Source organism: Sporosarcina thermotolerans, from assembly GCF_042658975.1.
GTDB lineage: Bacteria > Bacillota > Bacilli > Bacillales_A > Planococcaceae > Sporosarcina > Sporosarcina thermotolerans.
The window spans coordinates 1-57671 of sequence record NZ_JBHSRM010000008.1 but is presented as its reverse complement, the minus strand read 5'-3'; the positions used below and the strand labels follow the sequence as shown (position 1 = coordinate 57671).

Here is a 57671-nt window from a genome sequence, read left to right as displayed (position 1 = left end):
TGTATTTCTCAAGATCTGTTATACCTTTTCGTGTAATACAAACTGTTGTATTGTCGCTTGCAAGTTGAGTCAAGTCTTTATCACCAGAAATGACGATGACTTCCATGCCTTCCGCGTCCCCAGTTTTGCTCAATGTTCCAATAATGTCATCGGCTTCGTACTGATCGAGTTCGTATTGTGGGATTTGGAATGCATCAAGTAATTTCCGTAAATACGGGAATTGCTCAGAAAGTTCCGGTGGTGTTTTTTGGCGTCCACCTTTGTATTCGCTGAATGTTGAATGCCTGAATGTTGTTTTACCTGCATCCCAAGCGACGAGTATATGTGTTGGCTTTTCCTCTTTTAGGATGTTTTGTAGCATCATTGTAAATCCATAGATAGCGTTCGTATGGATTCCTGTGTCGTTCGTTAATAACGGTAGGGCAAAAAATGCTCGATACGCCAAGCTGTTCCCATCCAAAAGTACAATTTTCTCTTTTGACAAATCCGCTCACTCCCTTGATAAAAAAACGTCATCTCCATTTATCTTACCATGTTGGTAAGGAGAAATGAAAATGACGTCTTCTGTTATTCGAGGTAACCTGTTAAGATTTTCGCGTATGGCGAGTCAGCAGGCATGATGATCATTGTATCGTTACCAATAGTGCGTGAGTAAGACTGCAGTGTTCGATATAGATTATAGAACTCTGGGTCCTTGGAGAAGGCATCGTTGTATATTTTTGCTGCTTCTGCCTCTCCCTCTGCATGGATGATTGCTCCTTCTTTTTGGGCTGTCGCCAATAACTCTTGCACTTCACGGTCTGTTTCCGCTTCAATTCTTTGCTTTTCCGCATCCCCCTCAGAGAGATAAGCCTGAGCGGTTGATTCCCGTTCAGAAATCATCCTTGTGTAGATGGAATGCTCGTTTTCTTCAGGAAGGTCAATTCGTTTCATACGAACATCTATCACTTCAATTCCGTAATTCCCTTCGTCAAGGAATTGATTCACTTTTGCTGTGACGCGGTCATTTAAGCTCCCCCGCTCGGAGTTTTCATCATTAACAACATCGACATAATTCAACTGACCCATTTCGTTCCGAATAACCGAATAGATGAACTCTTCCATTCTGGATTCAGCGTTGACGATATTTCGGGCGTTGGAGATCATTTTTTGCGCATTTGTTATTTTCCATACAGCATAGTTGTCAATAATGATCCGTTTTTTATCCTTTGTTGTAATTTCCGCTTCAGAAACGTTATAGATCATTTGGTTTTTTGGTAAAGTGGAGACGGTTTGAATGAATGGGATTTTCATATTCAAACCTGGTTCGTCAATGGTTCTTGTAATCTCTCCAAACTGTCGTACAACGCGGTATTCATCTTGCTTAACGATAAATACATTCGCTAATAGGATAATTGCCAATGCAAATAGTACCGTAAGCGTGATTGCTGTTTTCACAGTTTTTCTCATATTGAATGGGCGTTTTGGCGTTATGACCTTTTGGGGATCTCCCGCTTTATTCTGTTTTGCTCGTTGACGTTCCATAAATTTCTCTTCAATGCCTTTAAATGGATTTTCATTCGACATCAGTTGCCTCCCCCTTCCGTTTTAGTAGCCGGTGGTGGTGTTTGATTCTCTAACTGCTGTAATGGTAAATACTTCAATGTTTCTCCATCATCATTCATAATATAGATTTTAGCTTTTGGTAATACTTGTTCTAATGTTTCGATGATTAGACGTTGTCGTGTAATCGCTACGTTTTTTGAGTATTCCGCATGAAGATCGTTAAAGAGGGCGACGTCTCCGAGGGCCTGCTCAATACGCGCTGTTTTTTGACCTAATGCACGTGACCGAATTGCATTCTTCTCACCGATTGCTTCGTTTTCCCGTTTGTTTTTATACTTTTGGGCTTCATTAATTTTTGTGTTTTTAGTTTCCCTTGCGTCCGTTACAGCAGTGAAAGCCGCACGTACCTCCGCGTTCGGAAGCTCAACGTCTTGTAATTTGACACCTTGAATTGAAATACCGATATCATAATTTCCTACAAGGGTAGTTAGTAACTCCCGTGTTTTCCCTTCAATTTCCGCCTTTCCATCCGTCAACGCTGCATCTATCGTCGAGCTTCCGATAACAGATCTAATTGAGGCAGAAGTAGCGTCATGCAAAATTTGTTCCGGTTTTTGGGAATTGAATAAAAACTTTTGCGGATCCGTAATTTTCCATTGAACTACGAGATCTGCGAGGACGATATATTCATCCCCTGTAATCATTTTTGTTTCTTTGTCAAAAGAGACAAGCTCTCCACTCGCGTCTTGTTTGTACCCGAATTGAAGACTGAAAGTTTCTTTTGAAAGTTTTTCAACCTCTTGGATTGGCCATGGTAATTTGAAATGCAAACCTGATTCGGTTACGGGCGTATCCGCCTTACCGAAGGTGATAACAACTGCCTGCTCAGATTCATCCACGGTGTACCAAGTAGTAAATGCGATAACAACTAAAAGAATCCCAGCGATAATAAGTCCTGTCGCTATCGATGCTCGGCGTGTGCTCATATTTGTAATTCCCCCTTCTCATATGTATCTATTAATCATACGGACGTACTTCAAATAAGTTTCAAAAAAAGAAACCGCATTATGCGGCTTTTTTTGGTAGAGTTATGGTAAATGCAGTTCCAACACCCAATTCGCTTTCAACAGTAACCTTTCCAGCATGTGCTTCAATCAAGTGTTTTACGATGGCTAAGCCAAGTCCAGTACCACCGGATTCTCTGCTCCGGCCACGGTCGACTCTGTAAAAACGTTCAAACAGCCTTGGTAATTGATCTTGTTTTATACCAATGCCCTCGTCCTTTACTTGAATAATGACCTCCTTTGCGGTTTGAGAAGTCGTAATAAAAATTGTGGTACCTTCTTTTGAATAATTAATGGAGTTTATCAATAGATTGACCATCACTTGGATAAGTCTATCCTTATCAGCTTCCACACCAATCCTTGACTGACCTTCTAAAATGATCTTCATTCCCTTTTTATCAAGTGGCCCTGAGACGATTTTCATCGCATCGTCTATCACATCAGAAATATGCACGGATCCATAGTGTAAATAGAAGCCCTCTCTTTCGATTCGTGACAATTCGAGAAGATCATCAATAAGCACATCCAGACGGTCACTTTCCTTTTGTATGATTTCGAGGAAATCCTTCAATAGTTGAGGTTCATTCATCGCCCCGTCCAATAAGGTTTCCGTAAAGCCCTTAATGGATGTAATTGGGGTTCGCAATTCATGTGATACGTTTGCAACGAAATCCTTTCGTACTTCTTCCAAGCGTATTAACTTTGTTATGTCGTGGAAGACAATGATAATGCCAAGCCAATTGCCATGTCGCCCGATAACCGGTGCTCCATAAACATTGAAATACGATTCATCTCTCCTAATTTGACGTTCCGTGACTTTTTCCGTCAGGAACACATCCTCTATTAAGACTTCAATTTCTTCAGGAAAACCTATTTCTTTAATACTCTTTCCTATCAAAGAATCGCTTGAAAATCCAAAAGTCTTTTCAAAAACACCGTTCTGTAAATTTACAGTGCCTTCCCTTCCAAAGATTAAAAGTCCACTTCCCATACTTTCAATCAACGTCTTTAATCGTTCCTTTTCCATCGTCCGTAAAATTGAAGTTTCCTGTAAGTTTCTAGCAATTTGATTTAAAGCAAGCCCAAGCTCATTGTCAATCCCTATTTCCTCGATTGGAGTTCTTGCCAAATAATCCCCTTCTGCAAGTTTTCTTGCTGTTCTTGTCATAAAGTCAATGGGTTTCGTATATTGGCGAATGACACGGGATGCTATGAATATGGATATGAAAAATACAATAGAAAAAGTAACAGCAAGGAAAAGCAAATACTTATGCTGTACTTGTGTTGAAATTGGATGGTCAATCAGATAAAAAAACTGGCCAAGGACGATACCAAGACCAGTCAATTGAATTAAAAAAATAACAGTGAAAGCAAGAAGAAGCCTATAATAATAACTTTTCATTTGACCTTTTGCTCCTCGAATTTATATCCGATTCCCCTGACCGTCTTAATGAATAGCGGTTTTTTTGTATTCTCTTCAATTTTTTCTCTCAGGTGACTGACATGCACGTCAACGATTCGTGTATCCCCAACAAAGTCATAGTTCCAAACTGCACTTAATAGTTGTTCACGGGTAAGTACACGGTTTTTATTTTGCATGAAGTAGACGAGTAACTCAAATTCTTTCGGCGTAAACTCCAATGATTGTTCCCGTAGATAAGCCTCATACTGTTCAGGATGTACAGTGAGCGGACCTGACGTAATTATATGGTCACGATCATCCGTCACCTTAACACCAGTACTCTCTTGACTGCGACGCAGGACAGCCTTAACACGCGCTATGACCTCCCTTGGGCTAAACGGTTTTGTCATATAGTCATCTGCACCGATTTCTAATCCTAAAACCTTGTCAGGTTCCTCGCCTTTTGCAGTGAGCATAATAATCGGAGTATTTATATTGCGACTTCTAAGGATTTTGCAAACTTCAATTCCATCAATAATGGGCAACATAAGATCAAGTAAAATTAAATCTGGTTTTTCTTCTTCAACTTGCTGAATGGCTTGTGCACCGTCTGCCGCCATAATAGTTTCAAAGTTGGATTGTTTAAGATTATAATCGAGTAACGTACGAATTGGCTGTTCATCATCGACTATCAATATCTTGTTCACGATACCCGTCATCCCCCTAAAAATTGATAATATTTTTCTGGAATTTAAAAGTTCTCCATTGCTTGCGCGGTGAGGTTTTTCTCTGTGGATGGAGGAATTACTGTCACATTCCCCGAAATAACGGTTTGTTTGTTTTCATTTGTTGCTTCTATCATAATAACAATCGATTTTTTATCGATTTCTACTTTGATTACTTCGAATAGGAATTCTATAGTTTCATAATGAAAGACAGGGTTTGGGAATCGTAAATGTTGCTCTGTAACGTGAGAGCCTGGCCCTGGCAAGTATTTCGAGATTGCCGAAGTGACGAAACCGGTTAACATGATTGGTGGAACAACTGGTTTTTCAAACTTCGTTTGAGAAGCATAATCATGTTGGATGTAGAGCGGGTTTGCGTCATTTGTTAAGCCAAGATAAAGGAGAAGGTCTTTGTCTTCGATTTTTTCGGTTAGTTTTAATTTTTCCCCGATGACGATCTTTTCAATATCCCTACCAATCCGCCTCTTTTTCCCTAATATCAACTTTTTTCCTCCTTTATTTATAGAGCAATAATTGTTGTTATTGAAAGTGTATCAATTTTCACTGGGAAAGGGCAAGCAAACGCCGTTACGAAAAACGGCGTTTGTTTGCGAGCAATGTTTTCTGCGACCCTAAGGGAGCACAAGCGAAGCGTTGCGAGCAAGTGATTTGTTAACCTTTATCTGTTTATTAAAAAACCGGAAAGCACTTAGGCTTCCCGGTCTATTGTTTCTCTTATAGGTTTTTGATTAATTCATCTGCGAATTCGGATGTTTTTACTTCTGTTGCTCCATCCATTAGACGTGCAAAGTCATACGTTACAACTTTAGATGCAATTGTCTTCTCGATAGATTCAGTAATCATTTGAGCCGCTTCATTCCATCCCATATGCTCAAGCATCATAACGCCGGAAAGCAATACGGAAGAAGGGTTTACTTTGTCAAGACCAGCATATTTTGGTGCTGTGCCGTGAGTTGCTTCGAAAATCGCATGTCCAGTTAAATAGTTGATGTTAGCTCCTGGAGCGATACCGATTCCGCCGACTTGTGCTGCAAGTGCGTCGGAGATATAGTCACCGTTCAAGTTCATTGTAGCAACAACTTCGAACTCTTTCGGACGAGTCAAGATTTGTTGAAGGAAGATATCAGCAATCGAATCTTTTACGATGATTTTGCCAGCAGCTTCTGCGTCAGCTTGTGCTTTGTTCGCAGCGTCTGTACCTTCTGCTTCTTTGATTTGATCGTATTGGTTCCAAGTGAATACTTTGTCGCCGAATTCTTGCTCTGCAACTTCGTAGCCCCAGTTTTTGAAAGCACCTTCAGTGAATTTCATGATGTTTCCTTTGTGTACAAGTGTTAAAGATTTGCGGCCTTCTTTAAGTGCATAGTTGAGTGCACCACGAACAAGGCGTTTTGTACCGTCTTCAGAAACTGGTTTGATACCGATTCCTGAAGTTTCAGGGAAACGGATTTTATCAACACCCATCTCATCTTGAAGGAATGAAATTAATTTCTTAACTTCATCAGAACCTTCTTTGTACTCGATACCTGCATAAATGTCTTCCGTATTTTCGCGGAAGATGACCATATCGCAGTCTTCAGGGCGCTTAACTGGAGAAGGTACACCTTCGAAGTAACGTACAGGACGTAGGCAAGTATATAGATCCAATTCTTGACGAAGAGCAACGTTCAATGAACGGAATCCACCACCGATTGGTGTAGTCAACGGTCCTTTAATCGCAATTAGGTATTCATCGATTGTGTCAAGTGTTTCTTGTGGTAGCCATTCGCCTGTTTCATTGAATGCTTTTTCTCCTGCAAGAACTTCTTTCCATTCGATTTCCTTTTGACCGTCATATGCTTTTTTAACAGCAGCTTCCAATACGCGTGAAGCAGCATGCCAAATATCAGGACCTGTACCGTCACCGATGATGAAAGGGATTGTCGCTTTGTCTGGAACGTTTAGAACGCCGTCAGTTACTGTGATTTTTGCCATTTTGAATTCCTCCGTTTCATGATGAGGGGGCTTGTACATTTCTGCACCGCCCCATGGATTACTTTTCAGCTTTCCGATAAATTTTCTATCGGGGAGTTTACAACTTTGTTATCTCTCATTGATAGGTACATATTTTTGCAGATCTGGTCCGATGTAATCCGCACGTGGACGAATTAGTCTATTATTGGAGTATTGCTCCAAAATATGTGCTGTCCAACCGGACATACGGGAAACCGCAAAAATTGGTGTAAACAAATCATGATCGATACCAAGTGAATGATATACCGAAGCTGAATAGAAATCAACGTTCGGAGGCAAGTTCTTCTCACCTGTCACAATGGACTCAATTTTTTCGGACATGTTATACCATTTTTCTTCACCGCGAAGTGTTGTCAACTTCTTCGACATTGCACGAAGATGTTTTGCACGCGGGTCACCTTTTCGGTATACACGGTGGCCGAAGCCCATAATTTTTTCTTTATTGTCAAGTTTTTCTCTAATGTATGTTTCTACATTTTCTTCTGATCCGATTTCCATCAGCATCTTCATAACTTGCTCATTTGCACCGCCATGAAGTGGGCCTTTTAGAGCTCCAATTGCCGCAGTAACACCGGAATAGATATCTGCAAGAGTTGCCACACAAACACGTGCCGTAAATGTGGAAGCGTTCAATTCGTGGTCTGCATGAAGAACTAAAGCTTTGTCGAATGCTTCGATTGCAATTTCTTCAGGTTCTTCACCATTCAACATATAAAGGAAATTTGCTGCGTAACCAAGCTCTGTTTTAGGAGCAACAGGCTCTTGTCCTTTACGGATGCGTGAAAATGCGGTTACAACAGTTGCAACTTTCGCTTGTAATTTTATCGCTTTTTCATAGTTTGCTTCATCAGACATATCTTCTGCTTTTTCATCGTATAATCCAAGAAGGGAGATTGCTGTACGCAATGCAGCCATTGGGTGTACATCAGCAATTGGATATGTTTTGAAATGATCAAGTACTTCTTGAGGAATAGACATATTGTCTGCAAGTTGCTGCTTTAGCACAGCAAGCTCGTCCTCTTTTGGTAAACGTTGGTGCCATAATAGATAAACAACTTCCTCAAAGCTTGCATTCTCTGCCAGGTCGTCGATATCGTAACCGACATATGTAAGGGTGTCATCAATAATAGAACTGATGGCGGACTGTGTAGCTACGATTCCTTCCAAACCTTTTGATGCTGTCATTTAAATCGCTCCTTCAGTCAATTTTGCCTACTATCTACAACAAAATATTGTGAATCTAGGCAAATCTATATTTTTATTTAGTACTGCCTGAAACGCTTACATGACTATTATAAGCAAATATTACAGCTTTGTGAATGGAAACGCTTGTTTTAGTAGTAAAATAATTTTAGAAGGATGAATTATTGTTGAAAAACCGCGTCTTACAACAGCCTTACCAATCTTTGGTTTTGCAATGGACTCCTGCAATTATCGCCGCAATATTAATCTTTATGGTTCCTCCAGTTGGAATTGCAATCATTATCGCTTACTTTACCGCTCCAATTTTAACAGCCATACGAACGATGACACGACTTCCTTTAACAATCGCTACACTATGTGTGATGCTCTCCATCTTGTTCATAATTAGTACGTTTTCATTTATAGCTTTGCACGGGTTGATGGATACAATTCCAATTGTGGAGCGTCATCTTGCTCAGTACACAGGTAAAACCGATTTATCCGGAAAAGTTTTTTCGTTCCTTGAAGGGAAATTTATCGAATATGGACATGCATTGTTAGAATATGCCATTACATTTACAGCTACCTTTTTCCAACGTATTTTCAGTCTATTCATTTTCTTAGTTGCCTATTTTTTTGCATTACGTGAGTCTGGCAAGAACCGTTATTGGTTTCTTATTTATTTCCCGATTAAGATGCGAAAATCCTCTAAAAGGATTTTCACTAAATCAGGTGAATTAATAGGCACATTCTTTTTTGTAGAGGCAAGACTATTCCTTCTGACATTTATCGTTCTGAGTATTGGATTTTCATTATTAGGCTTCGAATCCCCGATCGGAAATGCATTCCTTGTCTCACTTGTAGACAGTTTGCCATTACTTGGAATTGGTCTGTTTTTGCTTCCTATGTCAGCTTTCTTTTTCTATTCAAACCAATTTTTCATCGGTGTTTCGCTTATCCTTCTATATATCTTCGTTCTTACGACTAGACAATTGGCGGAATCCTATATGTGGGCTTCGGCTTTTCGCGTAAAACCGATCCATGCCTTCTTCATAACGGTCTGCTCTTTTTATCTTTTCGGTCTTCCTGGCATACTATTAACGCCATTCCTGCTATTTGCTGCCCTGAAGCTGAAAATGAATCCGTATTTTACCGGATAACAATCTGACCTTTTTTCATTTTTTCATAAATCCATTTGATGATAAAAGGACGTATAATATTTCTTGGCCATTTAAACAAAAGTAAAAGACCGGCTAAATCTGTGATAAAGCCGGGCATGATCAAAAGAATTCCGCCAAGGAAAATACAAACGCCATCAATGACAGCGTTGCCCGGGGTTTCCATGGATGCCATTCTATTCCGCAAATCGGTCCAAGCTCTGAGTCCTTGGGTCTTCGCCAAGTAGGCTCCTCCTACACCCGTTGCGATGATGATAAAAATCGTTGGCAGAACACCAAATGTTTTTCCCGAATAAAGGAGTAACGCGATTTCCGCAGTAGGCAATAAAATAAAAGTAAGCACCAGCGTTTTTCTCAATACATCCACTCCATTCCTAAAAAGGCTGCTTTCGAAAAGATTCGAAAGTCAGCCTTTTGTATACTAATATTATTATAAAACTCTTGCATGCCCATTGTAAATTACGCCGGATTCCGCATCCATTGTAATTTCTTGACCACTTGCAATTACTTCAGTCGCTTTATCCACGCCAACGATAACCGGGATTCCCAAACTCAATCCAACTACTGCCGCATGACTCGTCAAACCAGATTCTTCTGTTATGAGTCCTGCACATTTTTCAATCGCAGGCATCATATCTCGATCAGATGCATATGTGACAAGGATTTTTCCTTCCAAATTATGGTTCAAGGCTTCATTTGCATTTTTGGCAACAATCGCTTCGCCAAATGCAACTGTTTTCCCAATCCCCTGTCCTCGCGCAAGCATATCACCGATGACATGGATTTTCATTAAATTCGTCGTACCTGCCTCACCAACAGGAACACCTGCAGTAATAATGACAACATCGCCATGAGTAACATATTGATGCTTTACGCTTTCCTCAACTGACTCTTGTAAAATCGCGTCTATGGAATGGACTCTTTCTCCAATAATCGGGTAAATTCCCCATACAAGAGTTAATTTTCTTGAACATTCATCAGATGCAGTAATAGCGATAATAGGACAACCAGGTCTATATTTAGCAATCATTTTTGCCGTTTGACCACTTTCAGTCGGTGCCAATACAGCCTTAACTTTTAGATTAATAGCTGTATAGGCAGCTGCTTGACCAATTGATTCCGTCATATTTCCTTGTTTTTCACGTCGACGAGTTGATACCACTGAATGATAATCTACTGCACCTTCCGCTGTCCGAGCAATTCGATCCATTGTACGGACCGATTCTACGGGATAGAGTCCTGCTGCTGTTTCACCAGAAAGCATGATTGCATCAGAACCATCCAAAATAGCGTTTGCTACGTCACTTGCTTCTGCTCTTGTAGGACGCGGATTGCGTTGCATCGAATCTAACATTTGCGTAGCTGTAATGACTGGTTTTCCAACTTGATTGCATTTTTCAATCATATTTTTTTGAACAAGGGGAACCTCTTCGGCAGGGATTTCCACGCCAAGATCTCCCCTTGCAACCATTAAGCCATCCGAGACATTCAGAATTTCATCTAAATTGTCAACGCCCTCCTGGTTTTCAATCTTAGGTATGATATGAATAGCTGCACCGCCGTTGTTTTCAAGTAACTCCCGGATTTCCATAACATCAGAAGCACGACGGACGAAAGATGCCGCGATAAAATCAACACCTTCTTCAATGCCGAATAAAATATCCTCCTGATCTTTCTCTGTTATGCCAGGTAGTTGCACGGATACACCCGGAACATTGACACCTTTTTTATCCTTCAAAATACCAGAATTTACAACAATCGTATGGATCAGTCCATTTTCTTTATCCAAACCAAGAACTTCAAGCTGAATAAGTCCATCATCCAAAAGAATGACAGAACCTTTGTCAACGTCTTCAATCAATTTATCATATGTGACTGAAAAGGCTTCGTCTGTACCTTCCACTTCAGCCATCGAGATATCGATATGTTGGCCAGTTATCAATTCTACTTGTCCATTTTTCATGGAATGTGTACGAATCTCGGGGCCTTTCGTGTCAAGCAGAATTCCTACAACTTTCCCTGTCTTATTCGAAGCTTCCCGGATAGCCGAAATTCGGGCTCTGTGCTCTTCATGCGATCCATGTGAAAAGTTCAATCGTGCTACGTTCATACCTGCTTCCATTAACTGTTCAAGTATTTCTGGTGATTCACTCGCCGGTCCGATGGTACAAACAATCTTTGTCTTTCTCATTACAATACGCCCTTTCATATTGTGCTTTTTAAATCGACAATTCTTTTGATAATTTGTATAATTCCATATCTAAGGAGTGGTCTGTTGGTTTAAATACCACTTCTAAATCATAGTCTACCACCACATTGTTTTGCATACCAATTGCAACACTACTTCGCCCTTCACGCAGCACTTCTACAGCCCTCGCACCATATTGGCTTGCAATGACGCGATCCCTTGCAGAAGGCGAGCCGCCCCGTTGAATATGCCCTAATACGGAAACCCTTGTTTCAATATTCGCCTTTTCTTTTAATAAATCCGACAAGCCTGAGCCAGACATGACACCTTCAGCAACAATGATAATACTATGCTTTTTGCCACGCCCTGTTCCACTTTGTAATCGATTGACAATTTCATCCATATCAAAACCTGCTTCAGGAATGAGAATTGTTTCCGCTCCACCAGCCAATCCAGCCCAAAGTGCAAGGTCACCAGCATCTCGGCCCATCACTTCGATGATGAATGTACGTTCATGAGATGTGGCGGTATCTCGTATTTTATCAATTGCATCAATGACTGTATTTAATGCCGAATCAAAACCGATTGTAAATTGGGTTCCATTAATATCGTTATCTATAGTAGCTGGAACACAAGCACATGGAATACCTAATTTGACCAATTCTAATGCCCCTCTGAATGATCCATCGCCACCAATAATGACAAGACCTTCGATGCCGTTCAATTTTAATTGATGAACCGCTTTCTTTCGACCTTCCTCAGTCATAAACTCCTCTGAACGGGCAGATCTTAGCATTGTTCCCCCCCGTTGAATAATATCACCGACGGAGCCAAGTTGTAATTGTTCGATTTTCCCTTGAATAAGCCCTTGATATCCATTGAATATACCAGAAACTTCAAGACCATCATGTATGGCCTTACGGACAACTGCACGAACTGCTGCATTCATGCCCGGAGCATCTCCTCCACTTGTTAGAACACCGATTTTTTTCAACAAGAACACTCCTTGGTATGTATTTCAAAAAAGGCGAAAAGATGCGAAAAAACCTCGCATCCTTCCTTACTCAGTAAATACGCCTAAGTTTCTATATTTAGAATACCGATTCTCTATCAAGCTTTCCCCATCCATTCCCTTAAAGGCATCAAGAGATTTTCTAAGCGCCTCACGTATAAATTCAGATTGCTTCTTAGGATCTCTATGGGCCCCTCCCATTACTTCAGGGACGATATCATCAATTATACCCATTTCCAACAGATGTGGTGCAGTGATTTTCATCGCCTCAGCCATCTGCTTTGCGAGCGACGCATCTCTCCAAAGAATGGAAGCCGCCCCTTCAGGTGAAATAACCGAACACCATGAATTCTCAAGCATCAGGAAATGATTAGCGACGCCAATTGCAAGTGCACCACCACTTGCTCCTTCACCAATTACGATTGAAATAACAGGCACTTTAAGTCCCGCCATCTCAACAAGATTTCGGGCAATGGCTTCACTTTGCCCACGTTCCTCAGCAGCTTTTCCTGGATATGCTCCTTTTGTATCGATTAAGCATATGATTGGTCGACCGAATTTCTCAGCCTGTTTCATTAAGCGTAATGCCTTTCTGTACCCATCAGGATGTGGCATACCAAAGTTCCTTTTTAGGTTTTCCTTTGTATCCCTACCACGCTGTTGGCCAATAATGGTAACTGGTTGATTTTCAAAAAAACCAATCCCGCCCACAATCGCAGCATCATCTCCGAATACCCGATCCCCATGAAACTCCATGAAATCTTCGAATAAATCACTAATGTAATCGAGCGATGTAGGACGTTCTGGATGTCTTGCAACCTGTACACGATCCCACGGATCCATATTTTCATAAATTTCTTCTTCAAGATTCTTTAATCGCACTTTAAGGTTTTCAATTTCTGTTGATAAATCAACCTCAGACGAATTTGTAAATTCCTCTAATTCTTTAATTTTCTCACGAAGTTTAATGATTGGTTCTTCAAACGTTAGTGTCTTACTCATGTGCATTTTCCTCCCTAACATGAAGTCGAATGATTTTGGAAAGAGTCTCTTTCATATCTTCCCTATGAACGACAGCGTCCAGTTGACCATGGTTCAATTGGAATTCCGCTGTTTGGAAATCATTCGGCAACTTTTCCCTAACAGTCTGTTCAATAACACGTCTACCGGCAAAACCAATCAAAGCTTTTGGTTCGGCAATATTAATATCCCCAACAGATGCAAAGCTTGCCGAAACACCACCAGTTGTCGGATATGTCATCACGGAAATATATAATAAACCTTTTTCGGAATGGCGTTTCAGTGCCACACTTGTTTTTGCCATCTGCATTAACGATAAGATACCTTCCTGCATCCTTGCACCGCCACTTGCTGAAAAGATAATGACAGGAAGACCTGATTCAGTTGCATGTTCAACTGCACGAGTTATTTTTTCACCAACAACAGAACCCATAGAACCCATGCGGAAATGGGAATCCATAATGGCAACCGCAACCTTACTTCCACCAATTTTTCCAGTTCCGGTCAATACAGCTTCATTCAATCCAGTCTGCTCTTTATCAGATGCCACTTTTTCCATATAAGATGGAAAATTCAATGGATTCTCCGTCTTCAAATGATTATCCATTGACTCAAAGGTGTCCTCGTCAAATAAGCATTCCACCCGCTCCCATGCAGTCATCTTAAAATGATGACCACATTTCTGACAAACCTTTGCAGTTTTCAAAAGATCTTTAGTCAATATGATTTCTTTACATTCCGGACATTTGGTCATAATCCCTTCAGGCACATCATTTTTCGCTTCTGCTGAAGGTATCGTTATCGCTTGCTTCTTTTTATGTTTTGTAAAAAGATCTCGGATCATAGTAATTCTTCCCCCTCAATTTTTTCTATCCATTTTTCGTAAGATTCCAATGCTTCGAAAACGTGCCCACCAAGCAAGTTTTCAAGCAATGCATTCATAATTTGGCTTTCATTCGTTTCTGTCATTTTTCCATAAGGCACTCTGCTATATTGCTTCAATAGAAACCAGATTTTCAATGATAAGCGGTTGTCCGTTGCTACAATCATTTCCCGGACAATATCTTCTCTTAATATGGAACCTTCTTCTTCCAACCTTACTAATAGGCTTTTCCAAACCGGGAGCTGTTGTTTTTGTGGGTCTTTACAAATAGATTGGATTGCAGCCTTCTCGTGGATAATGCGAGTTTCTCTTGCATCTTTGGCAGAATCAGGCTGTTGCATAATGAATGTAGATAAAACCTCAACAAGCTGATGTTTTTTGAAATCCCCCAAAAATGTACCTTCTCCACGGCGTGTTTCAATTAGTCCTAATAACTCAAGGCTTCGAAGTGCTTCGCGGATTGTTGATCTTCCTACTTGTAGACGTTCCGCCAGTACACGTTCAGACGGTAATTTATCACCAATTTCTATACCTTCTGCCTTAATCATGAGCCTTAGTTCTCCAACTATGTCAAGAAACATCTTAGATGATGGTTTTGTATTTTGCATTCGGGCCCCGCCCCTTTAGGTAATTCATCTTCCGAAAAGTGGTCTGACCACTCATGTCTAATAGCATACAGAAAAATGGGAGTTGCGTAAAGCGATTTTAAGGAAAAATATCGGAAATACTGGTTAGCCCATAATTATGTCCAGCAAAAATAATAAAACAGGTAAAGGATAGCATTTGCATTCCTTCACCTGTTTACCCCTGAAATTAAATTTTATTAACTTTTTGAACGATCAACTGGGTTTGGCCGTTGCGTTTTTCCATCGTTCCTTCAAGTTGTACCATTGCGAGTTCTTGTAGGTGAACATTGCTTACAGCGTATTGCTTAGGAAATAGTGTGCAGGATAGTTCGCCAGTTTCGTCTTGTAGAGTTAGGAAAGCCATTGCTTCACCTTTCTTGGTGCGTATGCGTTTGATTTCGCGAATTAAGCCGGCGACTTTCAATATGCTACGTTCCCTAACATTAGGGACATCTACAAGGTCAATGATATTGCCGCCTAAATTCTTTTTCATTTCCAATGCTGGATGTTCAGATAAATAGAAACCCAACACTTCCCGTTCGTATTCCAACATAGCGAATCTGGGCATTGTTCCACCTGGGGTGTATTTCGGTTTTGCTATGGAATAAATGACGTCATGGAGTAAGTCATCTTCCCCTTCGGAACCGATAAACATTGCATGATTCCGGGCAGCTTCGATAGATGCTAACAGAACAGATCTGTTTTCTCTAAATTCATCAAGTGCACCTGCTTTTATTAATGGAATAATAGCTTTTTCCGTGAAATTTGTTCCGCCGATGGCAGCAGAAAAATCGAATAATGATTTCCAACCAACCTTTGTTCGCGCTGACTTTACAACGTTATAAAATGAAGGGGTCACGCCCTTAATGGCGCCAAGTCCAACACGAATCGAACCATTTTCAACGATATGTGAAAATTTACTTTTTTGGATTGATGGCGGCAGAATTGTAATCCCTTTACTCCTTATTTCATGGATGTATTCCATTATTTTATCTTGGTTGCCCGTCGCTAACGATAAGAGAGCTGCGTAAAAATATGCAGGTTCATTCGCTTTGATGAAGGCTAATTGGTAGGAGATCAAGGAATACGCCACGGCATGGCTTTTCGGGAATCCATAATCCGCAAATTTAACGATCAAATCATAGATTTCACTCGCCGATTTTTCTGGGAAGTTATTGTTTACTGCACTCTTAACAAAATGCTCCCTTTCTTGTCGCAATATTTCTCTTTTCTTCTTACTTACTGCCCTTCGCAAAAGATCCGCTTCAGCCATTGAAAATCCTGCAATTCGCACGGCTATTTGCATGATTTGCTCCTGATAGACGATGATGCCTTCCGTCTCTTTCAAAATCGGTTCAAGCTGAGGGTGAATATAATGGACTTTTTCATTATTATTTTTCCTTCTGCTGTATAGAGGAATGTTTTCCATCGGACCCGGACGATATAATGCATTTATGGCATAGATATCACTGAATTCGTCAGGTTTAATAAGTCTTAAGGCGTCTCTCATTCCGTCTGATTCGAACTGGAATACCCCTGTCATATCCCCTTCCCTGAACAACTCAAAAGTCTTCTGATCATTTAAAGGTATTTCTTCGAAATTCAACACGACTTCTTTGTCATGCTCAATCATGGATTTGATACGATCCATCAATGTTAGGTTCCGTAACCCAAGAAAGTCCATTTTCAATAAGCCGACTTCTTCAACGTCTCCCATGGCCCATTGCGTTAAGTAAATATCGTCTGTCCCGTTTTGTAGGGGAACTGTTTCCACAAGTGGGACTGGGGAAAGAATGACGCCTGCCGCGTGCGTTGAGGCATTTCTTGGCAATCCTTCCAAAGCCCTCGCTGCTTGGTACCATTTGTTTCGGATAGGGTCCAAAGCAATCCAATCCTGAAGCGCCTTTGAGTGTTTAACAGAGTCTTCCAGTTTTCTGCTATGACCTTCTTGTATTTGTTTTGACAGAAATCCCATTTCTTCATTACTAAAATCGAATACCCGGGCAACATTTCGAGCAACAGATTTAGCCGACAAAGTGCCGAACGTAATGATTTGAGCTACATGTGATTTCCCATACTTTTTGGCAACATACTCAATAACTTCAGAGCGTCGATTATCTGCAAAATCGATATCGATATCGGGCATTGTAATTCTTCCCGGGTTCAGGAAACGCTCAAAGATAAGTCCGTATTTGATAGGATCTACGTCTGTAATACCGAGTGAATAAGCGACAAGTGACCCCGCGGAAGAACCCCTTCCTGGTCCTGTAAGAATACCCTGTTCTCTCGAGAAACGCATGAAGTCCTCTACGATTAAAAAATAATCGGAGAACCCCATGGATTCTATTATTTTTAGCTCATATTGTATTCTTTCAAAATAGGTCGGGGTTACGGAACCAAGTCGTCTTACCAACCCTTCCTCACAATGTTCCTTTAATAGCGTAGCTGAGGTTTCACCTACTGGAACCGGAAAAGCAGGCATCTGAAATTGACTCGGCGGTAATTCCGCATTGCAGGACAGCATTATACCTGACATATTTTCAAGCCATTCAGGCTGATCTGAAAACCAGTTCTGAAATTGTTCTTCTTCAGGAAGAAAAGCATCGTAAACTTCGATTTTGGGTCGAGAAGGGTCATTTAACTTATATCCGGATCGAATGGCAGTGGCGACTTCAAATGCGAACGCATCCTCTTCCATAAGATATCTTGACTCATGGAAGGCTGTTATCTCTATTCCGTTCGCCTCACTAATTCTTTGAATCTCTTCCTCGGAAGGATGTCTTACACCGCCTGGTCTGGAAACTCCGATGTAAACCGTTTGGCAAGCATTTCCTATTTTTTCAATGGTGTCGGTTAGCCGCCACTCTTCCCATGATTTATCGGTCAAAGGGCAAATAAGGACACAGCCCTCACTGTAAGCTTGCAGCCATTTTAATGGCAGCGTCTCCTGTTCCCTTGTCGCCATAGCACTACTGATTTTAAGTAAGTTGCCATATCCCTTATCATCCTTTGCATAGGCGAAGAGGAGCACATCCTTTCCTTCAGTAATATCAAGACGGATCGATAGACCGATAACCGGGTGGATATCGTATTTCTTCATTACATTATAAAATGAACGTACTCCGTACATTTTTGAATTGACGATTCCTACGGATTTAGCCCCTCTCCTTTTCAGAAGGGGGGCTAAGTGGTCGAGTTTTATAATTCCGCGCAATAGATCGGCGCCGGTTACAATTTGTGGATAGACAAGAACCAATTTCAACCCCTCCGACCCGTTATTTCACCGTGCATAATACTTTCAATTTGGCAATGATCTCATCTGCTTTTTCCCATGTGTAAACAGATGCTCCTGAAGCCAAAGGATGTCCTCCGCCGTCATACTCAGCCGCTAACTTGTTGATCACAGGGCCTTTCGAACGTAAACGCACTCGAATTTGATCATCTTCTTCAACAAAAATCACCCAGGCACATATTCCTTTTACATCGCCAAGGGCCCCGACAAGCTGAGAGGTTTCGCTAGCAGTTACATTAAATTCCTTTAATATCGACTTATCGATTTTAATGAAAGCCGAGCCATTTTCATCGATTGTAAAATTTTGATACATATACCCTTTCAAATGAAGCAGTCTACGATCTTCTTCGTACATTTCAGCAAAAAGACGAGTTCGATCGAAATCATATTTAATAAGGCTGCTTGCAATTTCAAAAGTTCTTACTGTTGCACTTGGGAAGAGAAAGCGACCAGTATCCCCTACAATCCCTGCATAGAGTAAGCGCGCGCAATCATCAGACATCTTCCAGCCGTAATGCTCCTGTCCTTCTTCGAATAAGAGATAAATCATTTCAGAAGTAGAACTGGATTCTGTATCAACCCATCTCAGATCACCATACGGATCGACATTAGGATGATGATCTATTTTCAGTATAAAAGCGCCATTCAAGTAATTCTCCGCATCAATCCGCTCAGTGTTCCCAGTATCTGTAATAATCACAAGTGCGTTATCATAGTCGGATGCAGTTACTACATCCTGAGTAGCTAAATAAGAAAGCATTTCATCATGCGTTCCCGATGCATATACTTGTTTAGTAGGATAGTTTGTTTTTATCAATTCCTTTAACCCTACCTGAGATCCATATGCATCTGGATCCGGTCTGACATGTCGATGGATAATGATCTTGTCATATTTCTCAATTGTGTCGATGATTTGTCTTTTCAATTTCAGTTTCCTCCACGTTTCAATGATTTTTAGTCGCAATCCCAAAATAAAGCCGCTACAATGGAAGAAGTTCTTTGATGGAGGCCTTTTTATGAAAACAATAAATTTCTTTTTAGTCTTTTTCATCGTAGCATCTGGTGTTTTCTATTTTTATTTTAAAACTCGTCAATTTAGGACAAGTTATGTATTTCCAATCCGTAAAAAAATGTTTGCGAGTAAAGCTGGATCTTTCTTAGGCGGACTTCTGCTTTTCTTTGGCATAAACCAGCTTATTCTTTTTCAAGGCATTGTCACCTATTTGGTTTCCGGGTTATTCATCGCCTTTGGTGCATACATCATCTATTTCAATACGAAAGCAACAAAGCATTATAAGCAGTATGTTGACGAAGAGACAAGGTTGAACGAAAACTGATGCACATTGCATCAGTTTTTTTTGTTTTTCGTCTAGCTCCAGGTGGCAGCTGCTCGGGTCATAAGTCAGCTCTGCTGTAAGGCAAAGGGCGCCTTTTCGCAGATCTGCCTTATGCCTGTCGCAGCTAACCGCCACCCTCCGCTTTTGTCGTTATCTCTCAAACAACTGATACATGACCATCGCTTTGGCAATGAGTTCCGAATCTGAGAAAAGGTCGAAGTCCACTTTAACGAACCTACGGCTCATCTGGAGGATTCTTGGTTCAACGGTGACTACACTTCCAAGCTGTACGTGTTTAATGAAGTAGATTGTCATGTTTTCAGGTACACTTTCACCGCGCTTACGCATTTTAATCGCCCGGTTGCCAACGTCTGTCAAAAGCGTCGTCAATGCCCCATAGGATAATGATCCAAATTGATTTGTCATTTGAGGGACAACAGAGAATTCGACATTCTGCGGGTGATCCGGCACCGCTTTCATCTGTCCTTTAACGATATCATCTATTTTCTCGCCCTGTTGTGGTTGCCTTTGCGTCATTTGCAATGCCTTCAGTACATCTTGCCGACTAATGATACCTTCTAAAATGTTAGTATCACTCACTACCGGCATTAAATCGATGCCCTCCCAAATCATGCTATGACCAGCGGATGCAACACTTGTTTTACCACTTACTGTTATTGGATGTTGGGTCATCACTTTTTCAATCAGATCCGTTTCATTCTTTCCTACTGCATCCCGTGATGTAACAATTCCAATCAGCCTACCGTTCTTTTCTATGACCGGATACCCGGAATGTGCCGTTTTACGGTTCACTTCGTTAAAATAACCGACATTGTCCTTCGGGAAGAAAGTGATTGTTTTCTCAAGGGGTGTCACAATGTCTTCTACAAGCAGGATTTCCTTTTCTATTAATTGGTCGTAAATCGCCCGGTTCAACATAGTCGCAACCGTAAATGAATCATAGCTGGATGAGATGATAGGTAAATTCAATTCATTTGCTAGCTTTTTTGCTTCATCGGCAACATCGAAACCTCCTGTGACTAGGACAGCTGCACCTGCGCTTAATGCAAGCTCATGTGCCCTTAGCCTGTTTCCGACAATCAGTAAGCTGCCCGCGTCTATGTATCGTCTCATATCCTCAAGTTTCATGGCTCCAATGACAAATTTGGTTAGTGTTTTATGAAGTCCATCACGACCTCCTAAAACTACCCCATCAACAATATTGACGACTTCAGCATAAGTCAGTCGCTCAATATTCTCCTTCTTTTTCTTTTCAATACGTATTGTTCCCACTCGCTCAATCGTATTGACGAGCTTTTGGTTTTCAGCTTCCTTAATTGCCCGATATGCTGTGCCTTCACTAACTGACAAGGCCTTTGCAACTTGCCGGACGGAAATTTTTTCGCCGACCGCTAACCCTTCGATATAACGTAAGATCAATTCATGTTTAGTCGACATCTTTTCACCTTTTTTCTCTATTTACCTATTCCCATTTTATCATATATCAAAAAGAATAGCGTTTACCAAGGCATTGTTAGATTTCGAATTAATTGAAAAACCGATTCAGAACATAATTCCACTGTTCGAATCGGTCAATATTCAAATTTCTATTGAGTCTCCAGCCTGCATGATGTTCACTTCGTGAGTTGATACAAGATTTTTAAATTGTTGCGGATTTTGCCTGATTGGAGGGAATGTATTGTAATGAATTGGCACAACAAGTTTGGGATTCAACAGTTCTACAGCGACCGCAGCGTCTTCAGGTCCCATTGTGAAATTATCCCCAATCGGAAGGAATGCTACGTCGATTGTCTGACGCTTCCCTATTAAAGCCATATCACCAAATAGCGAAGTATCTCCGGCATGGTAAACCGTTTTTCCTTCTGCGGTAAATAAGATCCCTGAAGGCATTCCCGTATAGATGATTTCATTTTCATCCGTTGTGTAAGAAGAACTATGGAATGCCTGCGTTAATTTAACGCTCCCGAACTCAAACTCATTCATTCCACCAATATTCATGCCATGAGTATTGAGTCCCTGCCAACCGAGGTAAACGGCAAGTTCATTAGGAGCTACGATTAACGGGTTGTATCTTTTAGCAATTTCAATCGTATCTCCAACATGGTCATTATGTCCGTGCGTTAGCAAAATAACATCAGGCGTCTGATCGGATGCCTTTAGGTCAGTCAATTCATTTCCCGTGATGAATGGGTCTATTAATATCGTCTTTCCCGCCGTTTCAATCTTCACGACAGAATGTCCATGATAAGAAATCTTCATTTAAAATCCCCCTCCATATACGTTCATACTTACTTGTTTCGATAATCAAACACAAAACCCTCTTTTTTGGTATGATAAAATTATCCAAAGAGGAGGGTCAATATGAATAAAATTCAGGACATTCAGCAATTCTTGCAAGATGAAAATTTAGATGCAGCGCTCATTACAACTCCAGACAATGTTTTCTATGTATCCGGTTTTAAAAGTGAACCACATGAAAGACTTTTAGGCGTAATGGTATTCAAGGAAGCTGAACCATTCGTCATCTGCCCATTAATGGAAGTGCCTGATTTGAAGGCTTCCGGTTGGAATTTTGAAGCCGTCGGACACCAAGATACGGAAGATGCTTGGGAAGTACTTGCTGCAGCCGCACGGAAGAGAAATGTTTCGTTAGAGAAAATCGCTATCGAAAAATCTCATTTGACAGTTGAGCGAATGGAACGAATGGAAGAGCTCTTCGAAGGTGTAACAATTTCCCGTATTGATGAAAAGTTGAATTCCTTAAGAAATATAAAAAGCGAAGACGAGCTTATAAAGCTGCGAAAGGCGGCAGAATTAGCTGATTATGCAATAGAAGTAGGTTGTAAGGAGATTGCTGAAGGAAAAACAGAACTCGAAATCCTTATGGCAATCGAGTTTGAAATGAAGGGAAAAGGCGCAGAAAAGATGTCATTCGATACGATGGTATTGTCTGGTCCAAAAACTGCATCTCCTCATGGCAAACCAGGTTCCCGGAAAATCCAAAAAGGCGATTTCATTCTATTTGACCTCGGTGTTGTTTATGAAGGATATTGCTCCGACATTACAAGAACAGTGGCATTTGGAGAGCCATCCGAAAAACAGCGTGAGATTTATGAAACAGTTAGAAAAGCCGAACAGGCGGCAATCGATTTAGTCCGTCCTGGAGTGAAGGCACGTGAATTGGACAAGGTTGCTAGAGATGTCATAACGGAAGCCGGATATGGTGAGTACTTCACCCACCGCCTCGGGCATGGACTCGGCATTTCTGTACATGAATTCCCATCCATCACCGGGACAAATGATCTTGAACTTCAAGAGGGCATGGTCTTTACGATAGAACCAGGAATTTATAATCCAGAAATCACAGGTGTGCGTATTGAAGATGATGTCGTCGTCACAGCTGACGGAGTTGAAGTTTTAACTAAGTTCCCTAAAGAATTAAAAATCATAGAAGCATAAAAAATGCTGTCCGGTTTTCCGGACAGCGTTTTCATTACCCCAATAAAGTTTCTGCAGGCACATACTCAATGCCTTGCGCTTCAGCAACAGCTTTGTATGTGACATGGCCTTCCAATGTATTGATCCCCTTTTGCAAGGCAGGGTTATCCAAGCACGCTTGCTTATATCCCTTATTTGCAATTTGCAATGCATATGGCACCGTTACGTTTGTCAATGCCATTGTTGACGTGCGTGGAACAGCACCTGGCATATTTGAGACAGCATAATGGACGATTCCATGCTTCTCATACGTTGGATTGTCGTGAGTAGTTACACGGTCGGATGTTTCAAAGATTCCACCTTGGTCGATAGCGATATCGACAAGTACAGAGCCCGGCTTCATCGATTTAACCATTTCTTCAGAAACCAATTTCGGAGCCTTTGCACCCGGAACTAATACACATCCTATAACAAGATCAGATTCCTTGACTGATTCGGCAATATTGAATGGATTGGAAACAAGAGTCTGGATGTCGTTTCCGAACATTTCATCTAATTGGCGAAGACGATCAACTGATAAATCCAAGACAGTTACTTGTGCACCCATCCCAACTGCAATTTTAGCGGCATTTGTACCCGCTTGTCCCCCACCAATTACAGTTACTTTACCGCGTGATACTCCAGGAACACCTGACAGAAGGATTCCTTTACCCCCATTGATTTTCTCAAGGTATTGCGCACCGATTTGAGTAGCCATTCTTCCAGCCACTTCACTCATAGGAGCTAATAATGGCAAAGAATTATTGACTTGTACAGTTTCGTAAGCGATTCCAATTACTTTATTATCAAGTAATGCTTTAGTCAATTCCAATTCAGGAGCAAGATGTAGATATGTGAATAAAATAAGCCCTTCGCGGAAATAACCATACTCAGATGCAAGCGGTTCCTTAACTTTCATGACCATATCCGCTTCCCAAGCTTCACCTGCCGTCTCGACAATTTCCGCGCCTGCATTGACATAATCTTCATCAGTGAAGCTCGATCCAAGACCCGCTCCTGTTTCGATCAACACCTCATGTCCTGCAGATTTCAAATTGAAAGCCCCAGCAGGCGTCATTGCAACCCGATTTTCATTATTCTTGATTTCTTTTGGAACACCTATGCGCATTTCCAATCCCCCTAAATATTGATAATAAGTTGGCCGATTCGACACATAATATGAAAGGACCAATGTACAATCAATTCTATCAGATTTGTTATTAGATTGCCGCATTTTAATTATACAATCGAATTTTCAGATTTATATTAAGTGAATACACTTTCCCCACTGTGACAATTTCGTCGAATTTGTCAGGAAATTGGAAGGGTTTTTGTGATTTTTGTAGAATATAATTAATATGTAAGTAAAATCTACAGGATGGAGTGAAGAACATGGTACTAAAATATGACCAAATTATTGTGGCTGTTGATGGATCCAAGGAATCTAAATGGGCTTTCAAAAAAGCAGTTGGCATAGCAGAGCGGAACAATGCTACACTGAATTTGGTGAATATCATCGACACACGTTCATATGCGGCTGTAGAGGCATACGATCGTTCCATCGCCGAACGGGCACAGAAATTTGCCGAAGAATTACTTAATGAATATAAGCAAGAAGCTGAAACTGCAGGTTTGCAAAATGTGAACATCATTGTAGAATATGGCTCCCCTAAAACAATGATTTCCCGTGACATTTCAAAAAAAGTCGAGGCTGACCTTATTATCTGCGGAGCAACTGGACTAAACAAAGTCGAACGCTTCTTGATTGGTAGCGTATCTGAAAACATCGTACGATCCTCTTCATGTGATGTGCTTGTTGTAAGAACACCTGAAGAATAAAACATATTGCAGAAAGGGCTGTCTAGATAGTCAGTAAAAACTGATTGTCTGTGACAGCCCTTTTATCAATTATGCTATGGGTACTGTTGATTTGCGCTCCAGACGGCACGCTTTCCGGAGGGCGTGCGGTGAACCAACCCGTTCGCTTCGCTTCCATTGGTTGTTTCACCTGTCCCGCTGATCCTCCCGGAGTCGGCCGTCTTCCGCTCCAATCAACTAAGTGTTTGTTTCTATACTTCAAGCGCAAAAAAGACAGAACTTAGAAACTTCATAAATTCCCTCTCCCAATTTCAATTGAACTACTTTATGAAACATTGCAATCTGCACCATCGATTACGAATGCACTATCATCAAAATGATTTTTCTAATGAATTTTCAAATCACCATTCTTCATACGAATTTGTTTGGCCTTATAAATCTTAAGTAACTCATCAACACTCCAAAAAAGGAAAGAAGATAGAAGAGAGAGCAATAAAAGAAATTTCATTGGTTCCCAACCCTCTTCATTTCTATGTATAATCATGATAAATGCAGTAGCAAGAATTAAATGAATTACTAATGCAGCTCCCACTCTTCCTATCCCCTTTAATTTTTTAGTGACAAAATCGGATAGTACGGAACTTGGCAACCCATAGAGCAAAAGGATAGGGAATAAATTCATTCCAATCATTATTACAAACCCCGATGGTTCTATAAGGAAAAGAATACATGAACTTCTAATTTTTCTCTATTTTATTCCATTGATATTTCTGATGATTGAAGCGTCCTCCCAAAGCGGAAATCACCATTTTTGCAGACTATTTTTAATAATATACATTACTTTAGTCCAATCTAATAACTTTTGCTTGCATTTATTATCAATAAGGGTTAAGGTTTTAGTAATTTAATACTTACTTATTTCGAAAGTTTTGAAGTAAGGATAGAGGCGCAAAGACCATCAGTACACATTCGGAGGATAATGAGATCCTGTGATGAGTGTGGAAAGGGGAATTTGCCGAAGTGGAGAGAATCTCATTCTTCTTGAAGCTGGTTCTGGGTTGAATAAGTCCAGGATTGTCATATAGGAAACTATATGGAGGGCTATCTTATGCAGAGAAATAATTTATTTATTATTTCAAAGCAACAACGAGCCCTCGTTGTTGCTTTTTGCGTTCATCAACAAACCGCCCTCCACCCTCTATTTATTTTTTAAAAAATAAATGATAGGACGTGGAGATTATGAATTTCGGACAAATTGTAACAGCTATGGTGACACCTTTTAACGAGCATGGGGAAATTGACTTCCCTGCAACAAGAAACTTGATCAATCATTTACTTGCGAACGGAACTGACGCTTTAGTAGTGGCTGGTACTACAGGTGAATCACCTACATTGACGACAGAAGAAAAAATTACGTTATTCAAGTTTACTGTAGATGTCGTTGCCGGAAGGGTTCCGGTTATTGCCGGTACTGGTTCAAACAACACAAGAGAATCCGTGGAGCTGACTATTCAAGCAGAAAATATTGGTGTAGATGCAGTAATGCTTGTCGCAGCTTATTATAATAATCCTTGTCAAGAAGGCTTATATCAGCACTTTAAGACAATTGCAGAAGCCACTTCCCTACCAGTAATGCTTTACAATATTCCTGGACGCAGTGTCGTCAACATCACGGTAGACACAATCGTCCGCCTATCGGCAATTCCAAATATCGTGGCCCTCAAAGAAGCTAACGGTAATTTAGACGCGATGTCCGAGGTCATCGACCGGACGCCTGTCGGTTTTTCACTGTATAGCGGCGATGATGCTTTAACAATTCCAGTTTTGTCTATTGGTGGGGTAGGTGTTGTTTCCGTCTCATCACATATAATAGGAAACGAAATGCAATCTATGATTCGAAACTTTAAACTTGGCGATATTCAACAGGCCGCAAAAGAACATCGCAGACTGTTGCCAATGATGAAAGCTCTTTTCGTCGCACCAAACCCATCCGGTGTAAAAGCCGCGTTGAATTTAACAGGGGTCTCCGTCGGCGGAGTCCGCTTACCTATGATTCCATTGAATGACGAACAACTGCTTATCGTACAAAAAGCCTTGACTGTTAACGAAGAAGTAATTATTTATTAATTCAAGTTTAATTAAAAAAGCGACATGCCATTCCGAATAGGAACAGCATGTCGCTTTTTTTGTACTTACTTTTATTGTTCATCGACCCATTCATCAATCTTACGCAAGAATGATGCCATTGCATGTTTATCCGACATAGTCGGTACTTTCGTTAAAAGGACATCAGGTGTGCCTTTCATGTTCGCTTCAGGCTTCTGAAGCACAAGGATGCTTTTCTCATGAACCGTACTTCTAAATAATGACTCCGGCAGTTGAATAACCGCACGTACCAGTGCATTCTTTTTCACATATCGGTGAAGCAAGGATGATTGGTCCGATTCAAATAGGGAAGCCGGGACAAGGAAAATGCCATATCCCCCACCCTTCAAATGATTCATGGATTGTTCGATGAATAGATGATGCGAATAAGCATGTCCTTCGGCTGGCATCATTTCAAAATTGAGTGCATTGTCATCATCAGGATAAAACCCAACTGGTAGATCACAAACAACTAAATCAACCGGGTCAACCATTAATGGACGCAACGCATCCTGTACAAAAAACTGTACAGGCTGTTCAAGTAAATTTGAGGAAACCGCTGAAAGTCTTACTAATAGCTCATCGATTTCTACGGATGTAGCTACCGTTTTCTCACCCATCGCATTCATAACAGTAAACAAGAGATTTCCTGTGCCCGCAGCGGGATCTAATAATGTCACTTGATCTTTTTTATCCATCAGTCGACTTGCAAAGTGCCCGATCAGCATGCCAATCGCGTCAGGCGTCATCTGATGATTCGGTTGCGCGTGCTCCTTCATTCCTTTTAAAACCGCGAGCTGAATGCCTCTACGAATTTCTTCCTTTGTAACTGACGCATTTAACCTTGGCATAACTTCGCCAGATAACCATTGATTGCACGCCTCAATTATGGACTCTAAATAAAGATTTTCCTTATTGGAAGTAGCAAACTCGTCTAAAAACTTAAAGATATGTTCAGTATTTGTTACCATTTTTATCCCTCTTATCAATTCTCAAAAATATATTGCTGTTAAAAGCCCACCCGTTTCCGAGTGGGCCAATTATTATTTGGTTAATTCTTTTACAGCTTTAATCGCTTTTTCGTAATCCGGATGATCCGTTACTTCATTTACATATTCTACGTAAGTGACAGTATCATCTTTGTCGATGACAAAGATAGACCGAGTTAATAAACGCAATTCATTTATAGCGACGCCAAATGCTTCACCAAATGAAAGATCACGATGGTCTGACAACGTCTTGACGTTCATAGCATCTTCCGCATTGACCCATCTTGCTTGAGCAAAAGGAAGATCAACGGAGATTGTCAAAACTTCAACATCATCTCCAAGTGAATAGGCCTCTTCGTTGAATTTTTTCGTTTGCAAAGAACAGACACCTGTGTCAAGTGAAGGAACAACGCTGATCAAGCGAATTTTTCCTTTTGAATCGTTCAATGTAACTGGCTGTAAATCATTCGAAAGAACTGTGAAATCTGGAGCTTTGTCGCCTACCGCAACTTCTTTACCAAGCAATGTAACGGGATTTTGTTTAAAAGTAACATTAGCCATGAAGACGCCTCCTATATCATTTCATTTCATTCTACTAAACAATTGTTCCCGCTTGCAACTCTTCGCCCTTTTGCAAACGCTTTGTCTCAACCACTTCTTTTTCGAATGACTGCTCATGGATGACATAGGTATCCGCAAACAGATCATGCAATGCTTCTTTTTTAGGCATAAAAATCACCAATAGGTAAGGAATAGTCAAAAGTTTCGATATGAAACGTCCGATAACCTCTCTAAAAAGAATTGTTCCCCAAGAAAGCTCCCCACCGTCTTTTTGAACAACTTTAATGCCTATTATCATTTTCCCGATTGTTTGACTGAAAAATTTCGTCATTAGGGCAAAGTAAGTTAGGAATACTACAAAGATTACCACCTTGTACGAACTGAAAAGCAGAAAGCCCGGATTGGAAATTTTGATGTCAAAAATTCTAAATATCGGTTTGATGAGAATTCCACTTACTGCTGACACCATCATCAAGTCAATTACATAAGCCCAGAAACGGGTCCAGAAACCCGCCAATTTCGGCCTGAATTGTTCTGTTCTTATAATTTCATATTGTGGAAGGTGACTTTGCCCGGTAACATCCGCCATCGATTGATTTTGATTTACATCATCCGTCATGTCAGTTCCCCTCCCTTATTTTTCACCATACAAATACATCATTCTTGGGGCGTCATAATCTGAAAGTAACTTACCAATCAGTTCCGACTCCACATTACGGCCAAATAGATTCCCTACATTCACTCCGAAAATCGATGCGAAACTGTCCATAGGTGCATACTCAAATACTGTTGCACCTTCCAGTTTATAATCCGCTTTTATTGCATCGATCACATCACCCAACTTGCCGACTTCATCTGCAAGACCCGATTCTATTGCTTGTCTGCCATTCATAATTCGGCCATCGGCTACTTTCTTCACAGCTTCAGTTGACATATTACGACCTTCAGCTACAATCCCTACAAAGCGCTCATAGGAATCATTAACCATTTCCTGAAGCATATTATGTTCTTCTTTAGTCATTTCACGTGAACCACTCATAATGTCCTTATAAGGACCTGTCTTAATCGTATTAAAATCAATGCCGTATTTCTCGGCCAATTTGGAGTAATTTATGCTTTCCATGATGACTCCGATTGAGCCTGTAATTGTTTCCGGATGTACGAAGATCTTTTCTGCTGGTGCGGAGACATAATATCCGCCCGACGCAGCCATTCCACCCATCGCCACGTAGATGGGAATTTCCTTTTCAATTTGAATTTCCCGGATTGAATCGTAAATATCGGATGATTCAACTACACCTCCACCTGGTGTATTGACAGAAAGGATTACTCCTTTCACTGATTGGTCGTTAAGTACGTCATTTAGCTGGGACATGAAAAATTGATGGTTGTATCCCGTTGTTGCGAAAATGGAGCTTCCAACGTCTTGAATGACGCCGTCTAATTTGAGGACAGCGATCCGATCTCTGTTAGTGCCTTGCTCGATTACTTTTTCACTATATGCATTGTTTGTTGCACCCATTTGTTCTAAAAAACCGTTAACATCCCTTGTGAATATGTACGATAGCGAATTGACGCCCACTGAAATAAATATCAGAACCGCCGCTACTATGATCGCGATCCACCGTTTCATTGTCATAGGTTACTTCCTCCTTCTATTCTCCACCACTATATACGTCCAACCCTCATAAAATGTTTCATTTAATATTAGTAAATACTATACCATTGATTTCCGTTCCGATTGGACGCTTTCCGCGGGCATGGCTTCAGCCTCCTCGGCGCTACGCTTCTGCGGGGTCTTCAGCTCATGCTATTCCCGCAGGAGTCGCCAATCTCCACTACAATCAATTAGAAATCCCTTTAAATTTTCTGTCCAATATTGTCTTTTATAAAATTTTATTAACTAATATTTATGTATAAGGTATTTCTGTTGATTGGAGCGGAAGGCGGCGAAGTGCAACGATAATGCTCTCAACGCTTCGCTTTTGTTCGCAAAAGCCGTGCTTCGTAACGGCTTTTCCTGGGGGAAACCCCTGCCTTAATTTCTGCAAAAGGCGCAGAAATACGGCAAATCGAACTCTTCGTGGTTCGATTGGAAACCGTCCGCCTGAAGCGCAGATCAACATTATTAGATATTCCCAGTAAATTAATGCGCATTTCTTTTCATTGATATTGTCTCATATACTTTGGAAATGGTGAAAAGGATTAGGGCTGCCCATATAATTGAAAACGAAAGCATTTCAATTGAGGAGAATGACTCCTTATAAACCACTACTGCCAAAAACAACATCATCGTTGGCGCGATATATTGGAAGAAGCCCGACACATTTAAAGGAATCATTTGCACACCCTTCGCATACAAGACGAGCGGAAGCGCGGTTGCTACTCCAGTCAGTACAAGAAGTATGTCCGTTTTTACATCCGAATGCAAAAAGACAGCCTGCCCTTTCATGAACAGATAAATATAATATCCTATTGCAAATGGTGTCATGAACAAGGTTTCTATCGCCAATCCACGGAGTGAATCCAATTGAATTCTTTTCTTAATAAACCCGTATACAGCAAAAGTGACCGCAAGGGTTAAGGCAATCCAAGGGAATTTCCCATATGAAAATGTCAGAATCACAACAGCCGATGCCGCCAACAGGAAGGCAATCTTTTGTAGTGAAGATAATTTTTCCTTTAGAAAAAAGATACCAAGCAATACAGAAACTAACGGATTAATGTAATAGCCTAAACTAGTTTGCACAATATAATTATGATTAACAGCCCATATGTAAATAAACCAGTTGGATGTAACGAGTATGGAAGCTATAAAAAGACTCCAGAATTGAAACTGTTTTTTCCAAAGCTCACTTACATCCTGAAGCAATTGTTTTCCGTTCTTTAAAATAAGAATTAAAAGAAGCGTGGAAAAGAATGCCCACACGATACGTCCCGTTAGTATTTCATCGCTTTGCACATGAGATAAATGTTTCCAATAAACGGGCATAATCCCCCATATTAAAAAAGATGCTACGACCCAAAGTACACCGCTTTTTTCATTCTGCATAAAGGTTGCCTACTCTCTCTCTAAAATGACAATATTATTATTAAAAACCGGCCTCCTATAAATGGATGGCCGGTTTTAATTCATCCTTTATTTAGCTCGGCTTTTCTTAACTCAACACGCATGATTTTACCAGATGCTGTCTTTGGCAATTCTTTAACGAATTCAATTTTACGTGGATATTTATAAGGTGCTGTTAATGACTTCACATGATCTTGTAGTTCCTTTATTAAGTTTTCCTCGTGTTCCATTTCCGGGTCGCGTAATACGATAAATGCTTTGACGACTGCACCGCGAACTTCATCAGGGCTGCCTACAACAGCACATTCTCTTACAGCTGAGTGCTTTGTCAATGCATCCTCCACCTCAAATGGGCCTATTGTATAACCGGAACTGATAATGATATCATCACCTCGCCCCTCAAACCAGAAGTACCCATCTTCGTCAAGTTTCGCACGGTCACCCGTTACATAATAGTCTCCTCTGAACTGCATCTTCGTGCGTTCCGGATCATTCAAATATTCTTTGAATAGTGCTGGTGTGGAAATATGTACAGCTATATCCCCGACTTCTCCTGCTGAAACTGGAATTCCGTCTTCATTAATAATTTCAACACGATTACCCGGGGTCGGTTTTCCCATCGATCCTGGCCGTGCTTGCATTCCAAGCATCGTTCCGACCAGTAATGTATTTTCGGTTTGGCCGTATCCATCTCTAACTTGAAGATTGAAGATTTTGTTGAACGTATCAATTACTTCCCTGTTCAACGGTTCGCCAGCGGAAACTGCACTTTTTAAAGAGGACAAGTCGTAGTCCTGCAAATTTTCAGCCTTGGCCATGAAACGATATTCTGTAGGGGTACAGCATAAGACATTTACGTTATATTTCTTAATCATTTCCAAATATGTTTGCACGTCGAAACGTCCGTTATAAACTATACCTGTTGCCCCGCTTCCTAAAACAGAAAGGAATGGCGTCCAGATCCACTTCTGCCAACCTGGAGCTGCTGTCGCCCACACAATGTCTCCTTCGTTAATGCCCAACCAGTTAGGTCCCGCAGTTCTCAGATGTGCATAGCCCCAAGCATGGGTATGAACGACACCCTTCGGTTTCCCCGTTGTGCCTGAAGTATAAGAAAGAAAAGCCATATCGGACCCTTCCGTCTCGGATGCATCGAACTCAGAAGAGGCATCTTTCATCAATTCGGTCAATGAATGCTGACCATTTTCCGAATTTCCAATAACGAATAGTTTAACATCATTCATATTATTAACAGATTCAAACTGATCCATAAATGCTTCATAAGCAACGATTGCCTTTGCACCGCTATGTTCCAATCTGTATTCTATATCGGAGGAGCGTAGCATTTCCGAACTTGGAATGACTACAATACCTGCCTTCAAAGCGCCGATATATGTTATATAGGCTTCGATTAAACGTGGTACCATCACAAGGATTACATCGCCTTTACCCAGGCCGTTTTCGATGAAAACATTAGCGACTTTATTGGCAGATACCATCAAATCATCGTATGTAATTTCTTTTTCATCGCCATTTGAATTCACATAAATGAGCGCGCGCTTTCCATCACCAGTTGCGTACTTTTCGAATTCAGAAACAAGATTATACTTCTCAGGTGCCACTAATTGCTCGCGATTCATTCGTTTCTCCTCCTTTTTGTATAGTTCAATTATACAAACTCAGCAGTAATAGTTCAAAACATACTTCTTTTCTTTCTGGAAATTTGAATAATTATCAAATCTTTTGTGAATACTCGGCTATAGATAACTCAAACACCACAAAAAAACTGCCCCAGAAAAACTGGGACAGCCATAAAATTATTGTTGGTAACCATTCATTTGTTGTTGGGCTTGACGCACTAATCGCTTAGTGATTTCTCCGCCGACGGATCCGTTGGCACGCGATGTGGAGTCCGGTCCAAGGTTAACACCAAATTCTGCTGCGATTTCGTTCTTCATTTGGTCAATGGCTTGTTGTACTCCAGGAACAAGTAGTTGGTTTGAATTTCCGCTGTTTGGCATGTCGTTGTCACCTCCTTGTAACTATAGAATGGACTGTATCCGGAAAATCATGCAGATAAATTTTTAATTTATCGCAGTTTTTTTTTGAAAAAAACTGCCCCGGGGAGATCCGGGACAGTTTCATTTGTTTTATTTTTGGTAGCCTTGCATTTGTGATTGGGCTTGACGCACTAATCGCTTAGTGATTTCTCCGCCGACGGATCCGTTGGCACGCGATGTGGAGTCCGGTCCAAGGTTAACACCAAATTCTGCTGCGATTTCGTTCTTCATTTGGTCTATAGCTTGTTGTACTCCTGGAACAAGAAGTTGGTTTGAGTTACCGCTGTTGTTGTTAGCCATGTTGTTGTCACCTCCTTGTGACTATAGAATGGACCGGATGCGGATTTTCATGCGAGGATTTTTATTGGTAATTTCATCCAACTCATAGGAGGTCTTCAAAATCATAATGGTTCTTTTCCTCTGAATCAGCTTCGATTACCGTTCTGTTTTTAACCGCTTCATCGATTAAAGGCTGAAAATCAAAAAAGCTTTCATAATGATGTACCTTTTCAAGTTTTGGTTTTGTTTTCGGATTTGAAGGTGTAAAGATTGTACAGCAATCCTCGAATGGTCTAATTGAAATATCGTACGTTCCAATTTTTTGAGAGATCTCAATAATTTCAAGCTTATCCATTGCAATAAGCGGTCTTAAAATTGGAGTCGTCGTTACTTCATTAATGGCCGTTAAACTTTCAAGCGTTTGACTAGCAACCTGCCCAAGACTCTCCCCTGTAACAATTGCCAATGCACCAATCTCTTCCCGTACCTTATCCGCGATTTGAAGCATCATTCTTCTTGTAGTCGTCATAGACAGATTATCCGGTACTTGTTGAACGACAGCTTGTTGAAGCTCCGTAAATGGGATTATATGAAGGCGGACAGATGCACCGAATGAGCTTAGTTGTTCTGTTAAATCCAATACTTTTCTTTTTGCCAATTCACTCGTATATGGCGGGCTTGCAAAATGGATTGCGTCGATGGATACACCGCGCTTCATAAGTTGGAAACCAGCGACCGGACTATCAATTCCACCTGACAACATTAATAATGAATGTCCATTTGACCCCACTGGCATTCCACCAGCACCTTTATATACTTTTGACGTTAGGAACGCACCTTCTTTTCGGATATCTACCAACAAAATGATATCCGGCTTTTTCATTTGGACGACAAGCTCTGGATAATGGCGCAATACATGTCCGCCGATTTCTTGTTGTAGTTCCCCGGTTACATATGGAAAGTCTTTATCAGCGCGTTTAATCTCCACTTTAAATGTACGGCCATCTGTTTCATCAGAACCGATTACTTCCAATGCTTTCGCCTTGATAGCATCTAAATCCGCTTCGCATTTTGCAACCGGACTAAATGATTGGATGCCAAAAATAGCGGAGAGCCTTTCCATCGCATTTTTCATATCATCCTGATCATCTGCGATTAAAAACATTCGATCTCGTTCAGCATTAATACGAGTTGTGCGTAAATCCCGTATTGCAGCATGTATATTGTTTTTCAATTTACGTACAAATACGTTCCGATTCCGACCTTTCAAAGATATTTCACCGTACCGTATTAAAATTTCATTCCATTCCATTTATTAAATTCCCCTCTCAATCAATTCCACGAATTGTCGTAAAACCTTTATGAATGTCTCTATTTCCGCCTCAGTGTTAGTGTTGCCGAAACTTACACGGATGACACCGTTTTTAAAGTTTTTATCCAAGCCGATTGCTTCAATGACATGACTTGCACTTTTATTTTTCGAGAAGCAGGCACTTGATGTGGAAATAATAATGCCTTGTTCTTGAAAATAATTGATGGCGACTTCTCCTTTAATGGACTTGAACGCTAACGATATTATATGAGGAGCTGCATTTTGTGGAGAAAGGACTTCAACAAGTTCAATTTCATCACAAACATTAATAATTTTATTTCTCCATTCCCTAAAATGTTTGCTCTCATTATTCACAGCGCTTATTCTCATTGCTTTTGCCATGGAAACAGCATTTGGAACGGATACTGTCCCGCTTCTTAAACCATTTTCTTGGCCGCCACCGAAATTTATAGCATTTGGTTTAATAGGTTTTTTCAAAAACAATGCACCAGAACCTTTTAGTCCATTAATTTTATGAGCTGAAATTGTAATAGCGTCAACACCCAATGACTCCATACTTACTGGGAGTTTTCCAAAACTTTGTACACAATCCGAATGGAAAATGGCTCGTCCATTTCTTTTTATTAACTCTGCACATTGAGAAATCGGTTGTATCGTTCCAATTTCATTATTAACATGCATGATACTGACAAGTATTGTTTCTTTTTTCAACTTACTTTCCAATTCTTTTAATGAAATCATGCCAGAATCGTCGACCGGAAGATAATCGATTTCAAATCCTTCTCCTTCTAATTGGCGACATGCATTTAAAATCGAAGGATGTTCAATCTCGGTCGTAATAATATGATTGCCCCTTGTTTTATAAGCTTGGGCAAACCCAATTATCGCCAAGTTATTCGCTTCCGTTCCTCCAGATGTGATGACAACTTCTCCATCTTCATTGTCAATAAGAGTAAGCATCTGTTCTTTTGAACGCTTTAACAAAACCTCCGCTTCCCTTCCCATTCGATGAAGAGATGCAGGATTCGCGTAAAAGCGCATGTTGGCTGCTATAAAAGACTCAAGCACACTTTCATTCGGCTGTGTCGTTGCACTATTATCAAAATAAATCATAAATAACTACCCTCTCTATAAAAAAATCTTGCATGAATTGGCAAGGATTTCCGCTTCGGGCGGACGCTTTCCGCGGGCACGGCTTCAATCTCCTCGTCGCTTTGCTCCTGCGGGGCTTTCAGCTCGTGCTGTTCCCGCAGGAGTCGCCGCCCTCCGCTTCAATCAACGATATAGTAACTGCTAATATTTCATTACACATTTACGTGACAAAGCCACCTGCACTAATGCCGGTGGCTTTTTTTCTTACACATGCTCTTTCAACATCTCTTCTATCCGTTTCATCGAACCCGGCTCAACTTCCTCAACCGCTGTCGCCGCTTCCTCTAATGCCTTCGCATAACGGAATTGCCTGAATGACTCCTCCGCCATCAGCAAACGCTCATTCATCGCAGGATTTGCGGCACGATACCTATTTCCATATTGGATAATTCGTTCGATGAGCATGACATTTTCCAATAGCTCCTCTACTTTACCCTTTACATCTTCCACCACAACCGTCGCATTTGCCAAATAGCCGTCAACAACTGCCATATTCAATGGAACTTCCTGTAAGCTTTGGCTAACCAAATACAATTGCTCTTCCGCTTCTTCAAGACGGGCATCCATCTCATCAGGAATACCAGGAATGTTCCCCCGATGTAATTTCCGATCTACATTTTGCAGTTCCTTAGAAAGATTATTCAACTTGTTTCTAACGTTATTTTCGTCAATCCGAAGGTTTTTCATACGGTTTGCAAGTCTTTCCCGTTCCTCTTCAATTCCTTCAAGTTCATCCGAGATTTCCTTTAGCTCCGTTTGCAATGAAGAATAGGCGGATTCTTCATCCTGTAGCAAAATCGTTAAAGTATCATAGCGTTTCTGTAAAGTTTCAAGCTTTTTCAAACTTAACTGGGGTATCTTTGCTTCCTTTTCATCCAAGCGATAACTTTGCTGAACGTAAGTTGCTTCATCAGAAGTTTCTTTTGTCAATTGGGTGATAGCAGCAAGACTTTCTTCGATTTCATTAAAATATAATTCGACGTAATGTCTAGCGTTCACTTCATTTTCAAGCGCATCATAGAACGAGTCAATCCGGTCATGCATTTCCGTAACTTGCTGTCTAACTGAATCGATTTCCAAATCGGCCATTTTGGCTAACTGCCCTTCAATGCCTTCTTCAATTTCAGTTAATTGCTTTGTCAGCTCAAGATGCTTCAATGAATACGATTGACCTTCCATTTCCCTGATCCCGTTCCGTAATTCCCTGATAGCTGCCGGTATTTTGCTTTGAAGTTCTATAAGCAATGATGGAATATCATGAATCAGAATTGAAAGTTGCTCTCCTCTTGATGTGAGTGTTAATACAATTTCACGCGCTAATAAATAGTTTCCATTTGCGGTCAACTCATCATACTCTTGAAATTTCGGTGTGAATGCCTCAAGTTCCTTTTCCAAAGGTCCAACAGTCATCCCGAATGCGTGTTGATGGGCTAAAATTGTTTTACGCGCTTGGCGATATTGTTCACGAAGTTTCTCTATTTCAATGCGGTTCTTTTCTTCGCTGCCAATCAATTCATTCAGCTCATCTAAAATTTCATTTTTCTTCTTGTCGCATTGTCGGATTTTTTCCTGGATCTCTTTTTCGAAGGATGTAGCCTTTTTAAATCGGAACCGATCAACCATATCTTCCGCATCAAATAGTAAGGTATCAATTTTAGGCATATGTACGTCGATGACTTCTGTCCATTCACTGCGCCACCGTTCAAACTTCTCCTCTGTTTCACCAGTCATATTCAACTGTTTGACTTTCATCATTTCTTCAAAAATCGGCTTGTTCTGGATTTGCATTTTTTCATGTTCAAGCCTACCAATTTCTCGTATATGTTTTCGCCTGAATAAAAAGGCGATGCTCATAAGTACAAGTAAAACTATTATTGGAATGATGAAGTATTTCATCATTGTGATCCCCCTATTCCGAAGTCACTTATATAAAGTTAAATAACGTAAATTTTCGTTTCTCAGTTTAAACATACTTCAACCACTGTAAAATAATATTATCTTATATAGTAACATGTTTAAAGTGTTTTCGTATCGAAAACGGACGAATTATAGGGAAAAAGGTGTTTTTCCGTCAAAATGCGCGAAATTTGTAGAATGTATGAAAGAAACGTATACTTGAAGTATTATTTTTGGGGGTGTTTTTTTGTTTACTGCTATGACTTATTCTGATAAACCGAAAGAAAAATACAGCCAGTTGACAAGTCAGCTTGACGCCTTGCTTTCTGGTGAGCCAAATCGCTTCGCAAATTTAAGCAATGCATCTGCTTTATTGAATCAGTTCTTTGACCGTATCAATTGGGTGGGCTTCTATTTATTAGACGGTGAGGACGAACTTGTCCTTGGGCCATTTCAAGGGCTTCCGGCTTGTATTAGAATTCCGCTTGGAAGGGGCGTTTGCGGAACGTCCGCATTGAACCGAGAAACGATTTTAGTTCCGGATGTCGATCAGTTCCCTGGCCATATCGCTTGTGATTCCGCTTCTCGTTCGGAGATTGTCGTTCCACTTATAAAGGACGGCAACTTGCTTGGAGTACTTGATATTGACAGCCCTGAGCTTGACCGTTTTAACGATGATGACCGAGAAGGTTTAGAAGAGCTTGTAAAAGTTTTAGTTAAACATATATGAAAAAACATGGCCCGAAAAAAGCTACGGGCCATGTTTTTAATTAGCATGCAATGAGTTGGTTTTCTCCAATATGGTAAACGCCGATTTTAGATCGGCAATCAAATCTTCTGGATGTTCAAGTCCTACCGATAAACGGAGTAAAGAATCCGATATCCCCATTTTGCCACGCTCTTCCTCAGGTACGGATGAATGTGTCATTGTGGCAGGGTGTTGAATAAGCGTCTCAGCATCACCAAGGCTTACAGCGATTTTTATCAACGAAAGGCTATCCATGAATAACTGGGCACCCTTTTTACCGCCTTTCACTGTAAATGATATCAATCCCCCGCCTGCCTTCATTTGACGTTCAGCAATTTCATATTGAGGATTCCCCTTGTCAAATGGGTAGTAAATATCTTCAACTAAACTTTGGCCTTTTAAATAGACTAAGAGCTTTTCCGCGTTGGCTGTATGTCTTTCCATTCGGACTGGTAATGTTTTTAACCCACGGATCAATAACCATGCATCGAATGGCGACATAATGGCTCCATAGTCCTTTTGAACGCTATATCTGAGCTTCTCCATCTCGTCAGCATCTTTTCCTACAAGCAATCCTGCGATAACATCTCCATGACCATTAATATACTTCGTTGCGCTGTGGAGAACGAAGTCGGCTCCAATGGCCAACGGATTTTGTAAATATGGAGAGGTGAATGTATTGTCAACAACAACACGGAGACCATGTTTCTTTGCAACCTTCACGATTAAATGCAAATCTACCAATTCCATTGTTGGATTAATAGGCGTTTCAACGTAAATACATACCGTTTCAGGTGTGATCGCCTGTTCAATCTCCTCTTCGCTTGTCATGCTGATCAAACTATGTGTAATGTTGTATTTTTCTTTCATTATATTTAATAAGCCAAACGTACAGCCGTAAATTCCCCTTGAACAAAGTATATGGTCCCCAGCCTTAGTCAAGTGGACCAGAATGGAGCTTACTGCAGCCATCCCAGAACCGAATGCAAGCGCACCACCGCCCTCCTCAAGTGCAGTCATTCTTTCCTCTAAAACACGGACGGTCGGATTTCCAATTCTGGAATAGATATTGCCCGCCTCTTCCCCCGAAAAACGTTTTTCCCCCTGTTCGGCAGTATCAAAAGAATATGTCGATGTCTGATAAAGTGGTACCGCTAGACTACCATGATGTTTCGTATCGTCATAACCTTCATGCACTACAAGTGTGTCTTTGTGTAATTTGTTCTTTTTCATCCCAATCCCGCCTTTCTTCAAATGTAAGCACTTACATTCCCTGATTTCATTCTACACTTTTTATCTTAAAAGAAAAAGAGAAAAGGAGTAACTTCAGCAAAGTCCATTTGCTGAAGCCACTCCATGTATGATGAATTGGTTTTTCCCATTTCCTTTTGCCTGATATAAGGCTTTGTCGATTGATTGAAACAGTTCGTTAAAAGAGGTACCTTCGTTTGGTAACCATTCGCCCATACCAATAGATACTGTCACGCTTGGTTCTGTAATAGCGGGTATTTCTTTAACAAGTAATTGGGCAAATTCCACGCCGCTTTCGAACGAAACATTAGGTAGGAAAATTGCTATCTCTTCTCCACCCCATCTGCTTGCAAAACCTATTCCATCCAATTTTAAACTAATAAAGGATGCCATTTGCTGTAAGACAATGTCACCAATATAATGGCCGAATGTGTCATTTACCAATTTGAAATCATCAATATCCATCAACAGAAATATACCTGATTCCCCATTTTCTATCGATGAAGCTACATACTGATCAAAATACGTTCTGGTAAATAACTTAGTCAGATTATCCTTGTTAACAAGATCTTGCAATTGGTCACGAAGCATAACGTTCGAAATCGCCAATGAGGAATGACCAATGAGCGAACGTAGAAGCTTGAAATTATCAAATGAGAAGGAATCATCCTTATGTAAAAGGATGACAAACCCAATCATATTCACGTTATTTGTGATTGGAAGTGCTACAAGCGAAGTAAAACCAGAGATTTCTTCATCACTTTTACTATTTACATCAAAAATCGAATCTTCCCCATTCTGTAAACGTGAAAGAATGTTTTCGACTACCTTCAGACCTTCCTCCTGTTTAAAAAAGGAGGTATTGGAAGTTAGAGCAATTGAATCGACGGCTTCCCCCTGTATTGTAACAAACGCCATTTCATCTGGACTGAAAGCATTCCTGAACTGCACGTCAAGATAGTCATACATATCCTCTATATCCAAATTACTATTCAATTCCTTGGAAGTTTCATCGACCAATTGCAAATCACTTACAAGACGGTATGATTGTTCGTATAAATTTGCGTTTTCAAGGGCACTTCCCGCAACATTTGTTATCAATTTTATAAAGTTTTTTTGAGTAGCTGTAAAGTCAGTCCCATTAACTGCTACGATTTGCAAAACCCCATAAGTACCTTGTCTTCCCCCAATTGCAGCATTCATCAAGATGCCATTAAGATCTTCCGCGTTTTTCTCGATCGTTAAATCGCCAGATAAAAATGCATCAACAGCCGAAGCACGTTCATTCACATAATCGAATAAACGATAACCCTTTGTCTTATCGTTATATTCCTGAGAAAGCAGGAGTTGCACTTCATATCCGGAAAAGGACTTGAGTACCGCCCTCATCATTTCCTCAATGATCACATCGCTGTCCATTGTCGAATTAAAGTGTTCCGTCACTTCAAACAAGCGTCTATACATCGACTCATTGTCAGATAGCTGATGAACTTTCACGACTTGACCAACAAAAGTGCCAAGCACCTTCTTTACATCTTTCAAATAAGGTGATTCAGCAAATGAATGCCATTTGTCAGTCGCTGTAAAGATTAGGGCTGCAAGCGGATTTAGCCTGTTATCACGAATAATAAGTGAATCCTCATTTATATCACCCGTATGAGCTAACAGCGAAATGTTAACAATTGGATAATCCTTTGTTGTACGGGATTTACTCCCATTTCCCATAATTTTACCTTCTATCAATGGAATAAAACGATTATTATCATATAAAAGAATATCTGCATTCATAATTTCAAAATGACTCATAAACATCCTTTTGCATTCATGAAGCATTTCTTCCATTGATAGTTCATCAATCTTACTTGAAAACAAATCGAAAACAGCACATTTCATTTCAATAACCGTAAGTTCATGATTATACATACTATCCCCTCATCTACCGTTCACCGATATCTATAAACATATTGTAATTCAACTATCCTTTATTAACCAGTGTTTACTATTGGGTCTTCCAATTATAAAAAAGGAAAATAACTTGACTGTCATTCTAATAATTGTTAAGATGGAACTTGTGTAAAATAGTTGCAGCAGTTGTATGATCCATGCTGTCCAGTCTATTCCTTTCAACAAGGTGCATCGTGTAACCTCGAGGCTGCTGAGGCGAGGATGCAAGAAATAGAATGGCACAAGGATTGAATACATCTGGTTCTTATTTTACAACAAAATAAAACCAAAATAGAGGAGGAGTCTCTTATGGCTCGTTATACAGGTCCATCTTGGAAACTTTCCCGTCGTCTTGGCGTTTCGCTAAGCGGTACAGGAAAAGAAATCGAAAAACGCCCTTACGCACCAGGACAACACGGTCCTACTCAACGTAAAAAACTTTCCGAATACGGAATGCAATTACAAGAAAAACAAAAACTTCGTTTCATGTTCGGCGTGAACGAACGTCAATTTAAAACTGTTTTCAACAAAGCTGGTAAAATGCCTGGTAAACACGGTGAAAACTTCATGATTCTTCTTGAAACTCGCCTTGACAACCTTGTATACCGCATGGGTCTTGCACGCACTCGTCGTGCAGCACGCCAACTTGTTAACCACGGTCACATCATGGTTGACGGCAAGCGCGTTGATATCCCATCTTACAGCGTAAAAATTGGTCAAGAGATCTCTCTTCGTGAAAAATCTCAAAACCTTGATGTTGTTAACGAAGCTCTTGAAGTGAACAGCTATGTTCCTGAGTACGTTACTTTCAATGCTGACACTAAAGTCGGTTCATTCGTACGTATGCCTGAGCGCAGCGAACTTGCTGCTGAAATTAACGAAGCTCTTATCGTTGAGTTCTACTCTCGTTAATATTAAGAATCATAAAAGCTTTAGAAACCTTGATCCGTCAAGGTTTCTAAAGCTTTTTTTCTGCTGATAAATAATGGATTCGGAATGAAATCAATCTGAATCCTTCAGCCATCATTTGAAACCACTATTCCATTTTGCCTGATCAATAATTGATCTGGATATCATAATGTAATTCTTAAAATCATCGGTTGTAAATTGATTTAGTTTACTTAAATGATATTCATATTCCTCTTTATCAAGCTCTTTATGATAATCATAAACCACACTCCCCTTGGCTGTTAATTCAATAATAACCTCTCGATTATTATTAGGGTTTTTATATTTAACGGCTAACCCTTTATTAACGAGTTTATCAACCATTTGGGAAACGGCACCTTTCGTGCGATTAGTAATAGTAGCAATCTCTGAAGTAGTTGTTTTTATTTTGTCTCCAATTAAATTAAGCGTATGAACCTCCACCATATAAAGTTCATCCTCAGTTCCATATTTCCTTGGGACACTTTCGTAGGAACTAATAAATCGAGACACCTCATAAAGCGTTTCCATAAGTTCAAAAAAAACTTCCTCTCTTTCCAAATTTCCACCTACTTTCATTGTGAAGCTTATCATTATAACTGATTGTAGCATAGATTAAGAGTTGTATTTCATTCTATAACGCTTTATTAAGATACGATTTACATTATTTAAAAGATATCGAAAATACTGTTGACAATAAAATGGTTTAGGTGCTAAACTGTTTTTGAAACAAAATGTAAGCGCTTTTATTCATTACGAGTATCGATTATCAAACCAAGGGGGAGAAAGAGGATGAAATACAATTTTGATGAAATGGTAGATCGAAGAAATACTTATTCTTTAAAATGGGATGGTGGTGACTTAATTAAACAGGTTGGTTTAACAGAGAGGTATGATAATGAGACAATTCCATTATTTACAGCTGATATGGATTTACCTGTCCCGCAACCATTGATAGATGCGCTTCACAAAACTGTTGAGCATCGTATTTTTGGGTATTCCGTTTTTCCTGATGAGTACTATGATTCTATTCAGCATTGGTTTAGAAAGAGACATGACTGGACAATCAAAAAGGAGGAAATCGTATATAGCCCTGGAACAGTTCATGCATTGAATATAGCTGTAAAAGCATTAACCAATCCTGGGGATGGCGTCATTATTCAACCACCTGTTTATCCTCCATTTACAACAGCTGTAGAAGGGAATGGCAGGGTTGTAAGACATAACGCCATGAAATGTGATTCTGAAGGCTATTACTCAATTGATTTTGAGGATTTTGAAGCAAAAGCCAAAGAAGAAAACACAAAAATGTTTATTCTATGTAATCCCCATAATCCTACCGGAAGAATTTTTACTGTAGAAGAATTGAAAAAGCTCTCTGATATTTGTGCAGAAAATGATGTCATCATTGTTGCTGATGAAATTCATGGGGATCTTATAAGAAAGAATCAAACCTTTACTCCTTTAGCAAAGATTGCGGACAATACAGATCATATTATTACTTGTACAGCAATTAATAAAACTTTTAATGTCGCTGGGCTTCATTGTACAAATGTCATCATCTCAAATACAGAGATGAGAAACACCTTTACTGAAGCAATGGGTATGCAGCTACCATCTCCGTTTACAGTTTCAGCTCTTATTGCTGTCTACAACGAAGGAGAAGAATGGCTAGAGCAATTAAATCAATATATTGATGACACCATGGATTATGTGAAGAGTTTCTTAGCAGAGAACTTGCCTACAGTAAAAGTGAACATTCCCGAAGGAACCTACGTTATGTGGCTGGATTTTAGGGGTTATGGACTCTCATCTAAAGAGGTTCATGATCGTATTTACAATAAAGCGAATGTCTTACTTGAGGATGGGGATATGTTCGGAGATGGTGGAGAAGGTTTTCAAAGAATTTGCATTCCATCACCTCGTCCACTCATAAAAGAAGCACTTGAAAGAATCGCTTTGGAATTTCAGGATGTAGAAGCTATAAATCTTATAAAAGCATAGGAAGTATAATAAACAATTACATTGGGAACACAAATGGGGGAAAAACATGGAACATACACATACACAAGCTGTCGTAACCGAAAATATTCCGATAACAGAGCAAAAACAATCTTCAACTAAAGATCTAAAAAGAGTTTTAGGTAGAGGGGACCTAATGTCCATTGCAATCGGACAAATTATTGGGGCTGGGCTATTCGCATTGGCTGGAGTAGCCATTGGCATGACTGGAAAGTCTGTAAACATTGCGTTCATGATTGCCGCAGTGTTTGTTATCATTATGGCATTTACCCAGATTGTAGTTGCTGGAACGGTTCGATTGAGGGGTGGGTTTTATACACAAGCAGCACTTCTTGTTGGGAATCGATTTGCTGGATTCTATACAATTATCTATATAATAACTAATATTTCAATAGCAATGTATGCTTTATCCTTTGCAGACTATTTCTTAGCGCTAATTCCTGGAATAAATTCTACATTAATTGCTGTTACAATCCTGACCATTTTTTATTTAGCGAATTTATTTGGTGTAAAAGAAGCAGCTAAGGTACAAACGATTATGGTTATTGTTATGGCTTTAGCATTAACGTTATTCGTTGTTTTCGGGATGCCGCATATTCAGCCTGGTTATTTTTCAGGTGCAGAGTTCATGCCAGGAGGAATTACAGGATTGTTTGCTGCTGCTGCCTTGTTGACTTTTGCGACAGGTGGAGCTTCTGTTGTTATAAACTTTGGTGCAGAAGCAAAAAATCCAACAAAAGATATCCCATTCGTTTTGATCGTTTCAACGGTTTTAGTTGCAATAATCTATGCTTTTATCGCTACAGTTGCTGCAGGTGTATTGCCTATTAGCGAAGTTGCAAATAAACCGCTAACTGTTGTAGCCTTTGAAATTTTACCTTATCCAATATATGTATTCTTTATTGTTGGCGGCGCCATGTTTGCTTTGGCCACAACTCTAAATGCGACATTAGGATGGGTAACGAAACCGGTGCTTCAAGCTAGTATTGACGGATGGCTTCCAAAACGGTTAGGAGCAATTAATGAAAAATATAAAACTCCACATATACTGTTAACCATCTTTTACATTTTGGGGTTAATCCCGATTATTACCGGCTGGAATATAGGTGGAATAGCAAGTTTTGCACTAATTCTAAATAATGTTTTACTCCTAGTACTTTCAATCGCTACAGTTAGATTACCGAAAGTAGTTCCTGATTTGTGGGCAAAATCGAAGTTTCGCACTTCAAAAACAACCCTTTGGATCATAAGTATTTTAGCCACATTGACATCTGGCTTCCAAGTTTACTTATTATCTAAGGATTTAAGCATAAATTTGGTTCTGGGAAACATTGTAATACTTGCTCTTGCAAGTTCATATGCAATTTGGAAATACAAATCTGGTAAAGTTCAAATGGAAATAAGCTACGAAGAAGATTGACTATGTTTTTTTAACTGGAGGCTATAAATTGACAAACAATAGTTTATTTCAAAAATCAAATGCTAGTAGATTAATGGAGTTAGGAAAACTTGCCCCGGACACATTCAAAGCATTTATTGCATTTGATCGATTAGCTTTAGCAGAAGGTCTTATTCCGAAGAGAACTAAGGAACTAATTGCTGTAGCAATTGCGCATGTAACGGGCTGTCCTTACTGCATTGAAGCACATGTAACAGCAGCTAAAAAATTAGAAGCTTCTAAAGAGGAAATCCAAGAAGCAATTATGGTTGCTACGGCTTTAAAAGCTGGTTCCGCACTAGCCCATGGCTTAAACGGACTAAACGCTTATGATGGAGCTGAAGAGGACTATGATCTATATAGTAGATCAAATATGTTGCGATTTAAGGAATTCGGCGCGTTAAACCCCGAAACATTTAAATCCTTCAATAAATTTGATATGGAAGCCATGAAACCGGGATTAATAAGTAGAAAAGATAAAGAACTTATGGCAATTGCAGTTGCTCATGTTACTGGTTGTGCCTATTGTATTGAACTACACACAAAAAAAGCGAAAGAGTTAGATATTTCCATGGAGGAGATTACTGAGGCGATTTTTGTAGCCACAGCATTAAAAGCAGGTTCTGCTCTAGCCCTTAGCGTTAATGCATTAAATGCATTTGAAGGGTAATGACAGAGTTAAAAGACACTTCACTGATGAATGGAAGGAATTAGAGTAATAAAAAAGGTGCTTTACCATCAAGTTTAAATCAAAACTGTTCATTTATAACGCAAGAATACTGATATAACAGCATTCTTGCGTTATTTTTTTTGCTTTTTCCAACGCCGTTTTTCTTAAAATTTCCTCCGATATTGCTTTTGCAATATCAAGGGGTTATTTTTCCTCTAACAACTCTTTCAACTGCTCAAGTACGACTGCAAACGGCTGCGCCTCCCCCACTTTCCTGAATTCCCTAAATAGGTCACCGATTGTTTTCATCCGTTCCATCACGGTATTTATTGTAAATTGCTCAGGTCTTAATGATTCCCCTACCTCTTCCCACTTCAACGGCGTAGCGATTGTCCCTATTTCGGTACCCCTCGGCGAATAAGGAGCTACAATCGTTTTTCCTTCGTGGTGTTGGACATAATCCAGGTAAAGTTTGTTTCCTCTGTTTTTCTTCAACCGCTCCGTCGTAAACCATTCCGGTTCTTGGTCGCATAGGAAGTCCGAGACGAATTTTGTAAAGATGCGGGTTTCATCATAGGTGAAGGTGTTGAATGGGATCGGAATATATAGTTGCAACCCTTTACCGCCAGATGTTTTGACGAAGGAAGTTAGTTGGAATTGATCGAATATCGCTTTTAAACGTACTGCTGCCTCAACGGATAGGGAAAATTCTTCGACGGAGGGTGGGTCCAAATCGAAGACGATTTCTGTCGGCATTTTTGTATCGATTGTTTGAAAGGGAATATGGAATTCGAGCGCAAGTTGGTTCCCTAACCAAAGTAATGTCGTGATATCATTGCAAACGATGTAGTCAATATCTTCATCCCTTGAAGTTTTCACAAAATCGGGAGCATAATCAGGAACGCTTTTTTGATAGAATTTTTCACCGGGAACACCGTGAGGAAAACGTATTAGTGTGAGATGCCGTTCTTGAAGGAACGGAAGCATGAATGGTGCCGCCATTTGCAAATATAGTAAGTAGTCGTCCTTCTCTATGCCACTCTTAGGCCAAACCGGCTTGTCGGGATGCGTGACTTGGACTTTCTCTGGAATCGGATTCAACTGTCTTAGCATATGCCGCCACTCACATTCTTCTGGGTTCATTTCAAATGCAAAAGAGTGGAACCTTGGCTCACGCAAATGCTTCCCGTCAAAGCTGATGCAATTTATGTTCGCACAGATAGAAGGTGCAATTTCATAAACGGAATCGCCAATGTTTATCCCATTCGAGAGAAATAATTCGCTTAACGTTTTCATTTCCTCGTCTGTCATACCATGCTTGAATGTTACCACCTCAATGACCTTGCCTTCATGATAGACAGCACCCGTAAAGAATCCATTCACCTGTTCATATTTCGTTATAATAATTGAAACTTGCCGCCAGTTTTTCACTTTCAACCATTGATTCGTCCGTTTTTCGTTGCTCCAAATGCTTTTCTTTTGCTTGGCAATGATCCCTTCCCCATTGCTGATTCTGACGTGATTCCACAATACCTTCTCCTCAGTGAATGTTTCTATCAATTGAAGGAGGCTTTCGTGCCGATACTGAACCTGGCATGGCAGCTCCATTTTTTCGAAGCACTTTTTAAGTTCCATTTTTCTCTTTTCAAGTGCGGACTTGGCCATATCCTTCCCCTTGAAAGTGATAAGATCGAAGACGATATATTGGCATGGGAAGGCCATCGAATGTTGAGCGATCACTTCTTTCTTCCGCATCCTCCCCCTCGTTTGCACGAAGGAGAATTCGCTTCTGAAATCGTTTTGCAAACAGACCAATTCCCCGTCAAAAACAATAGGCAGGAATGGTTTGATCAAATGTTCAATTCGACGGCAAGCTTCTATAATTTCTGGAAACATATCATTTAGCCGTTTTTCATTCCTACTGAATAGTTGGATTCCTTCTTTATTCCAATGAAGAATTGCTCGGAAACCGTCGTATTTCGTTTCATAAATCCATTCTTTCCCTACTGGTATTTCATTTGCATCAGACATTAACATTGGTTTCATTACATCGCTCTCCACTGTTTTTCTTAGTGTTAGACCGATTTCATTTCGTATACATAGGAATGAAAGATGCTCTCATACTAAAAATAAAAGCAGGTGACTTTATGCACACAGTATGGAAAGGCAGCATCAGTTTCGGATTAGTCAATATTCCAATCAAACTCCATGCAGCTACGGAAAATAATGATATTAAATTGCGCCAACTTCACAAGGAGTGCAATTCACCGATTAGTTATCAAAAGGTATGCCCTGTTTGTGATAGAGAAGTTCAGAATGAAGATATCGTGAAGGCATATGAGTATACAAAAAATAAGTTCGTCGTACTGGATGATGAAGAGTTAGAGAAGTTGAAGAAAGAAAATGAAGATAAAGCTGTGGAAATTATTGATTTTGTGAAGTTGGAGGAGATTGATCCAATTTATTTTGAAAAAAGCTATTTCATGGCACCCGATGCGAACGGCGGAAAGGCATACGCTTTATTGCGCAAGGCCTTAAAGGACTCCGGTAAAATTGGTGTAGCCAAAATCATTATCCGTTCGAAAGAGCAATTGGCTGTGTTGAGGGTTTATGAAGAGGCATTATTGATGAATACAATCCACTTTCCTGACGAAGTCAGAAATGTAGAGGATGTCGGGAATATTCCGAGCGAGGATACAGTCGTGCAAAAAGAACTGGATACCGCACTTTTATTGGTCGATCAACTGACGACTGTATTTGACCCGACAAAATATACTGATGAGTACAGAACGGCATTGATGGAATTGATTGAGGAGAAAAAGTCAGGCAATGCTACTGTTGCTGCGAAAGAGAAACAGCCAATTTCGCCATCGAATACAACCGATTTAATGGCTGCATTGCAAGCGTCTCTTGATAAGACTAAAAAGAAGAAACCCGCGTCTAGAAAACGGACGACCGCGAAGAAGAATGCATGAAAATGTGAGGGGTTTATGCGTTATCACCGACTCTCGAGCGTTTATCACCGACTTCCTTTCAAAAAAAAGGCCAATCCCCCACAGGATTGGCCATTATGCATTAAATAAACTTCACCATTTTATAATTTTTCTTACCACGGCGGACAATTGTAAACGCATTGTCTAAACGATCAGCAGCTGTCACTTCATATGCTGTATCTGTCACCTTTTCACCATTCAACGATATCGCACCATTCGTCACGTCTTCCCTCGCTTGGCGTTTAGAAGGTGACACACCCGCTTCTACGATGAATTCGACGATATTCTTATCAGCCAACTCCATTTCAAATGTCGGAACATCCTTGAATGCATCTCTCATTTCCTCGACCGTCAGCGCCTTCAAATCTCCGCTGAACAATGCTTTCGAAATACGAATTGCTTGATCCAAAGCATCTTGACCATGGATAAGACGCGTCATTTCTTCCGCCAATGTTTGTTGCGCTTTTCGTAGATGCGGTTCCTCTTGAACGGAAACTTCCAGTACCTCAATTGCTTCTCTTTCAACAAACGTAAAGATTTTCAAATACTTGATAACGTCTGAATCGGCTGTGTTGATCCAGAATTGATAGAACTCATATGGAGATGTCTTTTCAGGATCCAACCAAACAGATCCGCCCGCTGTTTTACCAAACTTCGTGCCATCCGCTTTCGTTACAAGTGGCATAGTGATTCCGAATGCTTTCGCTTCATCATTATGTGTTTTTCTTATAATTTCAAGCCCTGTTGTAATATTGCCCCATTGGTCTGAACCACCAATTTGCAAACGGCAATTATACTTATCGTAAAGATGGCTGAAGTCAGAACCTTGAACGAGCATATACGAAAATTCGGTAAAGGAAATACCTGTTTCCAAACGGGATGCAACGTTCTCCTTAGCTAACATATAATTGATGCTTAACAGCTTTCCATAATCACGGAGGAAGCTAATAGCGGACATTTCTCCGAACCAGTCTTTATTATCGACTAAAATAGCCGCGTTTTCGTTTTCATTGCCGAAATCAAAAATATTCTCTAACTGTTTACGGATACCCGCCACGTTTTTCGCAATTTGTTCTTCAGAAAGTAGTTGGCGCTCGTCAGCTTTGAATGATGGATCACCAATCATTCCTGTCGCTCCACCGACAAGAACAATCGGACGGTGGCCATGTTTTTGAAAACGACTAAGCGTTAGAAATGGAACGATATGCCCAATGTGCAAGCTGTCCGCCGTTGGATCTGTTCCGCAATATAATGAAATCTTTTCTTCATTCAATACCTTTTCAAGACCCTCTTCATCAGTCGACTGGTATAAGAGGCCTCTCCATTTCAAGTCCTCTATTAACTCGTTCGTCATCCTAATCCCTCCAATAAAATAAAAAAGCCCCTACACGATTCCACTGGAAATCATGCAGGGACGTTATGAAATAGTTCATTTAACGCGGTACCACCCGGCTTGAGAATATCAAAATAATTCTCCGCTCAAAGACGCATTATCGCCGCGTACGCGTCGCACTCCAAAGCTGTAATTCGTCAACGATACCCCGGACAACTTTCACCAACCGTTGCCTCTCTAAACGGATTTATCGCCGCTACTTCGGCTCCTTCACCATACGAAAAATTATATAATCCTTATTGTAATCTAAAATATCCGATTGTCAAACATTTTATATTGATTTGCCCGAAATGTGCTATAATAGGAAGGATTTTAGGGGGGATGAAATTTTGAACAAAAAACGTAAAAACAGGATTGACTTAATAGAAGAAAAATTTGAAGCGTTGAAGAATAAAGGGTGGGCAAAAGGTGTTCGTATTACTTCTGGGGTAGTTTGGAATCTCTTCCTTCTATTCCTTATCTTTGGGTTGACACTCGGAGTTTTTGCAACTTCCGTTGGAGCCGGTTACTTTGCTTCACTTGTTGCGAAAGAGCCCCTTCGATCCAAAACTGAAATGCGTAACGCCATTTTCAACTACGAAGAGACATCAGAAATCTATTTTTCAAATGATATATACTTGGGTAAAGTAAACTCTGATATTGAACGGAAACTAACTACTTTAAAAGATGTTTCTCCATTCGTCATTGATGCCGTATTGGCAACGGAAGATGAATACTTTGAAACACATAATGGAATTGTTCCAAAAGCGATTTTCCGTGGACTTTTCCAAGACGTTACAAACTCTTCGAGTCAGACGGGTGGTTCGACCTTAACACAGCAGTTAATAAAGAACCAAATACTGACGAATGAAGTTTCATATGAACGGAAGGCGAAAGAAATTCTTCTTGCCATGCGAATTGAGCATTTTATGGATAAAGAGGAGATAATGGAAGCCTATTTAAATATCATTCCATATGGTAGAAACGCTATGGGGCAAAATATTGCAGGAATCGAAACTGCTGCTGAAGGGATTTTCGGCATTCCAGCAAAAAATCTTAATCTTCCCCAAGCGGCGTACATCGCTGGAATACCGCAAGCACCTTTTGCCTATACACCATTTCTTAGCAGTTATTATGGTGGTGGAAAGAAAAACGAAAAAAATATCAAACCTGGAATTGATCGGATGAAAACTGTCCTTTTCAGGATGAAAGAAACAGGTTATATTACAGAAAAACAATATGAAGAAGCAATCAATTACGATATTACAAAGGACTTTAGGGAAAAAACGTTGCGAGCAACAGAAAGATACCCTTATTTAACGCAGGAAATCCAAGAAAGAACTAAAGATATTTTTGCGGAAATGCTTGCTAAAAAAGACGGAATCGATCCAGAACGCTTTGAAGAAGATGATAAAGTCAAAGGAAAATATAAGATACTTGCTGAACGTGAAATGCGTACAGGCGGATACCGAATCTATTCAACAATCGATAAGACTCTCTATGATGAAATGAATAAAGTTGCTGAGGAATTCGAATATTACGGGTTTACATATACTCGCGAAGAAAAGGACCTCAGTACAGGGGAAGTCGTATTGAAAGATGACCCCGTTCAAGTTGGGGCCATCATGCTTGAAAACAATACAGGTCGTATACTATCCTTCGTAGGCGGACGTGATCATCAGTTGATGGCACTGAACCATGCCACACAAGCATTTAGACAAAACGGTTCCTCGATGAAACCACTTCTTGTCTATGCTCCCGCAATCGAATATGGGGTTATCGGAGCGGGCAGTCCAGTAGTCGATGTCAAATTTGATATAAAAGTTGGCAATGATGATTGGAGTCCATCAAACTATTACGCTGATTTGGAAAACGGGATAATCCCAGCAAGAAAGGCACTTTCCGAATCACTGAACCTTCCTACAGCGCGGTTATACAATGAAATTATTGATAAGCGGCCTGCTGAATTTCTAAAGAAAATGAATTTTACGAAACTACACGCCGAAGATTATGTGAACTATTCCACATCATATGGTGGGATGAAGATTGGGGTAAGTGTCGAGGAAAATACAAATGCTTTTGCAACTTTTGCAAACGGTGGGAAGTTTATCAAATCGTATATCATTGACCGAATCGAGGATATGAACGGCAACATCGTTTATCAACATGAAGTAAAACCGGTTGATGTATTTAGCCCTGAGACTGCCTATATCATCACCGATATGCTAAGAGATGTCGTAAAGCCTGGAGGTACAGGACAACAAGTGCCTGGCTTTATGAACTTCAATACAGATCTTGCTGCAAAAACAGGTACAACAAATGGATATGGGGATGCTTGGTTGGTCGGTTATAATCCTAATGTTTCGCTTGGTCTATGGTTTGGATATAAAGACCATACGCGAAAATTGTACACGAGGGGAACCGGGCAAATGCATCCGACGACCCGAACGACAATGCTATTTAGTCGATTATTGAACAAGGCAAATGAAGTGAAACCTGACATTATAGGTGCTGGCGACTCATTTAAGCAACCTGAAGGAGTAGTTTCTAAACCATTCTGTGCGATTTCGGGACTGGCCCCGTCTGAGGCTTGTTCAAATGCTGGTTTAATCAGATCTGACCTATTCAATTCGAAAGTAATGTTACCAACTGAGCCTGATGACAGCATAATCGATGCCTCCTATGTTTCTGTCAAAGGCAGCCGGTATATGTCACTTCCATCTACCCCTTCTGAATTCATTGTTGCAGGTGGTACTGGAGTAAGCCAAAGCTATATTGACAGGATGCTTGGATCTTGGGGCGGCGATGCCTCAAAACTATTCCCGTCCTCGTCCATATTCTCATCAGGTGTTGTATCGGGGGCGGAATTCCCAGCCGACGATGTTGCTCCAGCGGGGGTAAGCGCGTCAATCGAAGGTTCAAATTTAGTTTGGACTGAATCTTCATCGAACGATATTATCGGTTATTATGTTTTCCAAAATAACACTAAGATAGCTACAGTGTTCGATGGATCGGCTAATTCTATATCTGTAGGACCTGGCACTTACCATGTCAAAGCTGTAGATATAACTGGTCTTTTATCTGAAGCATCGAATAGTATTACAGTTGAAAGCCCAGAGCCACCAGAACCACCAGCAACTGAGCCTGACGAGGACAAAGAAGATGATAAAACAGAACCAACCCCTCCTCCAGGTAATGATGAAGGCGATGATGGCGATGAAACTGGAAATAATGGGAATAGCGATAATAAGGGTAACAAAGGAAATGGAAACAACGGAAATAACGGTAATAAAAAGCCGCCATCCGGAAATGATGACGACGATTAAGAAAATGGGACCCCATAACTTCATGGGGTCCCTTTTATATTGGTTTTATTAATCTTCCATTGTAGACAAATCACCTTCAGGCAAGTTCAGTTCCCAAGCCTTCAATACACGGCGCATGATTTTTCCGCTTCGTGTCTTAGGTAGTTTATCTTTAAATTCGATTTCACGCGGAGCCGCATGTGCTGCAAGCTCTTTCTTGACGAACTGCTTAATATCATCGGAAAGTTCTTCAGATGGTTCATATCCTTCATGAAGTGCAACAAAAGCTTTAATGATTTCTCCACGGACCGGATCCGGCTTCCCAATCACTCCAGCCTCGACAATCGCAGGATGTTCAAGTAACTTGCTTTCCACTTCAAAAGGACCTACTCGCTCTCCACTTGTCATGATGACGTCATCAACACGACCTTGGAAGAAGAAATAGCCATCTTCATCCATATAAGCAGAGTCGCCTGATACATACCACTCATTATTCATGAAATAAGAATCATATTTCTCCGGGTTATTCCAAATAGCACGCATCATAGCTGGCCAGCCTTTTTTAATCGCCAAATTCCCCATTCGATTTGGAGGTAATACTTGTCCACGATCATCTACTATAGCAGCTTCAATTCCAGGAACCGGTTTCCCCATCGACCCGGGCTTTATAGGCAAAGACCCGAAATTACATATTGTTTGGGCACCAGTTTCTGTCATCCACCATGTATCATGGATTCTCAGTTTGAAAACTTCCATCCCCCAACGAATTACTTCTGGATTGAGTGGCTCACCAACTGATAAAATATGTCTTAAGGATGAGAGATCATACTTTTCCAATGGTCCCGCTCCTGCTCCCATCAGCATGCGAAATGCTGTAGGCGCACTGTACCAAACAGTTACACCATAGTCTTGAATGGCTTCATACCAGCTATCCGTTGAAAACCTTCCTCCAAGGATCAGCGATGTTGCTCCAGCAAGCATTGGTCCAAAGATTCCATAGGCTGTCCCAGTAACCCATCCAGGATCCGCTGTACACCAGAAGATATCTTCATCCTTTAAATCCATAACCCATTTTGTCGTCTGCAATTGTTGCACCATCGCCTCTTGTACATGAAGCACACCCTTCGGTTTCCCCGTCGATCCCGAAGTATAATGAAGCAACGTCGGAGATTCTCGTTCCATCCATTCGACCTGAAAGTATGGGGACGCTTCTTTAAAATGTTTCATGAAGTCAACATGCAATGTATCCTCTTCAATATTCTCTCCCACAAGAAATATTGTTTTTAAGTGAGGTAATTTTTCAACAGGTATCCTGCCGACCAATTCGGGTGTTGTAACAATCGCTTTTGCTTCACTATCAGATAGGCGATCGTATACTGCCCCCTCCATGAACGCCTCGAACAACGGCCCAACAATCGTACCCATTTTAAGGGCACCAAGTATTGAAAAATACAATTCTGGAGATCTTGGCATGAATACAAAAAGACGATCTCCTTTTTCCAATGTTGAATGATTTCGTAACACATTGGCAGCTTTATTTGACATTCTCTTCATCTCATTAAAAGTATAGGCCTCTTTACGATTTGCATCTTTGTAATAAAGCGCCACTTTATTTTTTCGATAGGAATCGGCATGTCGATCCACAGCCTCATACGCGATGTTAATGAGCCCGGTCTTATGCCAGCTGAATTCCTTCTCTGCCTCTGACCATTGAAATTCCTTCGCTGTTTGGTCATAATCCTGCAATTGATAATCCCCCTGCATTACAGGTAACATTTTACTCTCCATTCCTATCACCCTTTCAAAGAACATTTGACCCCTACTATTTTACAGTAATTCTTCTATATTAGCTAACATTTTGGTATATTTTGATTGTTTTATAAGTTTGCTTCTCTTCTTATGCAAGAAAAAAAGCGCCCGTGGGACGCTTCCATTGCATGCTTATATTGAATATGGATTGTTAGTGTAATCCGCTAAGGTTTTCATCATAAGGGTTCGCATACAAATCAATATCAAATTCAGCTTTTATACTATTTGCAAATTCAACCTGTTCATTATCAATATGCAAACCAGGTGTATACCCATTTTCCATTACTATGACAATTGAAAAGTGGCACTCTAACTTAAACTCCGCTTTCAATTGATTTATTAATTCCCTTTTACCTATCAACTGTCCTAATACTGGATCCATTTGGTTTTTCACGTCAATAGACTCCTGATATCCTGTGCTTAATTCCCAAGCTGTTTCTTTTCGGTAATGAATGCCTGTTGAAGTAACGTTTTGATTAAAGGGTCTTTTAATAGCATCACCCTTTTTATAGGTTTTTGTAGGTTCAATTCCCAATGTTTCTGTCACTAAGTCGATTGGAAAATCTTCACCATATATACTGAAATATACCATTACTTGAGTTTTGTCCAAATAAAACTTTCCCTTCGGATCTTCTACCCATCATTATATAAATAACCGAACTAAACGCTTTTCAATTTGAAATTCAAATTCTCTAATGCATAGGTTAGTTTCAGCATCGAGAAGATTGATCTCAATTGATATGGAGTCCCAGCTTTCTAAATAAGTGCGTTCCACGGATTTTTGAAAACCTCTTACTTCGGAACGCTTTTTCAAATAGTAAGGTTTTTCATGAGTTGAACCTCTCGCCACTTAACAAACTTGCAGTTTGTTTGAAGTGGGAGATTCCTAAGAACACTGACGTA

51 protein-coding genes and 1 riboswitch (1 of these 52 running past the window's edge) are annotated in these 57671 nt (G+C 40.3%); of the genes, 12 read left to right on the top strand and 39 right to left on the bottom strand.

From position 1 onward, the window contains the following. The 8 genes from polA to citZ all read right to left on the bottom strand — a co-directional run. A protein-coding gene (gene polA / locus ACFPZG_RS04970) for a DNA polymerase I (RefSeq protein ID WP_283732432.1) crosses the window boundary here: on the bottom strand, window positions 1-484 show its start. 2141 nt of this gene lie to the left of the window's left edge; the window shows 484 of its 2625 coding nt (coding positions 1-484); it begins with the start codon at window positions 482-484; its stop codon lies beyond the left edge, outside the window. A gap of 83 nt (window positions 485-567) precedes the next feature. Further along, entirely contained in the window at window positions 568-1566 is a 999-nt protein-coding gene (hflC, locus tag ACFPZG_RS04965) for a protease modulator HflC (protein ID WP_283732433.1), read from the bottom strand. Continuing rightward, a complete protein-coding gene (hflK, locus tag ACFPZG_RS04960) occupies window positions 1566-2531 on the bottom strand; it encodes an FtsH protease activity modulator HflK (RefSeq protein ID WP_317941250.1) in 966 nt (321 codons plus the stop codon). Before hflK ends, hflC begins: the two co-directional genes overlap by 1 nt. A gap of 79 nt (window positions 2532-2610) precedes the next feature. Beyond that, the gene (pnpS, locus tag ACFPZG_RS04955) at window positions 2611-4011 is read right to left on the bottom strand and encodes a two-component system histidine kinase PnpS (protein WP_317941251.1); all 1401 of its coding nucleotides are present in this window, start codon (window positions 4009-4011) and stop codon (window positions 2611-2613) included. Continuing rightward, complete coding sequence (locus ACFPZG_RS04950; protein WP_283734673.1) at window positions 4008-4721, bottom strand: response regulator transcription factor; 714 nt, start codon at window positions 4719-4721, stop codon at window positions 4008-4010. Before ACFPZG_RS04950 ends, pnpS begins: the two co-directional genes overlap by 4 nt. A 41-nt stretch (window positions 4722-4762) precedes the next feature. Then, the gene (locus tag ACFPZG_RS04945) at window positions 4763-5239 is read right to left on the bottom strand and encodes a MaoC/PaaZ C-terminal domain-containing protein (RefSeq protein WP_283732436.1); all 477 of its coding nucleotides are present in this window, start codon (window positions 5237-5239) and stop codon (window positions 4763-4765) included. A gap of 232 nt (window positions 5240-5471) precedes the next feature. Further along, complete coding sequence (icd, locus tag ACFPZG_RS04940) at window positions 5472-6731, bottom strand: NADP-dependent isocitrate dehydrogenase (protein WP_283732437.1); 1260 nt, start codon at window positions 6729-6731, stop codon at window positions 5472-5474. 108 nt (window positions 6732-6839) lie between these two features. Continuing rightward, a complete protein-coding gene (citZ, locus tag ACFPZG_RS04935; protein ID WP_283732438.1) occupies window positions 6840-7955 on the bottom strand; it encodes a citrate synthase in 1116 nt (371 codons plus the stop codon). A gap of 185 nt (window positions 7956-8140) precedes the next feature. On the opposite strand from citZ, the gene ACFPZG_RS04930 reads away from it, so the two are divergent. Further along, a complete protein-coding gene (locus ACFPZG_RS04930) occupies window positions 8141-9112 on the top strand; it encodes an AI-2E family transporter (protein WP_283732439.1) in 972 nt (323 codons plus the stop codon). Here the strand turns inward: ACFPZG_RS04930 and ACFPZG_RS04925 are convergent. The 8 genes from ACFPZG_RS04925 to ACFPZG_RS04890 form a co-directional block, all read right to left on the bottom strand. Continuing rightward, window positions 9102-9488, bottom strand: a complete 387-nt coding sequence (locus ACFPZG_RS04925; protein ID WP_317941252.1) for an FxsA family protein — start codon at window positions 9486-9488, stop codon at window positions 9102-9104. The two genes, ACFPZG_RS04930 and ACFPZG_RS04925, sit on opposite strands and share 11 nt — an antisense overlap. A gap of 72 nt (window positions 9489-9560) precedes the next feature. Continuing rightward, window positions 9561-11321, bottom strand: a complete 1761-nt coding sequence (pyk, locus tag ACFPZG_RS04920; protein WP_317941253.1) for a pyruvate kinase — start codon at window positions 11319-11321, stop codon at window positions 9561-9563. Window positions 11322-11349: 28 nt separating this feature from the next. Further along, a complete protein-coding gene (gene pfkA / locus ACFPZG_RS04915; protein WP_317941254.1) occupies window positions 11350-12312 on the bottom strand; it encodes a 6-phosphofructokinase in 963 nt (320 codons plus the stop codon). A 66-nt stretch (window positions 12313-12378) separates the two neighbouring features. After that, window positions 12379-13332, bottom strand: a complete 954-nt coding sequence (locus tag ACFPZG_RS04910) for an acetyl-CoA carboxylase carboxyltransferase subunit alpha (protein ID WP_317941255.1) — start codon at window positions 13330-13332, stop codon at window positions 12379-12381. Further along, complete coding sequence (gene accD, locus ACFPZG_RS04905; protein WP_283732442.1) at window positions 13325-14194, bottom strand: acetyl-CoA carboxylase, carboxyltransferase subunit beta; 870 nt, start codon at window positions 14192-14194, stop codon at window positions 13325-13327. The genes ACFPZG_RS04910 and accD overlap by 8 nt, the downstream gene beginning before the upstream one ends. Then, window positions 14191-14841 (bottom strand): FadR/GntR family transcriptional regulator, encoded by a 651-nt coding sequence (locus tag ACFPZG_RS04900; RefSeq protein WP_283732444.1) that lies wholly within the window; start codon window positions 14839-14841, stop codon window positions 14191-14193. The genes accD and ACFPZG_RS04900 overlap by 4 nt, the downstream gene beginning before the upstream one ends. Window positions 14842-15046: 205 nt before the next feature. Continuing rightward, the gene (locus ACFPZG_RS04895; RefSeq protein ID WP_317941256.1) at window positions 15047-18115 is read right to left on the bottom strand and encodes a DNA polymerase III subunit alpha; all 3069 of its coding nucleotides are present in this window, start codon (window positions 18113-18115) and stop codon (window positions 15047-15049) included. Between the two features lie 19 nt (window positions 18116-18134). Then, window positions 18135-19076: a DHH family phosphoesterase gene (locus ACFPZG_RS04890; RefSeq protein WP_283732448.1), complete on the bottom strand. Its 942-nt coding sequence runs from the start codon at window positions 19074-19076 to the stop codon at window positions 18135-18137. Between the two features lie 91 nt (window positions 19077-19167). On the opposite strand from ACFPZG_RS04890, the gene ACFPZG_RS04885 reads away from it, so the two are divergent. Next, window positions 19168-19488 carry a YtpI family protein gene (locus ACFPZG_RS04885; protein ID WP_283732449.1) on the top strand — a complete coding sequence of 107 codons (321 nt, stop codon included), beginning with the start codon at window positions 19168-19170 and terminating at the stop codon, window positions 19486-19488. Between the two features lie 150 nt (window positions 19489-19638). On the opposite strand, the gene ACFPZG_RS04880 is transcribed toward ACFPZG_RS04885, so the two are convergent. Beyond that, the gene (locus ACFPZG_RS04880) at window positions 19639-20946 is read right to left on the bottom strand and encodes a DRTGG domain-containing protein (RefSeq protein ID WP_283732451.1); all 1308 of its coding nucleotides are present in this window, start codon (window positions 20944-20946) and stop codon (window positions 19639-19641) included. A 141-nt stretch (window positions 20947-21087) separates the two neighbouring features. Continuing rightward, window positions 21088-21768 carry a metal-dependent hydrolase gene (locus ACFPZG_RS04875; protein ID WP_283732452.1) on the bottom strand — a complete coding sequence of 227 codons (681 nt, stop codon included), beginning with the start codon at window positions 21766-21768 and terminating at the stop codon, window positions 21088-21090. Window positions 21769-21870: 102 nt separating this feature from the next. On the opposite strand from ACFPZG_RS04875, the gene ACFPZG_RS04870 reads away from it, so the two are divergent. Next, window positions 21871-22968 carry a M24 family metallopeptidase gene (locus ACFPZG_RS04870; protein WP_317941257.1) on the top strand — a complete coding sequence of 366 codons (1098 nt, stop codon included), beginning with the start codon at window positions 21871-21873 and terminating at the stop codon, window positions 22966-22968. A 34-nt stretch (window positions 22969-23002) separates the two neighbouring features. Here ACFPZG_RS04870 and ald read toward each other — a convergent pair whose 3' ends face one another. Next, a complete protein-coding gene (ald, locus tag ACFPZG_RS04865; RefSeq protein WP_317941258.1) occupies window positions 23003-24115 on the bottom strand; it encodes an alanine dehydrogenase in 1113 nt (370 codons plus the stop codon). A 263-nt stretch (window positions 24116-24378) separates the two neighbouring features. Between ald and ACFPZG_RS04860 the strand changes: the two genes are divergently transcribed. Then, window positions 24379-24825, top strand: coding sequence for a universal stress protein (locus ACFPZG_RS04860; RefSeq protein ID WP_283732453.1), 447 nt, complete (start codon window positions 24379-24381; stop codon window positions 24823-24825). A gap of 22 nt (window positions 24826-24847) precedes the next feature. Here ACFPZG_RS04860 and ACFPZG_RS04855 read toward each other — a convergent pair whose 3' ends face one another. Both ACFPZG_RS04855 and ACFPZG_RS04850 read right to left on the bottom strand, forming a co-directional pair. Further along, on the bottom strand, window positions 24848-24994 hold the full coding sequence (locus ACFPZG_RS04855) for a hypothetical protein (RefSeq protein ID WP_317941259.1): 147 nt from the start codon (window positions 24992-24994) through the stop codon (window positions 24848-24850). A gap of 195 nt (window positions 24995-25189) precedes the next feature. After that, window positions 25190-25495: a hypothetical protein gene (locus ACFPZG_RS04850; protein WP_283732454.1), complete on the bottom strand. Its 306-nt coding sequence runs from the start codon at window positions 25493-25495 to the stop codon at window positions 25190-25192. 242 nt (window positions 25496-25737) lie between these two features. Beyond that, window positions 25738-25916: riboswitch (Lysine riboswitch) on the top strand. A gap of 127 nt (window positions 25917-26043) precedes the next feature. Here ACFPZG_RS04850 and dapA point away from each other — a divergent pair. Further along, window positions 26044-26931, top strand: a complete 888-nt coding sequence (gene dapA / locus ACFPZG_RS04845; RefSeq protein ID WP_283732455.1) for a 4-hydroxy-tetrahydrodipicolinate synthase — start codon at window positions 26044-26046, stop codon at window positions 26929-26931. A gap of 71 nt (window positions 26932-27002) precedes the next feature. On the opposite strand, the gene ACFPZG_RS04840 is transcribed toward dapA, so the two are convergent. The 11 genes from ACFPZG_RS04840 to ezrA all read right to left on the bottom strand — a co-directional run bounded on the left by ACFPZG_RS04840 (window position 27003) and on the right by ezrA (window position 38289). Beyond that, window positions 27003-27920, bottom strand: a complete 918-nt coding sequence (locus ACFPZG_RS04840) for a class I SAM-dependent methyltransferase (RefSeq protein ID WP_283732456.1) — start codon at window positions 27918-27920, stop codon at window positions 27003-27005. Window positions 27921-27992: 72 nt separating this feature from the next. After that, the gene (gene tpx, locus ACFPZG_RS04835) at window positions 27993-28499 is read right to left on the bottom strand and encodes a thiol peroxidase (protein WP_283732458.1); all 507 of its coding nucleotides are present in this window, start codon (window positions 28497-28499) and stop codon (window positions 27993-27995) included. A 34-nt stretch (window positions 28500-28533) separates the two neighbouring features. Beyond that, a complete protein-coding gene (locus ACFPZG_RS04830; RefSeq protein WP_283732459.1) occupies window positions 28534-29118 on the bottom strand; it encodes an RDD family protein in 585 nt (194 codons plus the stop codon). 15 nt (window positions 29119-29133) lie between these two features. Beyond that, entirely contained in the window at window positions 29134-30138 is a 1005-nt protein-coding gene (gene sppA, locus ACFPZG_RS04825) for a signal peptide peptidase SppA (RefSeq protein ID WP_283732461.1), read from the bottom strand. Window positions 30139-30645: 507 nt separating this feature from the next. Beyond that, on the bottom strand, window positions 30646-31551 hold the full coding sequence (gene rarD / locus ACFPZG_RS04820; RefSeq protein WP_283732462.1) for an EamA family transporter RarD: 906 nt from the start codon (window positions 31549-31551) through the stop codon (window positions 30646-30648). Between the two features lie 80 nt (window positions 31552-31631). After that, the gene (mbcS, locus tag ACFPZG_RS04815; protein WP_283732463.1) at window positions 31632-33209 is read right to left on the bottom strand and encodes an acyl-CoA synthetase MbcS; all 1578 of its coding nucleotides are present in this window, start codon (window positions 33207-33209) and stop codon (window positions 31632-31634) included. Between the two features lie 177 nt (window positions 33210-33386). Further along, a complete protein-coding gene (locus tag ACFPZG_RS04810) occupies window positions 33387-33590 on the bottom strand; it encodes an alpha/beta-type small acid-soluble spore protein (RefSeq protein ID WP_283732464.1) in 204 nt (67 codons plus the stop codon). A 129-nt stretch (window positions 33591-33719) separates the two neighbouring features. Further along, window positions 33720-33929 carry an alpha/beta-type small acid-soluble spore protein gene (locus ACFPZG_RS04805; protein ID WP_283732465.1) on the bottom strand — a complete coding sequence of 70 codons (210 nt, stop codon included), beginning with the start codon at window positions 33927-33929 and terminating at the stop codon, window positions 33720-33722. 82 nt (window positions 33930-34011) lie between these two features. Beyond that, on the bottom strand, window positions 34012-35220 hold the full coding sequence (gene thiI / locus ACFPZG_RS04800) for a tRNA uracil 4-sulfurtransferase ThiI (protein ID WP_317941260.1): 1209 nt from the start codon (window positions 35218-35220) through the stop codon (window positions 34012-34014). 3 nt (window positions 35221-35223) lie between these two features. After that, window positions 35224-36354 (bottom strand): cysteine desulfurase family protein, encoded by a 1131-nt coding sequence (locus ACFPZG_RS04795; protein WP_283732466.1) that lies wholly within the window; start codon window positions 36352-36354, stop codon window positions 35224-35226. A gap of 243 nt (window positions 36355-36597) precedes the next feature. Beyond that, a complete protein-coding gene (gene ezrA, locus ACFPZG_RS04790; RefSeq protein ID WP_283734674.1) occupies window positions 36598-38289 on the bottom strand; it encodes a septation ring formation regulator EzrA in 1692 nt (563 codons plus the stop codon). 247 nt (window positions 38290-38536) lie between these two features. On the opposite strand from ezrA, the gene ACFPZG_RS04785 reads away from it, so the two are divergent. Next, entirely contained in the window at window positions 38537-39019 is a 483-nt protein-coding gene (locus ACFPZG_RS04785) for a GAF domain-containing protein (protein WP_283732467.1), read from the top strand. Window positions 39020-39055: 36 nt separating this feature from the next. On the opposite strand, the gene megL is transcribed toward ACFPZG_RS04785, so the two are convergent. Continuing rightward, entirely contained in the window at window positions 39056-40270 is a 1215-nt protein-coding gene (gene megL, locus ACFPZG_RS04780) for a methionine gamma-lyase (protein ID WP_283732468.1), read from the bottom strand. A 93-nt stretch (window positions 40271-40363) separates the two neighbouring features. Further along, window positions 40364-42211 carry a GGDEF domain-containing protein gene (locus tag ACFPZG_RS04775; RefSeq protein WP_317941261.1) on the bottom strand — a complete coding sequence of 616 codons (1848 nt, stop codon included), beginning with the start codon at window positions 42209-42211 and terminating at the stop codon, window positions 40364-40366. A gap of 330 nt (window positions 42212-42541) precedes the next feature. On the opposite strand from ACFPZG_RS04775, the gene rpsD reads away from it, so the two are divergent. Then, window positions 42542-43144: a 30S ribosomal protein S4 gene (gene rpsD, locus ACFPZG_RS04770; RefSeq protein ID WP_317941262.1), complete on the top strand. Its 603-nt coding sequence runs from the start codon at window positions 42542-42544 to the stop codon at window positions 43142-43144. Between the two features lie 111 nt (window positions 43145-43255). Here the strand turns inward: rpsD and ACFPZG_RS04765 are convergent, their stop codons facing one another. After that, window positions 43256-43720, bottom strand: a complete 465-nt coding sequence (locus ACFPZG_RS04765; RefSeq protein ID WP_283732471.1) for a MarR family winged helix-turn-helix transcriptional regulator — start codon at window positions 43718-43720, stop codon at window positions 43256-43258. A 231-nt stretch (window positions 43721-43951) separates the two neighbouring features. On the opposite strand from ACFPZG_RS04765, the gene ACFPZG_RS04760 reads away from it, so the two are divergent. Genes ACFPZG_RS04760 through ACFPZG_RS04750 form a run of 3 tightly spaced genes read left to right on the top strand, consistent with a single transcriptional unit; the run spans window position 43952 to window position 47289 of the window. Then, window positions 43952-45163 (top strand): MalY/PatB family protein, encoded by a 1212-nt coding sequence (locus tag ACFPZG_RS04760; RefSeq protein WP_283732472.1) that lies wholly within the window; start codon window positions 43952-43954, stop codon window positions 45161-45163. Between the two features lie 46 nt (window positions 45164-45209). Beyond that, on the top strand, window positions 45210-46601 hold the full coding sequence (locus ACFPZG_RS04755) for an APC family permease (protein WP_283732473.1): 1392 nt from the start codon (window positions 45210-45212) through the stop codon (window positions 46599-46601). A 28-nt stretch (window positions 46602-46629) separates the two neighbouring features. Beyond that, window positions 46630-47289, top strand: coding sequence for a carboxymuconolactone decarboxylase family protein (locus ACFPZG_RS04750; RefSeq protein WP_317941263.1), 660 nt, complete (start codon window positions 46630-46632; stop codon window positions 47287-47289). A 204-nt stretch (window positions 47290-47493) separates the two neighbouring features. Here the strand turns inward: ACFPZG_RS04750 and ACFPZG_RS04745 are convergent, their stop codons facing one another. Next, window positions 47494-49335, bottom strand: coding sequence for a DNA ligase D (locus tag ACFPZG_RS04745; RefSeq protein WP_317941264.1), 1842 nt, complete (start codon window positions 49333-49335; stop codon window positions 47494-47496). Window positions 49336-49436: 101 nt separating this feature from the next. Here ACFPZG_RS04745 and ku point away from each other — a divergent pair, with 101 nt between their 5' ends. Then, entirely contained in the window at window positions 49437-50264 is an 828-nt protein-coding gene (ku, locus tag ACFPZG_RS04740; RefSeq protein WP_317941265.1) for a non-homologous end joining protein Ku, read from the top strand. Between the two features lie 100 nt (window positions 50265-50364). Here the strand turns inward: ku and tyrS are convergent, their stop codons facing one another. Beyond that, window positions 50365-51636, bottom strand: a complete 1272-nt coding sequence (gene tyrS / locus ACFPZG_RS04735; RefSeq protein WP_283732475.1) for a tyrosine--tRNA ligase — start codon at window positions 51634-51636, stop codon at window positions 50365-50367. Between the two features lie 368 nt (window positions 51637-52004). Between tyrS and ACFPZG_RS04730 the strand changes: the two genes are divergently transcribed. Next, complete coding sequence (locus tag ACFPZG_RS04730; protein ID WP_317941266.1) at window positions 52005-54980, top strand: transglycosylase domain-containing protein; 2976 nt, start codon at window positions 52005-52007, stop codon at window positions 54978-54980. Between the two features lie 48 nt (window positions 54981-55028). On the opposite strand, the gene acsA is transcribed toward ACFPZG_RS04730, so the two are convergent. Together acsA and ACFPZG_RS04720 are read right to left on the bottom strand one after the other, a co-directional pair. Next, window positions 55029-56747 (bottom strand): acetate--CoA ligase, encoded by a 1719-nt coding sequence (gene acsA, locus ACFPZG_RS04725; RefSeq protein ID WP_283732477.1) that lies wholly within the window; start codon window positions 56745-56747, stop codon window positions 55029-55031. Window positions 56748-56919: 172 nt separating this feature from the next. Next, window positions 56920-57378 carry a DUF4279 domain-containing protein gene (locus ACFPZG_RS04720; RefSeq protein ID WP_283732478.1) on the bottom strand — a complete coding sequence of 153 codons (459 nt, stop codon included), beginning with the start codon at window positions 57376-57378 and terminating at the stop codon, window positions 56920-56922. Window positions 57379-57671: the final 293 nt, after the last annotated feature.

Bases quoted from the DNA above. Each gene is read 5' to 3' on its own strand.
- mbcS (WP_283732463.1), bottom strand. From the start codon at position 33,209: ATGAATCGCGAGCAATTAGTGGCACCTGAGAAGTATAATCTTGTTTCT.
- ku (WP_317941265.1), top strand. From the start codon at position 49,437: ATGCACACAGTATGGAAAGGCAGCATCAGTTTCGGATTAGTCAATATT.
- pyk (WP_317941253.1), bottom strand. From the start codon at position 11,321: ATGAGAAAGACAAAGATTGTTTGTACCATCGGACCGGCGAGTGAATCA.
- ACFPZG_RS04775 (WP_317941261.1), bottom strand. From the start codon at position 42,211: ATGTATAATCATGAACTTACGGTTATTGAAATGAAATGTGCTGTTTTC.
- ACFPZG_RS04860 (WP_283732453.1), top strand. From the start codon at position 24,379: ATGGTACTAAAATATGACCAAATTATTGTGGCTGTTGATGGATCCAAG.
- ACFPZG_RS04875 (WP_283732452.1), bottom strand. From the start codon at position 21,768: ATGAAGATTTCTTATCATGGACATTCTGTCGTGAAGATTGAAACGGCG.
- ACFPZG_RS04830 (WP_283732459.1), bottom strand. From the start codon at position 29,118: ATGACGGATGATGTAAATCAAAATCAATCGATGGCGGATGTTACCGGG.
- tpx (WP_283732458.1), bottom strand. From the start codon at position 28,499: ATGGCTAATGTTACTTTTAAACAAAATCCCGTTACATTGCTTGGTAAA.
- ACFPZG_RS04910 (WP_317941255.1), bottom strand. From the start codon at position 13,332: ATGAGTAAGACACTAACGTTTGAAGAACCAATCATTAAACTTCGTGAG.
- hflC (WP_283732433.1), bottom strand. From the start codon at position 1,566: ATGTCGAATGAAAATCCATTTAAAGGCATTGAAGAGAAATTTATGGAA.
- icd (WP_283732437.1), bottom strand. From the start codon at position 6,731: ATGGCAAAAATCACAGTAACTGACGGCGTTCTAAACGTTCCAGACAAA.
- ACFPZG_RS04810 (WP_283732464.1), bottom strand. From the start codon at position 33,590: ATGCCAAACAGCGGAAATTCAAACCAACTACTTGTTCCTGGAGTACAA.
- rarD (WP_283732462.1), bottom strand. From the start codon at position 31,551: ATGCAGAATGAAAAAAGCGGTGTACTTTGGGTCGTAGCATCTTTTTTA.
- ACFPZG_RS04885 (WP_283732449.1), top strand. From the start codon at position 19,168: ATGAAAACAATAAATTTCTTTTTAGTCTTTTTCATCGTAGCATCTGGT.
- megL (WP_283732468.1), bottom strand. From the start codon at position 40,270: ATGAAAAAGAACAAATTACACAAAGACACACTTGTAGTGCATGAAGGT.
- ACFPZG_RS04870 (WP_317941257.1), top strand. From the start codon at position 21,871: ATGAATAAAATTCAGGACATTCAGCAATTCTTGCAAGATGAAAATTTA.
- ACFPZG_RS04850 (WP_283732454.1), bottom strand. From the start codon at position 25,495: ATGATTGGAATGAATTTATTCCCTATCCTTTTGCTCTATGGGTTGCCA.
- ald (WP_317941258.1), bottom strand. From the start codon at position 24,115: ATGCGCATAGGTGTTCCAAAAGAAATCAAGAATAATGAAAATCGGGTT.
- tyrS (WP_283732475.1), bottom strand. From the start codon at position 51,636: ATGACGAACGAGTTAATAGAGGACTTGAAATGGAGAGGCCTCTTATAC.
- ACFPZG_RS04805 (WP_283732465.1), bottom strand. From the start codon at position 33,929: ATGGCTAACAACAACAGCGGTAACTCAAACCAACTTCTTGTTCCAGGA.
- ACFPZG_RS04745 (WP_317941264.1), bottom strand. From the start codon at position 49,335: ATGAAACCAATGTTAATGTCTGATGCAAATGAAATACCAGTAGGGAAA.
- dapA (WP_283732455.1), top strand. From the start codon at position 26,044: ATGAATTTCGGACAAATTGTAACAGCTATGGTGACACCTTTTAACGAG.
- hflK (WP_317941250.1), bottom strand. From the start codon at position 2,531: ATGAGCACACGCCGAGCATCGATAGCGACAGGACTTATTATCGCTGGG.
- sppA (WP_283732461.1), bottom strand. From the start codon at position 30,138: ATGACAATGAAACGGTGGATCGCGATCATAGTAGCGGCGGTTCTGATA.
- thiI (WP_317941260.1), bottom strand. From the start codon at position 35,220: ATGGAATGGAATGAAATTTTAATACGGTACGGTGAAATATCTTTGAAA.
- ACFPZG_RS04760 (WP_283732472.1), top strand. From the start codon at position 43,952: ATGAAATACAATTTTGATGAAATGGTAGATCGAAGAAATACTTATTCT.
- accD (WP_283732442.1), bottom strand. From the start codon at position 14,194: ATGATCCGAGATCTTTTTACAAAACATAAAAAGAAGCAAGCGATAACG.
- ezrA (WP_283734674.1), bottom strand. From the start codon at position 38,289: ATGAAATACTTCATCATTCCAATAATAGTTTTACTTGTACTTATGAGC.
- pnpS (WP_317941251.1), bottom strand. From the start codon at position 4,011: ATGAAAAGTTATTATTATAGGCTTCTTCTTGCTTTCACTGTTATTTTT.
- ACFPZG_RS04900 (WP_283732444.1), bottom strand. From the start codon at position 14,841: ATGCAAAATACAAAACCATCATCTAAGATGTTTCTTGACATAGTTGGA.
- ACFPZG_RS04755 (WP_283732473.1), top strand. From the start codon at position 45,210: ATGGAACATACACATACACAAGCTGTCGTAACCGAAAATATTCCGATA.
- acsA (WP_283732477.1), bottom strand. From the start codon at position 56,747: ATGGAGAGTAAAATGTTACCTGTAATGCAGGGGGATTATCAATTGCAG.
- rpsD (WP_317941262.1), top strand. From the start codon at position 42,542: ATGGCTCGTTATACAGGTCCATCTTGGAAACTTTCCCGTCGTCTTGGC.
- ACFPZG_RS04795 (WP_283732466.1), bottom strand. From the start codon at position 36,354: ATGATTTATTTTGATAATAGTGCAACGACACAGCCGAATGAAAGTGTG.
- citZ (WP_283732438.1), bottom strand. From the start codon at position 7,955: ATGACAGCATCAAAAGGTTTGGAAGGAATCGTAGCTACACAGTCCGCC.
- ACFPZG_RS04840 (WP_283732456.1), bottom strand. From the start codon at position 27,920: ATGGTAACAAATACTGAACATATCTTTAAGTTTTTAGACGAGTTTGCT.
- ACFPZG_RS04880 (WP_283732451.1), bottom strand. From the start codon at position 20,946: ATGTCGACTAAACATGAATTGATCTTACGTTATATCGAAGGGTTAGCG.